Below are 57,671 nucleotides of genomic sequence, written 5' to 3'. Positions count from 1 at the left end.
TTCAATTACATATTTTGGCATCTTGTAAAAATTTAGTTTCCTACTCTTTTGGCTTTTCGGAATTGCCCCGTTTTTTATCGTGGTCGCTGGTTTCCACCTTGTATTGTGTTTTTAAATCTGCTTTTTTATTGTTATTGAATTGGTTATTAGTATTCTATATTAAATTTAGTGAAATAAAATGGGATTTTGATTGATGATTGCAGATTTTAGAAAACGCTTAGAAGAATGGGACGGGATAAACCCAAAAAAATAATTATCTTTGCCGCAAAACCAAGTTGCTCCATTGCAGCTTACACAATTACAATTCATGAGTTCAGATACTTCAAAAAGATATGCGCAACGTGGTGTTTCGGCATCCAAAGAAGATGTACACAATGCTATAAAAAATATAGATAAAGGATTATTTCCTCAGGCATTTTGTAAAATTGTCCCTGATTATCTAACCCAAGACGATGATTATTGTCTTATCATGCATGCCGATGGAGCGGGAACTAAATCCTCATTGGCTTACATGTATTGGAAAGAAACAGGGGATATTTCGGTTTGGAAAGGCATTGCTCAGGATGCGTTAATCATGAATATTGACGATTTATTATGTGTAGGAGCAACGGATAATATTTTACTTTCTTCAACAATTGGAAGAAATAAAAATCTAATTCCAGCCGAAGTAATTTCGGCAATTATCAACGGAACTGAAGAATTAATTCAAGAGTTGGCTTCTTTTGGAGTTAGTATTCATTCTACTGGTGGAGAAACTGCCGATGTGGGTGATATCGTTCGTACAATTATTGTGGATTCTACCGTTACGGCTCGCATGAAACGTTCTAAGGTAATTGACAATGCTAATATCCAGGCAGGTGATGTAATCGTTGGATTGGAATCTTTCGGTCAGGCTTCTTATGAAAAAAGCTATAATGGCGGAATGGGAAGTAACGGCTTGACATCGGCCCGTCATGATGTTTTCGGGAAATATTTGGCAACAAAATATCCTGAAAGTTACGATGCTGCTGTTCCTGAAGAATTAATTTACTCAGGTCAGGTACAATTGACTGATGCAGTAGAAAATTCACCAATCGATGCCGGACAATTAGTGCTTTCGCCAACACGTACTTATGCACCCATTATCAAGAAAATTTTAGACCAATATTCTTCGAATGAAATTCACGGAATGGTTCACTGTAGTGGTGGAGCGCAAACTAAGATTTTACATTTTGTAGATAATTTACATATTATAAAAGACAATTTATTACCAGTTCCTCCATTGTTCAAGTTAATTCAGGAACAATCAAAAACGGATTGGAAAGAAATGTATCAGGTTTTCAACTGTGGACATCGTATGGAAATTTATGTTCCTGAAGCCGTTGCACAGGATATTATTGCGATTTCAAAATCGTTCAATGTTAATGCGCAAATTGTAGGTCGCGTTGAAGCTGCTGATACTAAGAAATTGACTATTTCCAGCGAATACGGTACTTTCGAATATTAATATAGGCTAGAAGCTAATCCCGCTATCCGCTATATCTTTATCTTTTTAAAGAAAAAAGATAAAGGATGTCGCTACTATCGGGGCTAAAAAACAAAAGATGTACGAATTACTTTTTTGGAATTATTTAGAAGGGGTTTATTTAAACCATCAAGAGGTTTATGAAGCTATCGATGAGCAAGAAACTATCGAGGGTTTAGAAGAACTTCCTGTTGCGGTTATTATCAACCGAATTGCTTCGGTATTTTCTAATTGGGAAAGAGTAGATGAGAACAGTTGGAAAAATAAGGATGGAGTAGGAGCTTTTCAGGTAAAAACTACATCTCAAACAGTTGAAATAGATTGTTATGGAACATCTGGAAAAACCATGGATAAATTAGTAGATATCATGGAAGAATTCAAATGTCCGCTTTATGATCCGCAAATTCCTGCCCGTTACGACGAAATGTATGAGGAAGAATAAAATACAAAAGCGTTAAGGTTTAAACTTAACGCTTTTTTTATACAGTTATAAAGGTTTATTTTTGTCTTTGTCATCTTTAGCTTCATTTTTGAAACCAATAAGTTTGCGGTATTTGGTTTCGGTTTCTTCGAGTTCTTCTTCCATTTTTTTGTATTGGCTAATGTCTTTAATGGTAATAACGGCGGCAACAATATTGTTGTCCTGATCCACTAAAGGACGTCCGCTTATTAAAACTCTTCTTTTTTCACGCGCAACAGGATTCCAAAGTACTAAATCCACATCATCGGTTATTTCTCCGTTAAAAGCACGTTCCATAGGTAAATTTTGAGCGGGAAATATGGTTTTTTCATCAGGGAAATAGAGTTCAAAATGGGTTGTTAAATCCGTTGAAATTTTATCATCTTCTTCAATTCCAAAAATATCGTTGGCCATATAATTGGCCAGTACTACTTTTTTATCGGCATTGGCCACAATCACACCTTCACCAATGTTTTCTACAATTACGCGTAATTTTTCTTCGTTTTCATAGAGTTCTTCAACAGCTTTTTGCTGTTCAAATTCAAGTGTTATTTTTTCGGTAATATCTCTGGCTGCTGAATAGATGATTCCTTCTTTTAAATCAATACTGCTATTCCAGTCCAGCCATCGGTACGTGCCGTCTTTATGGCGTACTCTGTTTTTAAAACTCACAACGGTGTTGCCTTTTAATATTTGAGCTAATACTTCATCTGAAGTTGGTCGATCTTCAGGATGGGTAAGATCCATGAATTTTATTTCGTCCATATCTTTTTGTGTGTAGCCTAAAGTATTGGTAAAGGCAGTATTAATTTTGATAAAATGATCGTTTCTGGCAACCGTAAAAATATCGAAAGACATATTAAAGAAAGCATCGGTGGCTTTTAGGGAATCCTCCAGTTTTTTTCTTTCGGTAATATCAGTAGAAATGCCTCCGATGGCGTAAATTCTTCCCGTATCGTCATACAAAGGGAATTTAACCGCAATATAAGTATGCACTCCGTCTTTTTGCTCAATGGTTTCTTCGGATTTTAGTTCGACTAATTTCTTAGCTACTTCCAAATCCGAATTTCGATAGGTTTCAGCGATTTCTTTTGGGAGAAAATCATGATCGGTTTTGCCTATAATTTTATCGTTGGCTATGCCAAATAATTCGCCAAAATTTTTATTTACTAATAGATATTCTCCATTTAATTTTTTTATAGCAATAGGATTGGATGTATTATCAATAATGGATTGTAGCAATTGTTTGTTTTCTTCGAGTAGTTTTTGAGCTGCTTCTTTGGCTTTTAATTGATTTCTAATAATAAAATACACTACAATCAATAAAATAACAGAAAGTATAAATAAAGCAATTTCTATTGCGTCCAGCGTGCTGTCAGTCATTGCATTGCGTTCGGGATTGATTCGGGCTAAAAAAATCCATGCTGCTGCAATTACCACTATTACATTGATTATAAATCCTATAAATATTTTTTTTTCGAAAGAGATATTCATGGTTTTCTGGTTTTTGGTTGGAGACAAAAATGTTTATGCAACAGTTAAGTTAGTAAATAAACAATAAAAAGTGCTTTTAAACTTTTGATTTTTCAAAACGCATTAGATTCAGGCTAAATAAAATAACAATTAATGTCACGCCTACATCGGCAGCAATGGCTAAGGCCAGATTGCTGAGTCCAAAGACAGCCAGTAGAACAAAAATAAACTTAGTTATAATAGCTCCAAGTGTATTCATTTTGATTTGTTTCATGGTTTTTTTGCTCAACCGAATCAAAAAAGGAATTAATGAAAGTTGATCGTTCATCAAGGCAATATTTGCCGTTTCTATGGCGGTATCACTTCCCGCTGTTCCCATTGCAATTCCCACAGTGCTTATGGCCAGAGCAGGAGCGTCGTTAATTCCGTCACCTACCATGGCAACTTTGTCATATTGTTGTAATAATGCTTTTATTTCTTCGGCTTTTTCTTCAGGGAGTAAATCGCCAAATACTTTTGTAATGCCTACTTGTCTTGCAACAAAATGTGCTGCTTTTTCGCTGTCGCCGGTAAGCATAATTACATCGATATTTTGTTCCTGTAATTCTTGTATAGCTGCGGCACTGTCTGGTTTAATTTTGTCTGTAAGACCAATAATTCCCACAACACCTTTCCCAAAACTGATTACCACACTCGTTTTTCCTTCGGTGGCTAATTGTGCTTCGATTGCTTCCACTTCGGTAGATATTTCATGGTATTCTCTAATAAATTCCAGTTTGCCCACCAGTACACTATCAGTTTGACAAACTTCGCATTTTGCCGTTGCACCTTTTCCAATAATACTTTTGAAATCTTTGGCGGTATGTGGTTCAAAGCCCTCTGCTCTGGTTGCTGTAATTATGGCTTGCGCCAGTGGATGTTCTGAGAATAGTTCAGCACCCGAAACACAAGAGAGCAATTCTTTTCGGCTGGTTCCTATTAGGGGAAAAACATCCGAAACTACTGGAGTTCCATAAGTAATGGTTCGGGTTTTATCTACGGCAATCGCTTTGATTTCGGCCAGAGCCTCTATGTATTTCCCTCCTTTTATCAGAGCACCTTTTGCGGAAGCGTTTCCTATAGCGGCATAAATAGCAACCGGAGTCGAAATAACTAAAGCACAGGGACAGGCAATTACGAGTAAAGTAATGGCTTGTTTTAACCAATGGTTGAAATCCTGATGAAGTAAAAAAACAGGAACAACAAAAATCAAGAGAGCCAATCCAATAATGATAGGGGTGTAAAGTTTTGAAAAGCGTTGAATGAATTTTTGGGTTTCACTTTTAGCAGCTCCCGCTTCAAAAGTAAGTTGGATAATTTTTGCAAAAGTTGTATCTGTCGAAAGTTTTGAGGTTTTTATTTCAATAAAACCATTGGTGTTGAGTGTGCCTGCAAAAACAGTATCACCCACTTGTTTTTCTTTAGCAATCGGTTCTCCTGTAATAGCCGATTCGTCAATCAGGCTTTCGCCAAAAGTGATTTTGCCATCCAGTGGAATAATAGTTCCTGCTTTGATTTGGATAACAGTTCCTATTTCAATTTGCTCAATAGGGATTTCTTTATTGGCTTTTTTTACAAAAGCTGTTTTTGGGACACTTTTTATTAATTCGTCTAATGCTGATTTAGAATTTTCCAGCCCAATGTCTTCCAGACGTTCGCCTAAAACATAAAGTACAATTACAACGGCAGCTTCTGGATATTCGCCTAAATATAAGGCGGCAATAACAGCAATGGTCATTAATAAATTAATGCTGCTAAAGTTGAGTTTTATAAGAGATTGTAGTCCGTTGAGGATCACTTTGTAGCCAATGGCGATGATAAAAGTACAGAAAATAAACGGCGCATAAGGCATAGGTAAATGAATTCCTAAAAGCGATAATATTTCCAAAACAATGACAATACTAACAGATAGCAGTAGAAAAACAAACTTTTTATCTTTGAAAGGTAGGTTCATGAGAATGACTTTTTTCGAAAACTAATTTTTTAGATTGGGTGGTTGTTTTTGCTTTTTGAAAATTAAAAGACTGTTTTTATTAAAAAAAACACTATGTATTAAATTTACTGAAAATTTATCTTATGCTGTTTGCTTTTAGTAAAACCTTAAGATTATAACCGATAAAATGCCTGAGATGTGAAAAAGTTTGCGAACTTTGCGCTAAAATTATAGATGATGAAAATAAACCTTAAAAACGGGATTGATAAACTCATTTTCGGTATGAAACAAAAAGATGTAACTGCCGTTTATGGAACTCCGGACAGAAATTACAAAGACGAAGATGATAACGTTATTTTTGTGTATAATAAATTCAAAATGCGTTTGACTTTTTATAAAGATGAAGATTTTAAGTTTGGTTACGTAGTTGCTTCCAGTGCCGATTTGGAATTATTTGGCAATAAATTAATTGGTAGAAATGTCAAAGACGTAAAGAAAGATTTAGCTCAAAAAAGCATTACCAAATTCACTCAGGAAGAATTTGATACTTTTGAGAATTATTTTAATGAAGAAAACTGGTTGTTACTGCAAACTGAGTTTGAAGAAGTGGTAAAAGTTGAGGTAGGAGCCATTATCAACAGTAAAGATGAATTTGACTGGAAGTTTGGGAAGAAATAATTTTTAGTATATAAAATAATTTAACTGTCCGCTAAGCGGACTAAATAAAAAAAAACAGCCACGAATTCCACGAAATAACACAAATTGGTGTAATTTATTTTAAAAATCAGTAATATTTGTACCAATTTGTGTAATTCGTGGCAAAAATAAAACTCGTTCGTTTGCCTAGTGATTGGTATAAGAAACAGATAATTATATAAAATAAAACCCTTTCATCCTCTGGGATTGAAAGGGTTTTTTGTATGTTGAAAATAGCTTTTTTTGCTAATTTTAATGCTGATTTTTTTCCAGTTCAATTTTGGATAAATCGACTAGGTTTAAAAAAGATTTGGCATATTTATTAGCTATGGGCTCTAAAATTTCTTCTACGTTAGTATTTTTATTTTTCTTTGTCAGTTTTGTTAAATTCAAACTTAGCTGTCTTTGAAAGCGTTTGAACTCCCGATCAAATTTTGGATAATCTTCGGGATTTAAGTTGTTTTTCTTCTCATTAAATGAGGTTTTTTCAATCAAACTTTTTTTATGAATTAAGAATAGCTTCTCGCATTCTTGAGAAAAAAAATCTTGAATACTCATGTTTTTCTTTTTTTAAGAATATTTTTAAAATGATTAGTAATGAAAAAGAAAGAGCTTTTGCCAATTAAAACTGATTTTTTCTTTTTGGTCTTTTTATGCAGATGCTGATTTTTTTTTAGTTCTTCCGTTCTCTTTTTTTCGGTTTCTTCCTTTTTTTTCAAATGTTCAAACCAACCACCGTTTTCAATAATATTTTTTCCAAATTCGGTTATGTAACATTTATTGTTTTCTATGGTGATTAGGTTTTCTTTTTCCATGAGATGGAAAAGTTCCATTATTTTTCCTAATTTTTTTCCATTATTGTCTTTGAACTCTGAAAATTTCAAAGATTGGTTTTTTGATGAAAATAGCAATTGCAGGTTAATGTCTATTATTTCATTTACTTGATAAAACATAAGCTTATAAAATTATTATTTCAGCAGTTCTTCAAGATTGTTCCAAAACAAGGGTTAATAGCGGTTTTTTGAAAAACTCAGAATATTTTTTCAAATATATGAAAATAACTTTATTTAGGTAAGAAAAATTGTGTTTTTATTTGCAAAGGTGATTAAAAAAAATCCGACTACTTTAATTGTAATCGGATTTCTAATTGTTGTTTTTATTTTGTTTCGACTTGTTTGTCAAAAATTTCCAATTCGAAAATTAAAGTTGCATTTGGAGGAATTACTCCGCCCGCACCGCTTTCACCATAAGCTAATTTAGCCGGAATAAAAGCAGTCATTTTATCTCCAAAAGAGAGTAAGTTGATGGCTTCGATAAAACCTGGAATCATACCGTCTTTTTTACCTATTTCAAAAGGAAAAGGATTGTAGCCTCCTTGCATGAATCGCATTTCGTTGTATTTGTCGTAGATTTTAGCTACTTCTGTTATGCTGCTGTCAAATAAGTTTCCGTCTTCAAAAAATCCTGAGTAATGAAAATAGACAGTGGTTCCCGCAGCCGGTTTTGCACCTGATCCTTTTTGCGTTATTTTATACATTAATCCTGATGGAGTAGTTGTTGCAGTTGCTTTTTGACTGTTGAAGTTGTTTACTTTTTCAGTAATCAAAGCCGCTATTTTTTCTTTTTGAATTTTCTCGGCAGCTGCTTTGGCTTCTGCCTCTTTTCTTTCTTCTTCAGCTTTGTTGTTGTAATAATTAGCAAATACTTTTTCGGCTTTGAATTTTTTTGCCAAAGCTCCTTTTTGGATAATAATAATGTTTTTGATTATATCGTCCTGAGCAATTTTATTAACCACGTCCATTCCTTCTACAACGTGTCCAAAAATAGTGTGTTTCCCGTTTAACCAGGGTGTGTCTTTGTGAGTGATAAAAAATTGACTTCCATTGGTTTTTGGACCTGAATTGGCCATAGCTAGAATTCCTCCTTTGTCAAATTTTAACTCAGGGATAAATTCGTCTTTAAAAGAATAACCTGTTCCTCCGGCACCGGTTCCTTGTGGATCCCCCCCCTGAATCATGAAATCACTAATTACTCTGTGAAATTTCAAACCATCAAAAAAAGGTTTGCCTTTCAGTTTACTGTCGGTTACAAATTCGTTTTTACCTTGTGCAAGGCTAATGAAATTGGCAACGGTAACGGGTGTTTTTTCGAATTCTAATTGTAAAACAATGGCTCCTTTAGTAGTATTAATGGTTGCAAAAATACCTTCTTCTTTTACAGCAGCTGTTTTTTTAACTGCTTTTTTAGAAGTTTCCTGTGCCTGAACTGTAAGTAAAGCAAAGAATGCTAAAAATAATATTCTAAATTTCATGGGGTTGTGTTTTTCTAATAGTTGTATTTAAAAATTATTGAGGTTTAATTAATTCAATTTCAAAAATAAGATTGGTGTGCGGCGGAATTGCACTACCTGCACCACCGGCACCATAGGCTAAATGCGAGGGAATAAATAAAACGGCTTTGTCTCCATAAGACATTTTATCGATGCCTTCAGTAAATCCGGGAATGATACCATCTCTTTTTCCTGCCTGAAAAAGAATTGGCTGGTAAGCGTTTTGAGCAGCACGTTGCGAATTCAATTTTCCAAAATCTTTTGCTACACTTTCGATTGTGGTATCAAAAAGCTCTCCATATTCTGAAAACACAGCATAATTTACGTTAACAGTAGTTCCTTTTACCGGTTTTGTATCACTTCCTTTTTGAGTAATGATGTATTTTAGTCCCGAAACGGTTTTGGTCGCTTTTTCTTTTAAAGCTTCAAAATAGTTGGTTTTAGCTGTAATTATTTCCCCGTATTTTTCGTAATACTTTTTCTCGTTTTGGGTTTCAATATCCTTTTGTACTTTTTGGTTTTTAGATTCAATAACAAAATAATCATCAAATATTTTTACCGCATTGAATTTTTTAGCAGCTTCTCCTTTTCTAATAATAATGATTGATTTAACAACATCGTCCTGATTAATATCATTGACCACCTCCATACCATTGCCCATCACATGACCAAAAATAGTGTGCTTCCCGTTGAGCCAGGGAGTAGGGTTACGAGTGATAAAAAATTGGCTGCTGTTTGTGTTAGGGCCGTTATTGGCCATAGCCAAAATACCTTCTTTGTCAAAAAAATAATCGTTAAATTCGTCTTTAAATTTATAGCCGGAATTACCTGTTCCTGTTCCTTCGGGATCTCCGGTTTGAATTACAAATCCTTTGATGACACGGTAAAACTTCATGCCATCATAAAAAGGACGTCCTTTAGCGTAATCTACAGTTACAAAATTATTTTTTCCCTCAGCCAGCGTAACAAAATTGGCTACTGTAATAGGAGCTTTTTTATAATCCAGTTCTAAATAAATGATGCCTTTATTGGTTTCAATTTTAGCATACAAACCATCTGCGAAATAATCGCTTTCATTTTTACAAGAATAAAAACAACTGATAAGAAGTAGCACAAATAGAATGCTTTTTTTCATGATTTTATTTATTGTTTTTGCAGTTTACGGATCTTAGAATTATTCTTCCAAGGTGTCTTTGCTTATTGGTTTTGTTTTTAAAACTACTTTTTTAGCCTTTTTTATACTATCGGTTTTAGCCAAATTATTGGTGATGTTTTGTTCTAATTCTTTTTTGTAAACCGCCTCCGATTTGAAATCGTTTAAGGTTACAGTACAAATTAAAGGTTGGTTTACACCAATTTTTTTATTGTCTCCGTGATAACCATAAGCAATATGAGAAGGAAAATAAAAATTTATTTTTTCGTTTTTACGCATCAATTTAATTCCGTCCCTCAATCCCATCATGATGTCCTGTTTGTCCACTCGATATACCTGAGGTCTAAGCTCCACTTCCGAATAGATAACTGCTCCATTTAGGTCTTTTAATTCATAGTTAAAAAAAGCAACGTCGCCTTTTTTTGGTGTCAAAGAATCAATTTCGTTTTTAATTTCATAAGAATACCAATAACCTTTAGAAGAAGCAATGTAGCTAATCTTCGGATTTTTTTTCATCAAAGCTTTGATTTGGTCTTCTTCCGAAGCAATCAGCTTTTTATTTCTTTCAATTGATTTTTTCATGAAAACTCCCGAAGCTCTCGAAACAGGACGTCGGGCTCCCTGCGGTTCCTTGCAGGCAGTAAAACCTAAGCATAAAAAGGAACTTAAAATCATAAATTGGATAGCCTTCATAGTATTTACAGCGTTAGATTATTGACTATTTTTTCAAATTTTGCTATGGTTTCTTCCATCGAAAGTTCTGATTTTCCACCGGCGGCATTGCGGTGTCCGCCTCCGTTAAAGTGTTCTCGGGCAAACTCATTTACATCAAAACTACCTTGAGAACGAAAAGAAATCTTAATGATTTTTTCGTCTTTGTTTTCGATAAAAATAGCCGTAAACTGTATTCCTTTGATGCTTAATCCATAATTTACAATTCCTTCGGTATCTCCTTTTACATAGTTAAAACTGTTTAATTCGTCCTGACTTAGTGTGATGTATGAAGTTTTATGTTCAGGTAATATTTTTAAATTTTGTAAAGCTCTACCTAATAACTGTAATCGGCTGTAGGAACTATTGTCAAAAAGCAGGTTAGGGATTTTAGTGTTTTCTACTCCTAAATCAATTAATTCGGCAACAATTCTATGGGTGTTTCCAGTAGTATTAGGGAATTTAAAAGAACCGGAATCGGTTAAAATACCTGTATAAATACAGGTTCCTATTATTGTGTCAATTTGTTCTTTTTGACCTAAAAAAGAAATGAAGTTATATACCATTTCGCAGGTAGAACCAAAAGAAGTGTCTGAATAAGTGTAAGCAGCATAATCATCCGGTTTTTGATGATGATCAATCATAATGTAAGTGGTGTCGAGTACTTCGAGTACTTTTTCCATTTCGCCTACACGATGAAAGGCATTGAAATCGAGGGTGAAAACTAGATTAGCTTCTTTTAATATTTGAGTGCAATTTTCTTTGTCTGTTTCAAAAACACGAACCATTTCAGAGCCGGGAAGCCAGGCTAAGAAATCAGGAAATTCGTTTGGAGATATAACCGTAGCTTCGTGATTGTTTTTGCTTAAAAAATGATATAAGGCTAAGGTTGAGCCCATAGCGTCTCCGTCAGGATTTCTATGCGGAATGATAGCAACTTTTTTAGGTGTTGCCAGTAAGGATTGTATCGCTTGTATGTCTTGTATTTTCATAGTTTGCGAATTTACATTTTTTTAGTGTAAACTATGAAAACATTTCAGAATTAACTTCTTTTTACAATTTATAAATCATCAAGTTTGCGTCTTTTAAATCTTTCATACAAACGGATTTTTACTCCTTTTACAGTTTGTGCATGATAAATGCCTACTGAACCCGAAGCCAGATAGGCAATAAAGCAAGAGATTCCAATGAAAACAGTAGCTTCAATACCAAAAAGTTCGATTCCCATAATAGTACAGGCAATAGGTGTGTGAGTAGCACCCGAAAATACAGCAACAAATCCCATTCCTGCCAAAAGTGCTATTGGCAACGGAATAAAAATAGATAAAGCACTTCCCAGAGTCGCACCTACAAAAAATAATGGAGTTACTTCTCCACCTTTAAATCCTGCTCCCAAAGTAAATCCTGTAAATAAAATTTTGAGTAAAAAATCTTGATATTCATTCGGTTTTGAGAAGGCTTCTACAATGGAAGGAACACCTAATCCCATAAACTGTGATACATTAAAAGTATAAAAAGCTAATGCTAAGATGATTCCGCATACAAAAGGGCGCAACGGTGGATAGGCAATGTTTTTTGAGAATAGAGCACCCCAAAAATGTGTGCTTCTGGAGAAAAGCATGGCAGCAAAACCAAATAAAATGCTGGATGGAATTATCCAAAGTAAGTTTTCCGGATTCATTTCGGGAATTATTGGGATGCTGTAATGTGTGTGATGAACAGCCCAAAGTTCTACGGTGTAATTAGCAAAATAAGCAACGACAAAAGAGAGGATACTACTTTTTACACTGATTTTACAAAAATAAACCACTTCCAGAGCAAAAATAGCACCTGCAAGCGGAGTTCCAAAAACAGATGCAAAACCGGCACTGATTCCTAAAATAATAAGTGTTTTTCGGTCGGTTGCATCGAGAAGGAATATACGGCTAAACTGGTCGGCAATTGCACCTCCCATTTGTACCGCTGTTCCTTCACGACCTGCCGAACCTCCAAAAAGATGGGTGATAAGTGTTCCTATAAGTACAAAAGGAGCCATTTTTAGCGGAATCACTTTTGTAGGAGTTTCGTATTCTTCTAATAAAAGATTGTTTCCTTTAACTACGTCTTTGCCATGATAATGATAAAGTAAACCAATTAAAAGTCCACCGATGGGTAATAACCAGATAAACCAGCTGTTTTGTATTCTAAGCTGCGATACCCATTCCAGGGCAATTAAAAAAAAAGCAGAAGCCGAACCGGAAAAAAAACCTATCAAAGCACAGATTAAAATCCATTTGAGTGAAAGTAGTATTGTCTTTTTTAAGTTCATTGGGCTTTGTTGTAGTATTAGCATTCGAGCGCAACAAAAGCAGTTTTAGTTTTCTAATTGCTTTTATTGCGCTCGAAGAGTAATTTTGGAAATCTAATTATTCAGTTAATACAGCAGTTAATTCAATTTCAACTAAGTATTCAGGAGCTACTAATTGGTTAATTCCGTAAAAACCAGTTGTAGGTTTGATGTCTTTGAAAAAAGTAGCGTGAGCTGTAGCAACTGCTTCAAAAGTACTTACGTCAGTAGTAAAAATACGGGTACGGATAACATCTTTCATACTTGCGTTTAAATCTTCTAATACTTTTTCAACTCTTTCTAAAATATTTAAGGTTTGTGCATGAGCGTCATCAGCTTTTACTTTGTCGCCATCGACAATTGCAACAGTTCCCGAAACTTCGATGATGTTTCCGATGCGAACTGCACGGCAATATCCCATTTTGTCTTCCCATGGCGATCCCGTTAAGATGTTTTCTCTTTTCATTTTGATGTATTTAATTAGTTTATAGAGGAATACACCTCCGGTTAAAGTTTAGAATATTTTGTGCAATTTATAAAAAATAGTAAAATAAAAAACACTCATTTTGATAAAGACAAACAGGTTTAGGTTGTTTTTGATTAGCTTTGTACATAATAAATTAAAAACTTTCTTGTTATCTATTAGGAATAGACTAATAAAAATAGTTTTTTTGAATACAGTTTTTAAATTAAATACATAAAATGATGAGTCAATATTTTAGTTTTAAAGGTCAGGTTTTTATTTTGGGTTTGATGTTTGGGATGCTTTCAACAGCTTATTCCCAGGAAGAATTTGGGGCTGAGTTTAAGGTTAAAGCTGCTCCGGCAAAAAAGAAGGAAGTGAAGGTTAAAGAAGTTAAGGAGAAAGATGTAAAAGTATCTAAGGCTGATTATAATGCAATAAAAAATTATGTGATAACAGATATAGGGGAAAATAAATATGAAGTTCCTAAAGGGGAAGAAAAAGATCCTGAAAAATTAGCTAAGAGAGATCAGGATTTTGGAGTGGTTAAAACGGCTTCGGGAACTGCTAAAGTAAGTTATCGTGATGCGGCTTATGTTGATGGAGACAAGGTGCGTGTGTATTTGAATTATGTTATCGTTGAGCCGGAAGTACTTTTGAATGGAGAGGCGCAAGGATTTGATATTGCATTACAAAAAGGAGTTAATCGAATTGATTTTGAGGCTATCAATGAAGGATATGCAGCACCAAATACCGCCGAATTTAAAATTTTTGATGATAAAGGAAATCTGATTACAGCTAATCAATGGAATATTGCGCAAGGTTTTAAGGCTACAATTGTGATTGAAAAGGAATAAAAACGAATGCTTTGGTTAAAATTTCTTTAATGTTCAATGTTGATTTTGTTTTGTAAAATGAAAGCTTGGTATATTTGTTGATGCTTAAGAGTTTTAAAAAGCAAAATAATATGAATAGGAAGCAGTTTTTATTGTTTGTAATGGTTTGTTTTACTGTTAGTAGTTACGCTCAAAATGATTTTGGGACTACTAAGTTTAAAATAAATGCGCCATTAAATACTGCTCCGGCTCCTAAGAAAGTCACTCCATCCACAGCCGAGGCAGCGGTTATCAAAGCACCTAATATATTCAAAAAACCGGATGCGGTTTTGCCGTCAGCTTCTAAATATCAAATAGGAGAAGCGAAGTCTTTTTCGATGGAACAAACCAATGATTTTGTAAATCCCGGAGATAGAATTAGGGATAAACTCAATGAGAGCGTGAGTAAATCTTTGATTGCGAATGGATTGAAAGAGGATGATTCCTATATTAGAAAAACGGATGTTGATTTTGGAGTAATCCGAACTAAATCTGATTTTTTAATTCTTAGGGTTAGAGATTGTGGGAATGTTGATGGTGATTTAATTCAAGCGGATTTAATTTATGATTATCAGCATACAATTTTGGTTAATAACTTAAGGTTAGGTTATTCATACGATGATATTAGGATTAATTTGAATGAAGGATTGAGTTATTTAGAGGTTGAAGCTCTTAATAGAGGTCAATACGGTGGTAATACTGGTGAATTTCGGATATACGATAAAGACGGTAAATTATTGGCTACTGATTTTTGGGATAATATTGATAAAGGAGTGAAATCAAAGTTTAAGATTATTAAAGAATAAAAACCTTATGCATTGAGTATGTTGTTTTTTATGAAATTAAAAGAGTGAAAATAGAACAGAAAAAAAATAAAAAATTTCAAAAATCCACTTTTGCAATCCAAATTTAAAAAGTAATTTTGCGCCCATGCAACACAACGTACTTATTTTAGATTTCGGTTCGCAATACACTCAGCTGATTGCGCGTAGAGTTCGCGAATTAAATATATTCTGCGAAATTTTTCCATACAATAATATCCCTTCAGATTTGTCAAGTTACAAAGCTGTAATTTTGGGAGGAAGTCCATTTTCTGTTCGTGCAGAAGATGCACCACATCCTGATTTGTCTGAAATCAGAGGGAAATTGCCAATGCTTGCCGTGTGTTACGGTGCGCAATATTTGTCTCATTTTAGCGGAGGTGAAGTTGCTGCTTCAAACACTAGAGAATACGGTAGAGCAAACTTGTCTTATATTAAAGAAGATGAAGTTTTCTTTGAAGGAGTTTCTCTAAACAGTCAGGTTTGGATGAGTCATAGTGATAGTATTAAGGCTTTACCGACTAATGGTGTGAAGTTAGCAAGCACACATGATGTGGAATTTGCAGCTTATAAGATTGAAGGTGAGACCACTTATGCTATTCAATACCACCCGGAAGTGTATCATTCTACTGACGGGAAACAAATGTTAGAGAATTTTTTAGTGAAAATTGCTCATGTTCCTCAAAATTTTACGCCAAATGCTTTCGTTGAAGAAATCGTGGCTGAAATGAAAGAAAAAATCGGAAACGACAAAGTTGTTCTTGGACTTTCAGGAGGTGTAGATTCAACTGTGGCAGCGGTTTTGTTGAACAAAGCAATCGGAAAAAACCTGTATTGTATTTTTGTTAATAATGGTTTGCTTCGTAAGAATGAGTTTCAAAGTGTTTTAGATCAATACCAAGGAATGGGATTAAACGTTAAAGGAGTAGATGCTTCTCAACGTTTTTATGATGCCCTGGCTGGAGTTACTGATCCGGAATTGAAAAGAAAAGCCATCGGAAATGCTTTTATCGAAGTGTTTGACGATGAGTCACATAAAATTGAAGATGTTACCTGGTTAGCCCAAGGTACAATATATCCTGATGTTATCGAATCGGTTTCTGTAAAAGGACCATCGGCAACAATTAAATCGCACCATAATGTGGGAGGTTTGCCGGATTATATGAAATTAAAAATTGTAGAACCTTTGCGTATGCTTTTTAAAGATGAGGTACGTAGAGTGGGAGCATCTTTAGGAATTGATCCTGAATTATTAGGAAGACATCCTTTTCCGGGACCTGGATTGTCTATCCGTATTTTAGGAGATATTACTTTAGAAAAAGTACAAATTTTACAAGATGTAGATAAAGTTTTTATCGACGGATTGAAATCTTGGGGATTGTATGATAAAGTTTGGCAGGCTGGAGCAATTTTGCTTCCTGTAAATAGTGTTGGGGTTATGGGTGACGAGCGTACTTACGAAAAAGTTGTTGCGCTACGTGCTGTAGAATCTACCGATGGTATGACTGCTGACTGGGTTCACTTGCCTTATGATTTCCTGATGAAAGTATCTAATGATATTATCAACAAGGTAAAAGGGGTGAATCGTGTTGTTTATGATATTAGTTCAAAACCACCAGCAACAATTGAGTGGGAATAATAGAAACTTCTTAGTTGACGTTTCTTAGTTATTATAAAAACGGTATCAGATTTTGGAATAAAATTTGGTACCGTTTTTTTATCTTTAGTTTAATAATTTTTTTTAATAAAATAATCGAATGAAGTATTTTTTTGCAATTTGGATTCCTGTTTTAATGTTTACCAATCTTGTTATTTCGCAAGGAACGATAACGCATAAAGTAGAAAGCGGAGAAACGATAAATGACATTGCTAAGAAGTATCAAGTGACTCCTTATGATATTTATAAATTAAACCCTGATGCTCAAAGAAAATTAAGTCCTAAAATGATGCTTTTGATTCCTGCTAAAGCAGCTTTGAAAAAGGTAGCTACTCCGGCAGAAATAACGCATAAAGTGTTGCCTAAAGAAACTTTGTTTGGAATCGAAAAAAAATATAATGTTTCGGATGCTGATTTGAAAAAAGCGAATCCTTTTTTAGAAACAGAGGGTTTGCAAATAGATCAGGTTTTAGTAATCCCATCTAAAAATGCTACTAAACCTAAGGTGGTGCTTCAGGAGAAACCTTTGTATCATGATGTGCTTCCTAAAGAAACTAAATTTTCAATTGCTAAGAAATACGGTATTACTATTGCCGAATTAGAAAAGAAAAATCCTGAAATCGTAGCTAATTTGACTATTGGTTCTCATTTGTTAATCAAAGGAAATCCAGCTAAGAATGCTGTTGTTTTGTCTCAAAAAGAACCGGTTAGGCAAGAGGTTGTTGCGGCACCGGTTAAGAAATATGTGACTTATGAAGTGAAACCAAAAGAAACCTTGTATAGTTTGTCTAAAATGTTCGATATGAGTCAGGAAGAATTATTGGTTTTAAATCCTGAACTTAAAAATGGTGTTGAAATAGGAATGCTTTTAAAAGTGCCAGCTGGTTCTGCTTCTTCCGCCGTTCAGGAAAATAAAGTATATGCTGATTTAACTCCTAAAATTAACGGAGTGCGTAAAAAGATGGTTATGCTTTTGCCGTTTAATGTAGTCAGAGTAGAGGGAGATTCAGTAAACTCAGTGGTTGAGCAGCTAAAGAAGGATAAGTTTTTGAATATGACTCTCGATTTTTATGCGGGAGCCTTAATGGCGATAGATTCGGCTAAAACTTTGGGATTGCCTATAGATGTACAAATTATAGATTCGGAAGAAAAAAAATATGGTTCAGATATTGCTACGGTTGTTAAAGCTAATAATTTGCAAACTGCCGATGCTGTTGTTGGTCCTTTTTATCAAAATAATGCTGAAACTACCGCCCGTTTGTTAGGGGGTAATAATGTACCTGTGATTTCTCCATTGTCAAAAGATGCTGGGAATTCGATAGCCAATTTGTATCAATCGGTTCCTGTAAATGATGTTTTGAAGACTGCTATGTTTGATTACATGCGATCCAAAAAAGGAAATATTGTTGCGGTTGTGGATAGAAAGAAAGAATCTGTAATACAGTATCTTAAATTGAATCAGCCTGATGTGCGATTAGTTCCTTTGACTGAGAGAGGAAGTGTTGCTGCCGAAACTTTGAGGGGAATGTTAGTTGCGGGTAGGATGAATTATGTGGTTATGGAAACAGCTAATACTATGATGATTAAAGCAACTATTGCTTCAATGTTGAGTGCAATGGCTGATTATCAGGTTCAGTTGGTTATTTTGGAGCCAAATGAAACTTTGGATACTGATGAAATTAGTTTCTCCAATTTGGTGAAATTAAAATTGATGTATCCTTCGGTAACCAGAGATAATAATTCGCCTGAAGGAGTTGTTTTCGAGAATAAATTCAGAAAAATCAATTCGATTGCGCCAAGTGATTATGCTGTAAGAGGTTTTGATGTTACTTTTGATACCATGATGCGTTTGATGCAAAATAAACCTTTTGAGGAAACGGTAAGTGCGGTTGCAACAGAGCAATTTGAAAATAAATTTGAGTATTATAAGAAAGACAATGCAGGCTATATTAACAAAGGAGTTTATATCATGTATTATGATGCCGATTTGACTGAAAAAGTGGCTAATTAATTTGTTTTTTTTAATGGATGCAAATCAACAAAAACTGATAAAATTAGCGCATACTAAAATGCCTTTTGGGAAATACGAAGGCAGGTTTCTTATTGATTTGCCTGAGTATTATGTGGTTTGGTATCACAATAAAGGCTTTCCAAAAGGAGAATTAGGGGAGCAGCTACAACTGATTTACGAACTAAAGTTGAATGGTTTAGAAGAATTGATACGAAATATTAAAAAAAGATACCCAAAACCTCATTGAATTCTAAATTTAATGAGGTTTTTATTTTTGTATTAACAAATCTCAATTTTAGAAATTATCTCATTTCCAAATTAGCATAATCTAAATTTATAATCGTATTTTTGCCACGTTTTTTACACAACTACAATACAAACTAGAACAGCATGAATCAAACAAAATATATTTTTGTTACTGGAGGGGTTACTTCTTCTTTGGGAAAAGGAATTATAGCAGCATCATTAGCAAAATTATTACAGGCAAGAGGGTACAGAACAACTATTCAAAAATTTGATCCCTACTTAAATGTTGACCCAGGAACATTGAATCCTTATGAACATGGGGAATGTTATGTAACCGATGATGGAGCTGAAACCGATTTAGATTTAGGTCACTACGAGCGTTTTCTAAATGTTCCGACTTCTCAGGCTAATAACGTAACGACTGGTAGAATTTATCTTTCGGTTATTGAAAAAGAAAGAAGAGGGGAGTTTCTAGGGAAAACAGTTCAGGTTGTTCCTCATATCACTAACGAAATTAAGGACAGAATGCAATTGCTGGGGCAATCCGGTGATTATGATATTGTTATTACTGAAATTGGTGGTACTGTAGGTGATATTGAATCTTTGCCTTATATTGAATCTGTTCGTCAATTAGTTTGGGATTTGGGTGAAAATAATGCAATTGTTATTCATTTAACTTTAGTTCCTTACTTAGCTGCAGCGGGTGAGTTGAAAACAAAACCAACTCAGCATTCAGTGAAAACTTTGATGGAAAGCGGAATTAAGGCCGATATTCTTGTTTGTAGAACTGAGCATGAACTTTCTCAGGAAATACGCAGTAAACTAGCTTTGTTTTGTAATGTGAAAAAAGAAGCAGTTATTCAGTCTATCGATGCTTCTACAATATACGAAGTGCCAAATTTAATGCTTGAAGAAGGATTGGATATTGTGGCTTTGAAAAAATTAGACTTACCTAAGAAAGCCGCACCGGATTTGAAAAACTGGAATACTTTCTTAAAAAGATTAAAAAGCCCAAAACATACCGTGAATATTGGTTTGATTGGGAAATATGTTGAAATGCAAGACTGTTACAAGTCTATTTTAGAAGCGTTTATCCATGCAGGTGCTGCTAATGAAACTAAAGTGAATGTAGTTTCTATTCATTCAGAATATATTGATGACGAAAATATTGCTGATAAATTAAAAGATATTGATGCTATTTTAGTTGCACCGGGATTTGGTGAAAGAGGAATTGAAGGTAAAATAGCTGCGGTGCGTTATGCACGTGAAAGCAAAATGCCTTTCTTCGGAATCTGTCTTGGAATGCAAATGTCGGTAATCGAATATTCCCGAAATGTATTAGGATTAGCAGATGCTAATTCGACAGAAATGAATTCAGATACTCCAAATCCGGTTGTGAATTTAATGGAAGAGCAAAAAAATGTAACCGACAAAGGAGGTACAATGCGTCTTGGAGCCTGGAAATGTGAAATAAAACCATATACTTTAGCTTATAAAATTTACGGTCAAACAACTATTCACGAGCGTCACCGTCACCGTTATGAGTACAACAGTGCTTATGTGGTTGAGTTAGAAAAAGCAGGATTGAAAGCTTCAGGTGTAAATCCGGATACCGGATTAGTAGAAATTGTTGAAATTGAAAATCATCCGTTCTTTATCGGGGTGCAATACCATCCGGAATATAAGAGTACAGTAGCAAATCCGCACCCTCTTTTCGTGAATTTTGTGGCTGCTGCCGTAAAAGCAAGAAAAAAACAGTAGTGTTTTCTAGTTATAGAATCAAATAAATTAGGCTCAAAAAGCCAATAAAAATAAGTCGCGTAATAATGGAAGAAAAAAAGTTTGACCCTAATTCGTTAATCGGTTTTGTATTGATTTTTGGTATTTTGCTTTGGATAATGTATCAAAATAAGCCTACTGAAGCCGAACTAGCTGCGGAAAAAGCCAAAAAAGAATTGGTCGTTAAAGAAGATGCTAAAGTGCAAAATGCTGCAAAATTAAACGTAGCTCCGGCTGTAGCTAATGATACTTTGAAATTGGCACAATTACAAAAATCTTTAGGGAGTTTTGCTTATTCGGCCACTTTAGCTTCTGCTAAGGATGATTATACTACTATCGAAAACAAATTAGTAAAGCTTAAAATTGCTAATAAAGGTGGTTATATTGCTGAGGCAACTTTAAAAAACTTTGAACGATTTAAAAAAGGTTCAGGTAAATTAGTGCAATTAATTAAAGATAATAATGCACAGTTTAATCTTCAGTTATTAACGAAAGACAATCATACTTTAAATACTAAAGATCTTTATTTTGAACCAACTTTGACAAAAAATGGTGAAGACCAAATTTTGACAATGCGTTTAAAAGCAGCTGATAATGCCTATTTGGAATATAAATATGTATTAAAAGCAACTGATTATATGTTGGATTTTGATATTCAAACCCAAGGATTGAATAACGTTTTGAAAACAGAAAAACCATTGCAGTTAGAATGGAACCTTAAGACCTATACTAACGAAAAAAGTATTTCTTATGAAAACCGTTATTCTGAAGTTTATTTTGAATATGAAGAAGGTAAAAGCGATTATTTAGGTCAGGGAAATGATAAAACAGAAACAGCTGAGAGTGTTTCTTATGTAGCTTACAAACAACATTTCTTTTCTTCTATTCTGTTGTCGTCAACGCCATTTAAAACAGCTGAATTGTATTCTAACAATTTAGTAAATGATGATAAGGTGGATACTACGTTTACAAAACAATTCAAGGCAGTAATGCCATTGGCTTTTAAAAATGGAGAGATTGACCAAAAAATGAATTGGTATTATGGTCCTACAGATTATAAATTATTAAAATCTTACGATAGAAATCTTGAAGATATTGTAGCACTGGGTTGGGGGATTTTCGGTTGGATTAACCGTCATGCTTTTATCCCAATGTATGGTTTGTTGAGTATGTTTATTTCACAAGGTTGGGCAATTGTATTGTTTACTATTTTAGTAAAATTAATCATGTCCCCTGTTACATACAAGTCGTTCCTGTCTCAGGCAAAAATGAAAGTATTGCGTCCTGAAATCACTGAAATTGCTGAGAAATTCAAGGAAGAGCCTATGAAAAAACAGCAAGAAACTATGAAATTATACAACAAAGCAGGGGTAAACCCGATGGCTGGTTGTGTTCCCGGTTTGCTGCAGATGCCTGTTTTTTATGCCTTATTCCAGTTTTTCCCGGCCGCTATTGAGCTAAGGCAAAAAGGATTTTTCTGGGCAGACGATTTGTCTTCATTTGATTCAGTTTACAAATTGCCTTTCCATATTCCTGCTTATGGCGATCATATTAGTTTATTCCCAATTTTAGCTTCGATTGCAATTTTCTTTTATATGAAAATGACAACCGGAGACCAGCAAATGGCAACACCACAACAGGAAGGAATGCCTGATATGGCTAAGATGATGCAAATTATGGTGTATATTTCGCCATTAATGATGTTGTTGTTCTTTAATAGTTATGCCTCAGGATTGAGTTTGTATTATTTTGTTTCGAATACTATTACCATCGGAATTATGTTAGTTATCAAAAACTATATTATTGATAGTGATAAGATTCATGCTCAAATTCAGGAAAACAAAAAGAAAGAGCCTAAGAAACCAAGTAAGTTTCAGCAAAAATTACAAGAAGCTATGGCACAACAAGAAGCCATGAAAGCGCAAAATAAAAAGAAATAATACAGTTAAAACATAAAAAAGCTCTCAATTTGAGAGCTTTTTTTATGTTTGGTATTAATTCAAATTAGGCAATAACACCTTGTCAATTACATGGATGACACCATTGGAACATTGAACATCTGTTGCGGTAATATTTGAAATTCTATTGTTAAAATCCTTTATTTTAGCACCTCCAGTCAATTGAACAGTGAATGTTTGTGGAGTTTGTAGTGTATTGACTATCTGTCCTTCGGTTAAGCTTGCAGCTAAAATATTTCCATTTACAACATGGTATTGCAATACTTTCGTCAAATTGGCAGCTGAAACTCCCGCAACTCCACCTGGAGCTAGTTCTGTATTCAATGCAGTAAATGCGGCATTTGTTGGTGCAAATACAGTAAAAGGTCCTGTTCCTGATAAAATGCTAACAAAGTCAGGTTGACCTGCTCCGGTTAAAGCTCCTACTAATGATGTAAAGTTAGGATTAGCGGTAGCGTGTGTAACAATTGTAGGCAGATTGATTACTGCATCAACCACGTGAATTACACCATTAGAAGCCATTACATCAGCAGTTATTACTTTAGCAACTCCATTTAGTTCTACTCCTGATGTAAGATCTACATACATGCTCATTGTATTTGTTCCTGAGGTAGCACTTTTGGCAAGTGTTTTAACATAGCCAGTTGTTAAGTCAGTAGATTTTACTTTTCCGCTAACTACATGATTTAATAGAATTTGTGTTAATACGTCTTTTGGTACGTCGTTAATTGTTGCATAAGGAGTTGTTTCTAAAAAGGCTGTAAATGCTGCGTCTGTAGGTGCAAACACCGTAAAAGGGCCTGTTCCTTTTAGTGTAGTTGCTAATTCAGCTCGGGTTAAAGCTTGTACTAGAATTTTAAGGTTTGAATTTTTAACTGCTAGTCCGGTTATGGTGTTATCAACCGGTTTTGGATTGTCGTCGTTATCGCAAGATACCATTAAAGATAAAAATGCAATACAAGTTAGGGCAATTCTAAATTTTGATACAATTTTCATAATTTTTAGTTTTATAGTTGTTGTTAATTTTGTTTAAAGTTAATTAATAAAAGTTAAACAAAAATTACTTTATAATTTGATTAATAGTTGTTTAGCGTTTGAGATATTGCTTTTCTATTGATAATAAGGTTTTTTGTTTAATAAACTCGTTGTTTTGGTTAAACAAAATATCGTGCTGATTAATTCTTGTTTCTAAGCTTCATTTAGTAAATTTGACTAAAGATTGGTATAGTCAAATTACTGTCTTCTAGAGATTATCTACAAACAGTTTTGGCTAAGTGTTGATGAAATGAATAAATAATTATTGTTAAAAATTAAATTTGACCAAAATGATAAAAAAGAGCTTGTTTTTCTTTTTCTTTTTACAATGGATGACTCTAATAGCGCAAATAGGAATTAATCAATTGGATAGTGAGCAAAAAAAAGATGGTTTGTGGAAAGGTTTTTATCCGGAATCAAAAAGATTGCGCTATGAAGGAACTTTTTCTCATGGCAAAGAAATTGGTGAGTTTAAGTTTTATGATGATACTAAGGCGGGGACTGTTATTGCAACACGTACATTTAATGCTAATGATAATGCAGCTTACACGGTTTTTTATGATCAAAGTAATAATAAAGTCAGTGAAGGAAAAGTAGTCAATAAATTGTTTGAAGGCGAATGGAAATATTACCACAAAGCTTCTAAAACGATTATGAGTATTGAGAATTATAAAAACGGAAAACTAGAAGGTTTGCGCTCGGTGTTTTTTCCAAGCGGAAAAATAGCCGAAGAAACAAATTACAAGCAAGGTCTAAAAAACGGAATTTCTAAAAAATATTCCGAAAAAGGAATTGTATTAGAAGAGGCTACTTTTAAAAACGATCAATACGATGGGATTGCTGTTTTTAAAGATGTAGATGGCAATGTGGTTTCGAAAGGTAAATTTACAAACGGAAAGAAAACGGGAATTTGGCAGTTTTTTGAAAACGGAAAATTAACAGAAGAAACAAATATGAGTCATCCTAAAGCAAAACCAATTGCGAAAACAAAGTAATGTTTTTTACAAAAGGATTTTGATTACAAACGGAATGTTATAATTATCAGAATCGTTTGAAAACTTTGTACCTTTGCAGCCTCAAAAACAAACTTTATTATGAAACGTGTTGTAGTAGGACTTTCCGGTGGTGTCGATTCCAGTGTTGCGGCTTATTTGTTGCAACAACAAGGCTATGAGGTTATAGGTCTTTTTATGAAAAACTGGCATGATGATTCGGTGACGATTTCTAATGATTGTCCGTGGTTAGAAGACAGTAACGATGCTTTGTTAGTGGCTGAAAAGTTAGGAATTCCATTTCAAACCGTTGATTTAAGTGAACAATACAAAGAAAAAATCGTTGATTATATGTTCAACGAATACGAGAAAGGGAGAACTCCAAATCCTGATGTATTGTGTAATCGCGAGATAAAGTTTGATGTTTTTATGAAAATCGCCTTAAGTCTTGGTGCCGATTATGTGGCAACAGGTCATTATTGCCGAAAAAGCGAAATTGAAGTGGACGGAAAGCCAGTATATCAATTGCTTTCGGGTGTAGATAATAATAAAGATCAGTCTTATTTTCTTTGTCAGTTATCGCAGGAACAATTAGCAAAATCACTTTTCCCAATTGGTGAATTGACAAAGCCCCAAGTGCGTGAAATTGCTGCTGAAATGGAATTGGTTACAGCCGAAAAGAAAGATTCGCAAGGATTGTGTTTTATTGGAAAAGTACGTCTTCCGGAATTTTTACAGCAAAAATTACAGCCTAAAGACGGAATTATTGTTCAAATTGACAAAGATAATTCTGTTTATAATACTAGTGTTTCAGACGAATTGATTACTGAAGAAGCCTTGTCTTTAGCAGCAAAATCAATTCGTTATACGCCTGAAATGGGTAAGAAAGTAGGAAAGCATCAAGGTGCACATTATTTTACCATTGGACAACGAAAAGGATTAAACGTAGGTGGTACAGCCGAAGGATTATTTGTAATAGCAACTGATGTTGAGACTAATATAATTTATACCGGAATGGGAAGTCACCATCCGGGATTGTTTAGAAAGGCTTTGTTTATAGAAAAATCTGAGGTGCATTGGATTCGTAAAGATTTGGCTTTAGCCAATGGAGAAACAATGAAAGTTATGGCTAGAATTCGTTACAGACAGCCTTTGCAGGAAGCTACTTTACATCAATTTGAAGACGGAATGTATGTTTCTTTTGAAGAACCACAATCAGCCATTACCCAAGGACAATTTGTAGCCTGGCACATTCGGGACGAATTAATTGGTTCCGGAGTGATTTCGTAGTTCGTTTTCGAAAAAAAATAATATATTTAAGTGATTAATTCGTTTAGGAGTTGATCACTTTTTTTTTGAAAAAATATAAAAATTTTTTGTGATGAATAGAATAACCACACTTTTCAATATTAAATACCCCATAATTCAGGCAGGAATGGTTTGGGTAAGTGGTTATAAATTAGCCAGTGCTGTTAGTAATGCTGGCGGTTTGGGTTTGATAGGTGCGGGTTCGATGTACCCGGAAGTTTTAAGAGCGCATATCCAAAAATGTAAAAAAGCTACTTCAAAACCTTTTGGAGTGAATATTCCGATGTTGTATCCCAATATCGAAGAAATTATGAAAATCATTGTTGACGAAGGGGTTAAAATTGTTTTTACTTCGGCAGGAAATCCCATGACCTGGACTACTTATTTAAAAGAAAATGGTGTTACTGTAGTGCATGTGGTGAGCAGTACCAAATTTGCTTTAAAAGCGCAGGAAGCGGGTGTTGATGCTGTTGTTGCTGAAGGTTTTGAAGCAGGAGGTCATAACGGAAGAGACGAAACCACTACTTTTACTTTAATTCCAATGGTGAAAGAACAAATAAAAATTCCTATTATTGCAGCCGGTGGTATTGCTAATGGAAACGGAATGTTGGCAGCGATGGTTTTAGGAGCCGATGGAGTTCAGTTAGGCAGTCGATTTGCGGCTTCAGTGGAATCTTCGGCACATGACAATTTTAAACAAGTAATTTTAAATACCAAAGAAGGAGGAACGCATTTAACCTTGAAAGAGTTGACTCCGGTGCGTTTGATTAAGAATAAGTTTTTTGAGGATATTCAGGAGTTATACGCCAAATGCCCTACTAAGGAGGATTTGTCTCAATTATTAGGAAGAGCGCGTTCTAAAAGAGGTATTTTTGAAGGAGATTTAATTGAAGGAGAATTAGAAATAGGGCAGATAGCAGGATTAATTCACGAAATAAAAACTGCCGAAGCCATAATTTTAGATATGATGCAAGAATATCAGCAAGCCAAAAAAGAAGTTGCTGATTTCTTTTAAAATAAATTGAAATGACAAAATTGAAATGCTTTTACATAAGCTTATTTTTTTTACTACTTGGAATGCAGCAGTCCTACAGTCAGGTGTATCGATTTAAAACTTCAGGATTTAGCGTTTTAGAGAAAAACGAAAGAGGAAAATGGGGGAAATGGTCTGATTTGAGTTTGGTGAATATTCTGGTTACTCTGGATACTAATAAAAACCGATTTTTAATCTATTCCCAAAATATTCAATTGTATGAAATTTTGAGTTATCAACCGGAATCAGAATCAGAAAGCGATTTGGTTTATTCATTTGTATGTAAAGACAATGACGGAGTTGATTGCACGCTTTCTATCATTACCCGAAAAAAACAGGAAAACCGAAAACAATTATATATTACTTACAGCGATCATGTAATTGTGTATAATATTTTTACGATGTAAAAAAGAGGCGGTTCAAAATAATTTTGAACTGGATATGCAAATAAAAATTACAGTTTAAGTTAAGCTACATTTTTGTAAATATCGTTTTGATAATTGAACTCCTCTATTGTTTTATAATTCAAAGCACGATGTCTTCTTTTTCTGTTGTACCATATTTCAATATATTCAAATATTTCAAGTTTCATTTGTTCTTTTGATAGTAACTTATTTCCGTAGATAAGTTCTGTTTTTAGAGATTTAAAGAAACTTTCTGCCACTGCGTTATCCCAGCAATTTCCTTTTCTACTCATACTCCTGATTACTCCATAAGACTTAATAGTATTAGCAAATTTCTTAGTTGCATATTGCACCCCTTGATCGGAATGAAATAGTAATCCTTTTTTAACAGCTCTGTTTTTTATAGCCATTCTCCAAGCAGCTAGGGACGTATCATCGGTACTCATGGTATTGCTTAAGCTCCAACCAATTAATTTTCGGTCATATAAATCAATTACTGTTGTTAAATACAAAAAACCTTCTTTTGTTTGAATATAGGTAATATCAGATACCCAAACTTCTGAAGGTTTAGTTACCATAAAGTTTCTGTTGAGCACATTATCAGCAATTAGATAGTTGTGTTTTGAATTGGTTGTAACTTTAAATTTCTTACTTACTTTACTTCGTAGACCAAGTTGTCTCATGTATTTTGCAACAGTAAATCGTGATATTCGATACCCTAAAGCATGTAGCTCAGATGTTATTCTTGGGCTACCATAACGTTGCTTGAATTCAAAATAAAGAGCCTTTATTTTTTCTTTGAGCATATTCTTTTTTAGTAATCTTTCTGAAACACTCCTGTTTTTCCATTTATAATAACCACTTGGACTGATTTTTAAAATCAAACACATTTTCTCAATCGTAAACAGGCTTTCATGATTCTTAATGAACCTATATTTCATCGACCGCTCTTGGAGAAAATGCTGATTGCTTTTTTTAATATATCACGTTCCATTTCTGCATCTTTCAATTTTTTCTCCAATTCGTGAATACGTTCTTGTTCAGGTGTCAATTTTAAATTTCCTTTTCCAGGAAAACTGCCATCACCATACTCTTGGTAATCTTTACGCCATTTGTAAAGCAATGAAACTTTTATTCCAAGTTCTCTGGCTAACTCTGATAAATTACTTCTTTCATTACTCAATTCTACAGCTTTAATTTTAAAAGCTGGATCATAAATTTTTCTTTCTTGTTTCATGTGTTAAAATTAAGATTTTAGTCTTAACTCACACTGTAAGCTAAATTAGTACATCCAAACCGCCTCTTTTAGTATTTTGGGGTAATATGGTTAAATAGTTTTTATTAATTAGATAGAATTACTACAATTTTATTAAAATCAGCAGCAGCATTTATTACGGCTTTATAATCTTCAAAACATGATAAAGGGTAGTTTATTATATTGTAGTATTCTGTGTTTTCTACAACAATTTCATTTTCCTTTTTATTGTAATTACTAATAAAAGCAGCTTCTGTCTTATTATTTATTTTTGTCTTGAAATCCATATTGAATTTTTCCAGATTTTGGATTGTAGCACCTTGTGGTAAAATTATTTTAATTTTACGAGTGTAAAAATGAGGATAATCAATTTCTACAGGTAGTACTCTTTTGTTTTCTTGATAAAACTCCATTTGTCTTCCTATAATTTGTCCTATCGAAAACAAATATTTGTCTCCAGCCATCTGAATAAGTTCTTTCCCTTCAAAAGTTAAATCTAAAACAAATGGTTTTTTACCTATATTTTCAACGCCATCATTGCTAGCTGTTAATGTTTTGTATTCTGTTTTAACAGAGTAATTTTCTGCAATATTTTTAAGTATAGCTTGGTATTGCTCTACAGGGTAAAAATCTTTGATAGGTTGCATGTTAAATCCTGAATAACCTCCAAATGAAATTTTACTAGTAATATTTGGATTAGCAATATCTTTTGTAAAATCAACTGTAATATCCATATAGTCATGTGAAATATCAGTTCCCGGGATTTCAATAAAATCTATATCACTAATTGCCATAGTTGTTCCTGCAAATTCTTTTTCCTTGATGAAAAGACCATAGTTGTTGCCTAAATATTTTGGAAAAAGCGGAACTCTAAATTCGGCTTCTCTCGGACTTAGGTATTTTTTTATATTTGGAAAGTAAAGTAAAAAATCATTTAGGTTTTCATAACTTTCAAAATCTTTGTCAAAAGGTATTTTATAACGGCTTGTTGTAAAGACAACATTGTTTTCAATTTTAAAATTTTTCAAAACGGCTTTGTATAATTTTAAAAGATCAACTTCATTCGCTTGTTTTGATTTAATTATATCTGTTAGATTTTCATTAGAATTAATAAAACGTTCAAATGTTATTGTTTTTTTGATTTTGTTTTCAATATTCCAAATTTGTTCTTGTTCATCATTGGATTTTGTAATTGTAGCACAAAATTCATCAATCGATTTTTGTTGTTTTTTATCTAACGCTACATTGATACGGTTGTGTACATTAGTTGCAAATTCTTTGTAATTATACAGGTTTTTTGCACCGTTATTATTGTTAGCATCTAATTTGTATCTAAAAAGTTTGATTTGAACATCCCAATTGGAATACTTCTCGTCATCATCTAATGCAGCAACATCTTTTTCATTAAGCGTAAGTACAGTTTTTCCCTCTATTTCGTTATTGCTAAGCGTTGGGTTGCTTAAGTCATTATAACTTTTAGTTTTGAATACTAAGTTATTTGGATAAATTAACTGAAAGCTTAGGCTACAAATAGGAAGTTGAGCTTGCATTTTTATGGTTTTTCCTTTTAGGTCAGGATTTTCTTCAAGTAAATATATTTTTTCAATTATTGCCCCTTTCTCCAGGCCATTAACTGCAAAATAGTTGTATTTAAGACCTCTTTCTTTATCTATTTCTTCTTTAATATCTTCTGGTTTTAAAGTAATTATAGTACCATTTTTTAAAAGAACCCTTACTTTGTTCATTAAAATGGTTTCATTATTACCAAATGAAATATAGATTTTATTGTTTCGTTCTATTGCTTCATCAGAATTGATAAATATTTTTTCATGTTTAAGATGATATTGTTTTGCGGTATTACCTGTTACAACAATTTCAATTTTTTCAGTACAGTCAAGTATAACTTCTTTATTGTCTTTGTATAATTCGGGGATCTCTATTTTGTTTGGTTTTTCTAACCAGTCATAATTTTTAAAGGAGAAGTCTTGTCCATAGTTTATAGTAAGATTAATGAATAAGAGCAATGTTAGAATTGTTTTTAAGTTTATTTTTTTCATATTTTTTTTGATAAAATTAGGACTTGATTGTAATTGTTTTTTAGTGCTTTAATGCTTGTGTTCCAGAGCTCAAAATCAGATTTATCCAGAGTTAATTTTTTTTGAATTAAATTGATATTTAGCTTTAAATTTCCGTCTTTTAATTCATAAATGAAATCAGCTTTTATACAATCGTTATCTAAACTAAAATTTTTTGGGATTTGTTTTATATTATAGTTTTTGGGAATTTCTAAATTATAGTTTTTACTGTATTGGGTTAGGTATTCAAAATCAAAATTTGAAATTCTGTTTTTTTCAATTAAGAGGTTTTCAAAAAATTTGTCTAAAAATAAATTGATGTAGCAATCAGAGTCTAATTGTATTATGTAATTGTCTAAATCAAAATTGTAATTTATAATATATGGTTTGTCTTTATAATTCCTGTTTTCTTCATTGTATTCTATTAAATTAAATTTATTATTGCCTTTTAAAACCAGGTTTTTAATAGATTCAAATCGGGTTTTATTATAAGTATCCCCAATTTTCATTAGTGTATGACTTCTGTTGTATCCTTCAAGTTTTAATTTTCCTGTTCCAATAAGTTTGTTGTCTTTAAGAGTAAGATTTACATCATCTGATATTTTATTGTTTTCAGCCGGAACAACAGGTACTTTTACAATTTTGTATTTTTCATTTTCATAAAGTAAGGCTTCTTTTCCTTGAATAAAAGCGGTTGGGATACCGTAATTTGTTTCGTTATCAGTAGCATCAAGAAAAATATAATTGTCATTTTTTTTAAATACCGCTATCATATGATTGTCAACAGCAGGAGTAGGTAATTCATTATAGGTGTAAGGCAAACTTCTTGTGCCAATCCAAGCTATAGTTACATCTTTTATTTCAGCATACTTAGCCATACAGTTTATGAGGCTTCCCATATCTTTACAATCGCCAAATTTGCGTTGGAAAACTAAGCTGGCTTCACGTGGTATGAAACCTTCATAACCATTTTCAAAAGCAATATATTTTATGTTTTCTTTTACCCAATAAAATATTGCTTTTATTTTTTCTTCATCGTTTTTTTTGTTTTGGGTAATTTCTAAAGTTAAGTTTTTTAATAGACTGTCTTCTTCTTTGTTTAAGTCTTTAATAAAACCTTTGTAATAATTATAAAGATTATCGATATTGTCTAATATGTTATTTGTTTGATTATCAACTGTGTAATTTTTTATGTAAAAATTGATATGCGGAACTACATATAAATAACCAGGGGCATTATTTTCGTATTTTAAAGGTTTAATATCTGATAAAGTCCATTTGTAAATCCATTTTCCTTTTTTTTCAGATTTTGAAAAAACAATATTATTATTAGGATCATTAAAGATTTTAAATCCAATTTCAATGTTTTTTTCGGTAGTTATTTCAAGTGTTGAGTTTTGAATAGGTAAATCACCACCAAAAATGAACTTATGTAATAGATAAGGATCAATAAATTCAGTTTGATAGTTGTACACTTTTTTAGAACCTGTTTCCAGGTTGTTAAAAGTGAGTTCACGTACCATTACATCATCAAAGAAAACGCTTCCGTTTTTTGAAGATTTTTCATTGGATTGGGATACTTTTATTTTTTTTTCTTTTCCATTATCATTAAAAAGTGCATAGGCATCATAACTATTCAGTTTTACTAAATTGGAATAATAAAATGATTCTTTGTTGTTTTGAATACCATTTTGAGAAAGTATCATTGATTCAAAATGGTTGTCTTGGATTATTTTTAGTTTTTTATTTTCTATAGATATATTGTATGACTGTTGGTTATTTATTATTAGTTCGTTATAGTCAGGATATGTTTTTTTATACTCAGTAAGAGTATTTTGTGCAATAGCACTGATGTTAAAAAAACATAATATGAATAAAGAATATAAAGGCTTATATTGAAATTTCGACCAATTCATTAGAATTATATTTTTTAGTTGTTTTTAGTTTTCCGTTAGTATAAATTAAAGTTTTACCATTTAATTGGTCATTTTTGTATTCTGCTGAAATTTTAGGTTTTGTATCTTCATTAAAAAATTCTTGAAGTCCATCATAATTATTGTTTATAAAATGCTCCTTTTTATAAATAGTACCATTAGAATAATATTCAATTCGCTCTCCATTTAATAGGCCGTTAGTGTAGTTACATTCGTATTCTGTTTTTCCTTCGACATTTTTAATTACGAGTTTCCCATCAGTTTCGCCATTAACCAGATTTATTTGCATAGCTATTTTTCCATTAGAATAATAAGATATAATGTTTGCATTTTCTTTATTAATGATAGTTTTAGATAGCGGTTCATTGTTTTTGCTTCTTGCAATGTAATAAACAGGACTATTGTTTTGGTAACCTATTGTAAGAATCAATTCTCCTTTTTGATTGTAATATAAATGCTCTCCTTCTTGAGAATCGTTTATTTCGTTGTATTCGGATAATTTTGATTTATTATGATAGTAATGAGTGGTCTTGCCATTTTGAACACCATGTGTAGTGGTGTATTCAACTCTGAGATTTCCACATAAATCATAATTTTTGCTTGTACCATTAGTATATCCTAAGTAATAATTACTTTCGAATTTTAGAGTGCCTAAAGGACCATAATATTTATAGTTGTCATGTAAAAGACCGTTGATGTATTTTGCTTCTACAATTGTATTGCCTAGTTTATCTTTTTCGGTATAAGTACCATTATTAATACCATTTACAAGTTGGGGACTACGAGTTATTGTGCCTTGAAACAAGTTAATGTTAAATATTCCTGTTTTGTTTTTATAGTCAAACTCATTTTCAATTTCTCCTTTTTCATTGTAGGTTTTTGTGTTGGTTGCAGCTCCGTCAATATATGTAGATTGTTTGTAGATATTTCCGTTTTGCCAATATGATTTGTAATCGTAATTTAAATTTTCATCTATAAAATAACCTTCATTGTTTAGCGTACCATCAGGATAAAAAGTTTGATAAGGTCCGCTTTTGATGTCATCAGTATAGTTGTAAGTAGAGGCTAATTTCCCATTTTCATATACTTCATACTTACCGTTAATTTTATCATTAATAAAGTTTTTTACAGTGTTTAAACTTCCGTTTTTGTTTAGAGTTTTACTAATACCATTTAGCAAATTAGCGGTATAATTTTCCTCTAATCTTTTTGCGCCTGAAGGATAATAATAGAGCCAAAGGTCATTTTTTTCCCCATTACTATAATTACCGGAAACTATTGTAGTTCCATTATAATCGTTCATGTCGAATTTGTTTTTCAACAAATTAATTTCAATTGGTTTTGGGTTTTTTAATGAATATTGTATTCCTGAATTGATCTCCCCGGATTTATATTTTTCAATAAAGTATAGATTTCCTTCTATATCATAGTAATTATAATTTTCAAGCTGTTCTTTATCATTGTAAAAGGCTTCACTGGATTTCTTTCCATTAGAATAATAGTTGGTTAGGCTTGTTAATTTTCCATCGTTATAATTAAATTCTCTTTCCAATAATGAATTTGCATAATAAGTTTTATAGGAATTTTTTACTTTACCTTTATTGTAGGTTGCTTCAGATTTGATAGTTTTGTCGTTATAATATTCAAAATATTCTCCATCAAGTATGTCATTCTCATAATTCTCGATTGCTGTTAAATTACCTAATTCATTATAGGTTTTGAAACTGCCATTTAGTTTTCCGTTTAAATAACTGATTTCCGATTTTTGTTTACCGTTTTCAAAGAGACATTCGTATTTCCCGTTTCTTTCTCCATTTGTAAAATTAACTTCGCATTTTTTTCCTCCATTAGGATAAAATGAAGTACTTATTCCTTCTAAAATTCCATCTTGGTAATTTTCTATTACGCTTACTCCTCCGTTTTGATAATAGGTAGTTCTTGTGCCATTTAATTTTCCGTTTTTAAATGTTTTTTCTTCGGTTATTTTACCTTCATCATCATAGTATTTTTGGAGTCCGTCTAATTCATTATTTACGAAGTTTAATTCTCCAATTAGCATACCGTTTTTATTGAGGTATTTGTACTTTCCTTCGTATTTTCCATCAATTACCTTTCCTACAAGGTAAGGCTCGTTATCTTTTAAAAACGTAATGACTTCTTCTTGTTTGCCAAACAAATCTTTATTGCGTTTTGCGAAAAAATACCAAAAATCTTTACTGTAAAAATTATCTTCAAAGTATGTTATTTTTTTCTTTTGCTTATTTAATTCTTTTTCGAGTTTATCTTTATAGGATAAAAGCATGTAGTAGGAAAATCCTTCAAAATAATTTTTCTCAACCATTTCTTTAATCCATGGAATGTAGGTGGTTTCAAAAAAACCATCCCCCATTTTATGTTCAAGGGTGTATTCGGCTACCGCTTGAACCTGTCTGATAATTACATCATCAATTTCAGATTTTATTTTATAAGCTTTATTTAGGGGTAATTGATTTCTTAAAATAGTTTCTATTTCTTCGAAATTATCTCCGGTTTTTGAAAAAATAAAATTGTTTTTAGTCAGGTAATTTTCTCCAAATTTAGCGTTTAGTTGGATAATAGCTTTTTCTGCAAATTTCCCATCTGGAGCAAGTATAAGATAACTCATTAAGGCAAGAGTTCCTTCTGTTATTTTTCCATTTTCAAATGCAATTAGACCTAATAAATAATGTGCTGAAGCATAATTTGGATTGATGATTATGACTTGCTTAAGTAAATCGATACATTTTTGATGTTCTTCTTTCCTAATGTATAGAATTGCAAAATTGTATAAAAAAGAAGCAGAATTTGAAAGGTATTGTTTTCCTTCAGTAAAGATTTTTTCTGATAATTCGTATTCTTTATTGTCACTTAAAAAGACAGCGTATAGGGTATATAGTTCCGGACTTTTTTGCATTTGTTTGGTCAAATACAAATTTTCTAAAAATAACTTCAGCTCATCTTTTTTATTTAAAGCATTTAGACATAATGCTTTTTCATATTGTGCTGAAAGATATTTAGGATCGTTAGGACTAATCTTATTGTATTCGGCAATTGCTTCGTCAAATTTTTCTAAATCATATAAATTGACTCCTTTTTTTATAATAGAATCATTGTTGTAAATATCAGAAAAACCGTTTTGAGAATAGGACTTAGAAATAAACCCAATTAATACAATTAAGAAAAAATGTTTCATTATGAAATTTATATTTATTTTTCAAATATAAATTTTTTTCTTTATTGTAAGAATATAATTGCTTATTATTTTACAATTCAATATCCTTTATAAACTCATCATATTCCAGATAAAAACGTTCCAGAGCATCCATTTTTTCATTGTAGAAATCAAAAATAGTATCCCAATAATTGCGATTACTAAAACCTACACCCGTTTTTTCCACCCAAATACGGCTGATTGTTTTTCCGTTTTCTAAAACATAGTCTTTTTCGAAAACCAAATCAGCGATAAATTCTTCTTCTAAAATGCTTTTTAAAGCTTCCAGTTTTTCAAAGTAAGCAATTCTTTTTTCGTTATTGCGGGGTTGAATGTCAATAAGAACCTGAGCTTTTTTATTATCAACATAAAATTTAAAAGAGAAATCCTTAATTTTAGTATCGTACAACATCCATTTTCGGGGATATTTTTCGGCAAATGTTACCCAGAATTCCCGTTTTAATTTTTGTGTTTCTTCTTTGCTATACATTTTAAAGAGGCTTTGATTTTAGAAAATTTGTGCAAACTTGTTTTCTAAAGTATATTTATGTTTTATTTGCAAAAATAGACTTTAGATTATGGATTTTCAATATTTTTTAAAATTTATACCTGATTTAATTCAGATTCAGCTGCCTGCAATTATTGCTCATGAAAAAATGATGCCGTTAGAACGCAAACAGCTTTTGGCGAAAATAAATTTAAAAGAGAAAAATCCAAGAAAAGCAGCGGTAATGATGTTGTTTTATCCTAAAAATAGTCAAACTCATTTGGTTCTCATTGTTCGGAATTCTTATCCGGGAGTGCATTCAGATCAAATTGCTTTTCCGGGAGGAAAATTCGAACAGGAGGATGTTGATTTTCAAGCTACCGCTTTGAGGGAAACCGAAGAAGAAATAGGGATTAGCCCTGATAAAATCGAAATTGTAAAAGCCTTTAGTTCATTGTACATTCCGCCAAGTAATTTTATGGTGTATCCGTTTTTAGGAATTTGTAAAGAGGAAATTCAATTTGTTCCCGATCCTAAAGAAGTAGCCGCTATAATCGAATTGCCTCTGAAAGTTTTCAGGGATGATAGTATTGTAACAATCGAAAATCTATCAACGTCTTATGCTTCGCTTATTGAAGTTCCTGCCTTCAGGATTGAAGGACATATTGTTTGGGGCGCAACAGCCATGATATTAAGTGAATTGAAGGATGTTTTAAACTTGGTTTTATTTGATGAAAATGAATAGAATCAAGGTTCTCCAATAATAATTTGTAATTTTACATTTCAATTTTTAATATCAAAGAACAGTTTATGGGACTAGTTAAAAGAAATCCTTTTGGACATATTTTATTTCTTAAAAAATGGTTGATTCGTGTTTTTGGGAGCTGTACTCATAGGCGTTATCGCGGATTTAATGATTTGCAAATTGAAGGTTCGGAAATTATTCGAAATTTGCCCGATACCAATGTGCTTTTTATCTCCAACCATCAAACTTATTTTGCCGATGTAGTGGCAATGTTTCATGTGTTTAATGCCAGTTTAAGCGGACGAATTGATTCGATTAAAAACATTGGATACCTGTGGCAGCCCAAAATGAATATTTATTATGTGGCAGCCAAAGAAACAATGCGTTCGGGATTATTGCCTAAAATATTGTCGTATGCCGGAGCTATTCCAGTAGAAAGAACCTGGCGTTCAGAAGGAGTGGATGTTGTCGAAAAAAGGGCTGTAAATCCTAATGATACCGAGAATATTAAAATAGCACTCAACGATGGTTGGGTCATCACTTTTCCGCAGGGGACAACCCGTTCTTTTAAACCGGTGCGGAAAGGTACCGCTCATATTATCAAGCAGCATCGTCCAGTTGTGGTTCCTATTGTTATTGATGGTTTCCGACGTTCTTTTGACAGAAAGGGAATTAGAATGAAAAAGAAAGGGATTTTGCAGTCTTTTATCATTAAAGAGCCGCTTGAAATTGATTATGATAACGACACCATTGATGAGATTGTTGAAAAGATAGAATATGCTATCGAGCAGCATCCGTCTTTTTTAAAGGTAATTCCGGCTGAAGAATTAGAAGAGCAAGAACAATTGAATAAATTGCGCCGATGGGATGTTAATGAAGAAAATTAATTTATTTGTTAAAATTTTCGATTAAAATCTAATTTTTCCTATTTAGTTTTTTTAACTTTATAGTATTCTAAAAATGTTTTTTTGTCTAATTTATTTTAATAATAATTAGATGTTGATTGTGCTATTCTTGAGATTATTCAAGAATTTAGGGGGTGTATTGTTATCTTAATTGCCCCAATGTAACAATACTTTTTTTCAGTTTGTTTTGCGTATTTTTTTTTAAAATATTAAGGTATAGTTATATAATTACTCCAGGCATTTTCAATGTCCGTATTTAAAAGAATACTAAAAACAGCTTCGTTGTTAATCAAAATTACAGATTAATGAAAAGTACTGTTATTTTCAATTTTCACCCAATTATTTTGGGAAAATTGATGGATCAATCAAAACTCAATCAATACACTAAATTTTTATATTACTATTTTCAAAAGTTACATACCGAATCTCTGGCAGGAGACAATCAATTGATGCCATTTGATGAAGTTTCTGAGCAGGTGGATAAGTATGGAATCCCTTCTGAGAATATTAGTAAGAGGCAAATTTTGATTTTTGACGAAGTAGAAAAATTTATTGAAACAAAAATGAATGGGACTCCATTCTCTGCTTATCCATTACCTTCTTGTCTGGAGGCGCACCCCAATGATGTGTTTGGTCCTAAAATAGGTGTTAGAATGGAGTGGTTTAAGAAATATATGGATCATGTTTTTGATGAATTTTATTCAAAAAATGAAACTCAGCCGGAACATCTTATCCATGTTACCTGTTCAGGATATTCTTCACCCAGTGTTGCTCAGCATGCTGTAATTAAAAGAAATTGGGAAACGACTAAAGTCACACATTCCTATCAGATGGGTTGTTATGGGGCATTTCCGGCTATAAGAACAGGAAGTAGCTTGTTGTATGCAAGTCAGGATAAGGGAAGGGTAGATATTGTTCATACCGAATTACTGTCGGCACATTTGAATCTTACCGAGTTTTCGGCTGCTAATACGATGATTTGTTCACTTTTTGCCGATGGTTTTATTGGTTATTCCCTTTGTGACGAAGAGATTCTTAAAAAGGATAAGACTTTTGAAGACAAGCAGGGAATGCGAATTTTAGCTTCGCATGAAGTTATTATTCCTGATACTTTAGAAGATATGTCCTGGGATTTAGGAGAATATAATTTTTTAATGACACTTTCTAAACGAGTACCTGTTTTTATTAGAAAGAACATCAAACATTTTTTAGAAAACCTTTGTAAAAAAGTAGGTATTAGTCTGGATGATGAAAAAGATAAAATGTGCTTTGCAATTCATCCCGGAGGGCCTAAAATTATTGATTATGTAGTTGAAGCGATAGGGATTTCTAAAGAACAGGCCAGATGGTCTTATGATATTTTGTATCGTTACGGAAATATGTCCTCATCAACAATTCCTCATGTTTTAGACGAAATGATTCATGATAATACAATTGCCTCTGGAACCAAAGTTCTAGCAATGGCTTTTGGTCCCGGACTTACTGCAACCGCTTTGTTGTTAGAGAAAACCTAATTCGAAATTTTTACAGCGCTTTTGTTTTATAGTAATTCACCAGTAAATTAATAAATTTACTATAACTGTCTATTCCTTCTTTTTGCTGGTTTAGTTTTAAATAGCGGTCATAAAACAGATGAAATCCTTTTTCAATAGGAGTTTGGTATTGCATCCAGAAATCTTCACTTTCCTGGTAATTTTTTAGAATGCCGGGGTGAATCGTTTTTAGTAATTCCTTGTAAATTGTTTCATTTCGAATATACCAATTGTTCAAACAATATCGCAATGCAAAGCTATAGCCCGAATATTTAAAGTACAAATTATCATTGTTTACCGAAGCCAAAAAACCGATGAAATTGCATTCACTTTCGCTGGCATAACCCATTTGATGTGCCATTTCGTGACAACTTGTTGTGGGGAAATTGTACATTGGCATAAAAGAGTTCACTTGAGCTTCATTGGTAAAAGGATTCAAATAACCACCAAACCCCATATAGGTTAGCGGTAAACTAAATAACGATTTTTTGATGCTTAAATTCGAATAAGCAAAAAAAGGATATTGAGCGGCTAGATTTTTATAACCATGTAAGTTTTTGATAAAAGCGACTTCTTTTGAGTAGGGAAAAACTACTTTCAGGCTGTCGTTTTTGGTAATTTGCCCGTGAATTTCATTGGTTTTAGCAATGATTTTTTTTGTAAAATTGTATAAATCGGCATCCGAATAATCACGTTCAATTTTCATTTTTTCGAAAAGGGGAATTCTGTAATAGTTGATTGCCCAAAGAAAATGAAAGAAAAAATAAAACACGGAGAGTACGCTTAAAATGGATAATGATAGGTCTTTCCAATTCCCTTTAGTACCGTTTTGTCCGACCTTGCTTCGTGTCCAGTTTTTTCTATTTTTCCAAAACCATTTTACTGCCAATAAAATCAACATAAAATACAATACATCTCCTATTGAAAACGGAATCCAGCCTAAAATGATTCTGAGAAAATTCGATAGATAAGGATAGAATCCATTGCTGTAAAAAGCTTCTACAGTCTCAGGGAAAAAGCGAATTATTTTGAGAATTAAAATCTGAATAAGGAGTAAAAAAGGGAGTAGGTATTTCCGTTTCAAAATAACATTTTTTTAAGCGTAAATATAATTACAATAATCAATTATAATGCTAAAAAAGGATTTTAAACTTTGTAACTTTGAGTTTTTTAAATCGAAAATACAAGATATGAGTCAAGAGATACGGAATTTAGAACCTAAGGCATTGTGGAATAATTTTGCCAATTTGAATGCGGTTCCAAGACCTTCAAAAAAAGAAGGACGCATTGTGGAGTTTATAAAAGACTTTGGTGAAAAATTAGGATTAGAAGTCTTTGAAGATAAAATTCATAACGTAATTATTCGAAAACCAGCTACAGCGGGAATGGAAAACCGTAAGCCAATTGTGTTACAGGGACATTTGGATATGGTGCATCAAAAAAATGCCGATACTGTTTTTGATTTTGCTACTCAAGGCATTGAAATGTATGTTGATGGAGACTGGGTACGTGCCAAAGGAACAACTCTTGGGGCGGATAATGGACTTGGTGTGGCTGCAATTATGAGTGTTTTAGAAAGTACCACAATTGCACACCCTGCTATTGAAGCCTTGTTTACTGTTGATGAGGAAACCGGAATGACAGGCGCAATGAACTTAAAAGGAGGTTTACTTCAAGGAGAAATTCTGTTGAATTTGGATACAGAAGAAGATGATGAAATTGATATTGGTTGTGCAGGAGGAATTGATGTTACGGCTGTGGCTGAGTACGATGAGGAGGAAACTCCGGATCATTCTGTGGGATATACTATTACAGTAAAAGGGCTCAATGGAGGACATTCGGGGGTTGATATTCATAAAGGTTTAGGGAATGCCAATAAGATCATGAACCGACTTTTATATGATGGTTTTGATAATTTTGGTTTACAAATTTCGGAAATTCACGGTGGAAGTTTACGCAATGCCATCCCGCGCGAAAGTGTGGCAAAGGTGATTATTGCTTCAGTTTATGATGAGGCTTTTGTTTTTGATATGCAGCAAATTGTCAGCGAAATTAAAAACGAACTAAAAACTACCGAACCTAACTTAGAAATTGTTTTCGAGAAATTAAAAAAAGCACCATCAAAAGTAATGCCTCCGATGGCGCAGTATTATTTTGTGCGTTCGATGGCAACGGCTGCTAATGGCGTACATAGAATGAGTGCTGATTTTGATAATCTAGTGGAAACTTCGAATAATATTGCTAAAGTTGCGGTTGGCAAAGGAAAATTATCTGTGCAATGTTTGACGCGTTCTTCGGTTGAATCGGCTAAGTTTGATTTGGCTAATGATTTGCGTTCTGCCTTTGAATTAATGGGCTGTGAAGTAGAAATTTCAGGTTCTTATCCGGGTTGGACACCGAATCCTGATTCGGCTATTTTAGAAACCTTGGTTCCAATTTATGAAAAATTAAACGGAGAAAAGCCTAAAGTAGTGGCTTGTCATGCCGGATTGGAATGCGGGATTTTAGGAGCAAATTATCCTGATATGGATATGATTTCTTTTGGACCAACAATCCGTGGAGCACATTCACCAGACGAAAGAGCCAGTATTGTTTCTTCTCAAAAATTCTGGAAATTTTTAGTGGAAATTTTGGCGAATATTCCAGTAAAATAAGAAAGTGTTCAGTAATCAGAATTTAGTGTTCAGCTCGTTTGTAACTGAATACTAAATTCTGAACACTGCTCACTAAATTTAGTCTCTTTTAGGACTGTTTTTTTTCTCTCTTTTTTCTTCTTTCTTCTCTTTTGCTGTTTTTAACGGTACTTTTTTAACCGTTTTTTTAGCGTCTTGACTTTTTGCCATGGTAATTGTGTTTTGAAGTTGTGTTTTAGTAAATGTAGGGCTTATTGTGTTTGCTTTTCTTTTTATTTAAAAATCCCCAACTACTTTGTAATTGAGGATTGATTTAATGTTTTTTATTTCTTTTTTAATACCTTGTATTGTTCATAGCATCCGCTTATGGCATCCATGATTTGAAGGTCGTTTGCGGTTTGAATAAAAGATTCTGAATAATTGCATCGTTGCAGGATTTCAGGGATTTCTTTTTTATCGATACCTAATAAAACGGCTAATGTCTCACGGTCAAATTTAGATTCCAGAAGATTTCTAACGGTATCATCTTTTTTCATTTCCCGGAGTTTTTTAAGCTCAGTTGACTTTTTACCAAAGAAATTATAAAGCATATCAGCAGGATTGAAAATCGATCCCAATACTTTTCCAAATGCTCCGGGTGAATATTCTCCGGCTTCATAGCCACTATTTAATCCTGAAATGCTATAGCGGTAATTTTGATTGACAGGAATGGTTTTAGAATCCACTTCGAGATAACCGGTTAGGTTAAAGGGTCTGATGACTACTTCTTCCAGTGCAATGGCTTTTTCGGTTAAGAAGATTTTAGCGACTTTATTTTTAATCCAGTCATTAGTTACTTTAACTCTTAGTGATTGGAATCCTAAAAAGGAGAAATGTAAAGTATCTGTAGGGTGAACATCAATTTCAAAATAACCTTTGGAGTCTGTTATAGCACCTCTTACTTTGTTGATGTTTATGATGTTAACTCCTGTTAGAGGCGTTTTGGTATTATCGTTGTAAATATAACCTGTTACCTTTTGAGAAGGAGTTATTGTTTGAGCAAAAGAACTTGCAGATAGTACTAAAAAAAAGAAAACTACAAAATATTTCATAAACTGGTTTAAAACTTTAAAAGTAATAAATCGGCTTTAAATATTTTGTAGTTTATTATTTTAATTATAAGAAAATTAACAGTGGTCTGTTAGTCTCTTCTTGGTCTTCTTGGTCTGGATGAATCACCAAAGCTTTCAGAACGTCTAGGGGCTCTATCAGAAGAACCTTCTCTTCTAGGAGCTGTACTTCTTTCGCTTCTGAAACTGCCTTCTCTTGGAGCTGAGTTTCTTTCGCTTCTGAATCCGCCTTCTCTTCTTGGAGCAAAATTTCCTTCACGTCTTCCGCCTTCGCGTCTTCCACCAGAATTTCTTCCGTTATGGTCACGTCTTCCGCCACCATCATTTTTGGAAATTTCAACATTGATACGACGTCCTTCCAGTTGCACGTTGTTTAAAATATCCATTACTTTATCAGTATGTTCCGGATCAGTATTGAAGAAAGAGAAACCTTCTTTTACGTCAACTTTGAAAACATCATCACGACCTAAGTCTAGTGTTTCTTTCAGATAATCTTTCAATGTCATCCAGTCGAAGTTATCTCTTGAACCAATGTTCACAAAATAACGTGTAGCACCACCATTGTTGTTTTCTCTTGGAGCGCGATCGTCACCACGTTCACGTCTGTCAGAACCTGAAGCAGAAATATCTCTGGTTTTCTTATAGTAATTGATGAAACGGTTAAATTCAACAGAAACCATTTTCTTAATCAATTCTTCTTTGGTTAAACCTTCAAGAACATCATTGATAGCTGGTAAGTAGTTGTCAATTTCGTGATCAACTTCAGTATCTTTAATTTTGTTGGCTAGGTGTAATAATTGAATTTCGCAAATTTCGATTCCGGAAGGAATTGTTTTTTCTTCAAATTTTTGTTTGATGATTCTTTCGATAGAAGAAATTTTACGCAATTCACTTTTAGTAACAATCACAATCGAAGTTCCTAATTTACCTGCACGACCTGTACGACCTGAACGGTGGTTGTAAGTTTCAATTTCGTCTGGCAATTGGTAGTTTACTACGTGAGTTACATTGTCAACGTCAATTCCACGAGCAGCAACGTCAGTTGCAACAAGCATTTGGATTTGTCTTCCTCTGAACGATTTCATTACACCGTCACGTTGTGCCTGAGATAAATCTCCGTGCAAAGCAGCGGCACTGTATCCGTCTTCGATTAATTTCTCTGCAATAGCCTGTGTATCACGTTTTGTTCTACAAAAAACTACTGAGAAAATGTCCGGGTTAGCATCGGCTAAACGTTTTAAAGCTTCGTAACGATCACGGGCATTTACTAAGTAAAATTCGTGAGAAACCGTTGCTGAACCTGAGTTTTTAGTACCAACAGTAATTTCTTCAGGGTTAGTCATGAATTGTTTACCAATTCTGGCAACCTCTGCCGGCATAGTTGCAGAAAACAACCAAGTGTTTTTTTCGTCTGGGGTAGTTGAAAGGATATTTACGATATCATCATAGAATCCCATGTTCAACATTTCGTCTGCTTCGTCAAGAATACAGTAATTAATTTGAGTGATATTTACTAATCCTCTGTTAATCATGTCCTGCATTCTACCTGGAGTAGCCACAATAATTTGTGCTCCTCTCTTAATGTCTCTCGCTTGTTCTGTAATACTAGCTCCTCCATAAACTGCTACCACATTAATACCTTTTACGTATTTAGAGTAGTTTTTAAGTTCGTTGGTTATCTGTAAGCAAAGCTCGCGCGTTGGAGATAAAATCAACGCCTGCGTATTTCTATTGTCGGCATCAATTTTTTGGATAACTGGAAAACCAAAAGCTGCCGTTTTCCCTGTCCCAGTCTGAGCCAACGCAACTAAATCTGTATCTTTTTCCAATAATAGGGGAATCGCTTTCTCCTGTACTTCTGACGGATTCTCAAATCCTAGATCAATAATCGCCTTCAGTAACGATTCGCTTAATCCTAATTGTTCAAATTTATTCATATGTATTTTTAAAATAGGGTGCAAAATTACTGTTAATAATCCATATAAACTAATGCAATTCTAAGTTTTAATGATTTAATATCTTTTGATTATCAGAAAGTTATGTTTTGAAACTAAATTCAAGACTTTCAGTTTTCAGTTTTTTGCAGTAATTATTGAGGGTCTATGTAATAAAAATGAATAAAAATGTTGGATTTCAAACAATTATTTTAGTACACTTAAAAAAGATAATAATGAGGTGTTTTTTTCCTCCTGAGATGATTTGGTGATGGATTTTCGGTTTTTTTTGGATTCGAAAACTAAAATTTGGAATTGGTAAGATTGATTTTTAACAAGAGATATTGAACAATAAAGACCTTCTTGTTTGTTGCTTAAAAAAAGTGAATGTTAATTATTGGTTAATGTGTTGGTTTTTAAATTGTTAAAAGATGTTTTTTTTGTATCTTTACTACGTGGTTTCGATTAATTACTTGAAAGTATTAATCTTCTACGTGAGATAAATATTTCAATAGTCAGCTATGCTGGTATATGTATAAGTTGATAATGATAAATCAAAACCACAAAGTGGGGGCTTTAATAGCCCCCTTTTTTTATAGTCAAATTTAAGATTGATTACTTTATTTCGTTTAAATATGAAATCAGCAATTGAGTTGCTTTTCCTCTGTGGCTAATTTGGTTTTTGGTTTCCAATGATAAATCGGCAAAGGTTTCCTGAAATCCTTCGGGCTGAAAAATAGGATCATAACCAAATCCCTGATTTCCTGATTTCTCAGTAGTAATTTTTCCTTTGGCAATTCCTGTAAACAGTTGCTGTGTTCCGTTAAGATTTAAAGCAATAACGGTTTTGAATTGTGCTGTTCGATTATTTTGCCCAACTAAATTTTTTAATAATAAATCCATATTGTCTTCGGCATTACGCTGTTCTCCGGCATATCGTGCCGAATATACACCAGGTTCTCCGTTTAAAGCTTCTACTTCAAGACCAGTATCATCGGCAAAACAGTCGTAACCGTATTTTTCAGTTACATAATTTGCTTTAAGCACGGCATTGCCTTCAATGGTATCCGAAGTTTCGGGAATTTCTTCATGGCAACCAATTGTTTCCAGACTTAAAATTTCAATTGAATCGGGAAGTAGTTGTTGGATTTCTTTGATTTTATTTTTGTTATTTGAAGCAAATACGAGTTTCATTTCTTTTTTTGTTTAAAGTGCTGGTGTAAGTTGTTGTTTTTTAGTTAATTATGTATTAAATTTTTTCTGTGGTCTTTCCTTTTTTAGTTATTAGTTGTATCTTTACACTGTGGTTTTGATTCATTATGTGTGTATGTTAATTTGGGTAGAAAATGAAAGCACAATCAGCAGCAGAATTTAGTTAATTATAAGTTGAGAGATAGTAAATCAAAACCAATTTTGGAGGGCTTTAATAGCCCTCCTCTTTTTTTAATGTTTGGTTACATTGCTCAAATTATCAGGGAAATACAAATCGGATAAATGGGTAAATTCATTTCCGCGCATAAATAACGATACATCTACTTCTGTATAATTTGTTTTTCCTGCTGCGGCCAGCAATTCGTTGGCAGCATGAAGGGTGTTTTTATGAAAATGATATACTCTTTCAAATTTATCCTCAATGACTAAACCTTTTTCCAGCATTCGATCCTGAGTTGCTATTCCTACCGGGCATTTGTTAGTGTTGCAGCGCAAAGCCTGAATGCAACCCAATGAAAACATAAATCCACGGGCACTATTACATAAATCAGCTCCTAAGGCAATGGCTTTTAAAATGGCGTGACCTGAAATGATTTTTCCACTGCATATAATGCGTATTTTGTCGCGAATGTTTAATCGGATGAGCGTTTTGTTTACAAAGATTAAAGCAGGTTCTAATGGCATGCCCACACCGTCTGAAAATTCTAAAGGAGCTGCACCTGTACCACCTTCGGCACCATCAACAGTTATAAAATCAGGATAGCAGTTTTGCTCCATCATTTCCTGACAAATGGCTTCAAATTCCGAAGTTTGACCAATGCAGAGTTTGAATCCAATGGGTTTTCCGTTGGATAAATTCCGAAGGCGGGCAACAAATTCGATTAAGCCTTTGGGTGAGTCAAAAGCGGTATGACAGGGCGGTGAAAGGATTTCGGTATGTGGTTTTACGCCTCTGATTTTTGCAATTTCGTCGGTGTTTTTAGCTGCGGGTAAAACGCCTCCATGTCCCGGTTTGGCTCCCTGAGACAGTTTTATTTCAATCATTTTTACAAAAGGATGATTGGCTTTTTCGGCAAATCTTTCATCATCAAAATTTCCTTCGTCATTGCGGCAACCAAAATAACCGGTACCAATTTGCCAGGTGACATCGCCTCCTTGTAAATGGTATTGGGTCAGTCCGCCTTCGCCGGTATTGTGATAGAAATTTCCTTTTTGCGCCCCTTTGTTCAAAGCAATAATGGCATTTTCGCTTAAAGAACCAAAACTCATTGCTGAAATATTAAATAAAGAAGCAGAATAGGGTTGTGTGCAATCGGCACCGCCAATGCTTACACGAGGTAATTCGTGGTTTACTTTTGCCGGGAAAATAGAATGTTTTAACCCTTCGTAAGAAGAAGTGTTAATGTCCAGTTGGGTTCCAAAAGGGGTAGTGTCGCTAATGTTTTTAGCACGGCGATAGACTAGCGAACGTTCGTTTCTGGAGAAAGGTTTTCCGTCAGTAGTTCTTTCGATGAAATATTGTTGGATTTCAGGTGCTATTTCTTCAAACATGTATCTGAAATATCCTAAGACCGGGAAATTTCTCAGAATACTATGCTTGTGTTGCATACTATTAAAAATCCCAATTATTAATAGAATGAAAATAGAAATAGCGATTAAAAGACTGGTTTTGAACAGAAAATGTGCAGCAAGACTGAGGATAAAAAGTCCTGTACCAATGATAAAAAATTCTTTTCTCATAATAAAAAGGGTTGTAGTTATCTAAAATAAGAAGAATAACGAAGAATTGAATAAATACCGGGAATTTTAATATTTATTTAATGTTTTGGCGAATGCTTTAAAGCAGTTTTTTGGCTCAAACCTGCCTTATCGGCAGTCGGTTTTCACTAATAGGCATTAAATTCAATGATTCTAAAAAATTAAATTTCACGAATTTTATCTGTTTTTAGGTTTATTCGTGTAATAGTTTAATTTTCGAATTTGTGTTGATTAGTGAAATTGCTGGCATTTTTTTTGTTTTTTTAACTAAATAGCAACCGAACATAAACATGCTTAATTCCTTTTTTGTCTGAATCTCTTTCGTCGATTTCAAGAATATCGGTGAGTGATTTAAGCATCGGAGTTAGTTTTGAAAAACCATAATTTCTAGGGTCAAATTCCGGTTTTTTCTTTACAATAAGATTCCCAACATCGCCCAGAAAAGCCCAGCCATCATCATCGGCAAGGTCTTCAATGGTGGATTCAATTAATTCTATAGTAGGTTCATCAATTTTGTTAAGTGGTTTTTGTGTTGGTTTTTCAATAGTTTTAGTAGTGGTTTTTTCGACTGGTTTTTTGGTTTCAATTATAGTTTTGGCAACTTTTTTCTTGATAGCACCGTCCAAAACTTCAATAAAAATAAATCGGTCACAGGCACTTATAAAGGGTTTTGGTGTTTTTTGTTCTCCAATCCCAATAACTTTCATGCCTGATTCTCTAAGGCGAATAGCTAAACGAGTAAAATCAGAATCGCTGGAAACAATACAAAAACCGTCTAGTTTTCCGGAATATAATAAGTCCATCGCATCGATAATCAACGCAGAATCAGAAGAATTTTTGCCGGTAGTATAGCTGTATTGTTGGATGGGTGTAATGGCATGTTCCAGTAAAACCGCTTTCCAGCCATTGGCATTGGGTTTAGTCCAGTCGGCATAGATACGTTTGGTGGTGGGAGTTCCGTATTTAGTAATTTCTTCCATCATGCCTTTTACATTGCTGTATGGAACATTGTCGGCATCAATTAATACGGCTAATTTAAGTTCTTTAGTGTTTTGTGGCATGACATTTATTTTGAGTGCTAAAGATAGTAATTCTTTATTCTGAAAATGTCCTGCACTGTCTTTTAAAGTTTTGTTAATGCCAGCTTTTGAATGAGCGTTTTGATTTTTATTTCCTCAAAATTTTATCCATTGCCTTTCCTTTAGCTAATTCGTCAATCAATTTATCTAAATAACGAATTTGCTGCATCAGTTTGTCTTTGATTTCTTCTACGCGGTAACCGCAAATAACGCCAGTGATTTTAGTAACATTTGGGTTGATTTGTGGTGCCTGAGTAAAGAAAGTTTCAAAGTCGGTTTTGTTGTCGAGTATGTGTTGTAAATTTTGCTCGTTATAGCCTGTGAGCCAAAATATAATTTCATCTACTTCCTGTTTAGTACGTGCTTTTTTCTCCGCTTTAGCAAGGTAATGCGGATAAACTGACGCAAAGGGCATTTTGAAGACTTTGTGGTTGTTCATTATTTTTTCCTTTTTTTAGAAAATTTGATAACTTTTTGAAGGTTGTCAAATTTAGATTTTTAATGGCACGCAGATTTTGTAGTTTTTTTAATGGATTATCTGAAATTCCTTTAGTTTATTAATACGGAATTAACCACCCCGCCCTCCGGGCACCCCTCCAAAGGAGGGGAAGGTGTGTGGTTTTCCCTCCTTTGGAGGGGTGTCTGAAAGACGGGGTGGTTTTTCTGTGTTTTTTGAGAAAATTTGATAGGTTTTTGAAAATTGAATATTTAGTTAAAATTGCACCCAGTTTTTTCCAGATCTTTTATCTGCTATAATTTGCTATATCTGCGTGAGATAAAAATACTCATAAGTTTATATGAATATTGTATTTCGTATTATTCATATTCTTTTTTAAAAGCTAAATTTTCTTTTTCTAATGCCGACAGTAGTTTAGGAATGGAACTTTTGCCCAAACCATGAAGTGCTAAAAGTTCTTTTTCGCTATACTCTGCTAATTTTTCTAAAGTGGTAATTTCTTTATTTTCTAATACTCTTCTGGCAGGAGCCGATAACAAAGATAAAAAACCTTGGAGAGGTTTTCTTTCTGATTCACAAACAGGACAAACCGGACAGTCGCTACTCTTGTAGTATTGATGGTCTTTTTCGCAGCTTCGTAAAGTTCTTTTTGGGCTTTGTTTCATTGTTATGTTGTATCATTTGCACGAGCGAGATGCACGCGCGAGCTCAATGTCATTAAGTTAAGAGTTTTTTGCTGAATTAGCAAGTGTTTTTAATTGTTTTTTAATACTATTTTTCGTATTTTTATTATCAAATAATAACACCTGAATTTTGAAAAAAAACGAGTACTTTTATCTTCAATAAAATTAAAAATGAAATTTTTTCAGAAGAGTTTAAGTCGCATTTTAGAATATCTGATAAGTATTTCATTAGAAACAGAAAGCAACATTTTCCAATCATTTTACTCTTTATGTTAAACCTTCTGAGAAAAAGTTTATCACTTGAAATCGAAAATTTTGTTTCGTTTTTTAAACAGCAGTCTTTTCCTAAATTTACCAAAAGTGCCTTTGTTCAAGCTAGAAGAAAAATTAAACCTGAAGTTTTTAAACACTTGTCTTCTATGCTATTGGAAGAGTTTTATACCGATAACGATGATGCAATACATCTATGGAAAGGTTTTCGACTATTAGCGGTTGATAGCACCCGAATTACCTTGCCCATAACAACAGAACTAAAAGCGATATACGGCGTTACTAAAAATCAAACAGATTCGCATATTGTACAAGCTCGTTGTTCCGTTTTATTTGATGTTTTAAATAAATATGTTTTAGATGGAGTTTTGGCTACTCCAGAAATTGGCGAAAGAGATTTAGCCCTTGTGCATCTACATTGTTGCAATCCAAAAGATTTACTCATTTATGATAGGGGTTATCCTTCATACAATTTTATACACCAACATATTGAAAAGAATATCAACTTTTTAATGCGTGTAAAAACTACTTTTAGCCAAACGGTAATGGATTTTGTTGAAAGTAAAAAAGCGTCACAAATAGTAGAAATTTTTCCGGGCAAAAACACAAAACTCTCCGATAAACCTTATGGTAAAAACACTCCAATTGAAGTACGATTGGTTCGTGTAGAATTACCTAATGATAAAGTTGAAATCCTTATTACTTCATTGTTAGACTCTCAAGAATTTCCTTCAAATCTCTTTAAAAAATTGTACGCCAAACGATGGAAAATCGAAACGTTTTACGACGAACTAAAGAATAAATTAAAAATTGAACACTTTTCGGGTTATTCGAATCAAACCATACAACAAGATTTTTATGCCGCTTTATTTATTAGTAATGTACAAACTTTGATTGTGAGTGAATTAGAAGATGAAATCAATGAGAAAAGCACTAAAATATACACTTATAAAGTAAACAATAACTTATCCTATGGTTTTTTAAAAAATCGAATTGTTGAGCTTTTTTTAAATCAAGATTCGTGTCAAGAAACTATATTAGATGAATTAAAAGAATTATTCAAATCACATCTCGTTCCAATAAGACCAAATCGGTCATTTGAGAGAAAATCAGGTAAATACAGATCTAGAATAAAACCTAAAACAACTAAGAATCAAAAGGATACTATTTGATTTCGGCTTAACTTAATGACATTGCGCGCGAGCTGGGAAAGGATTCACGATAGCTATTTAGAATTTGTATTTTGATTTTTTTCTTTTAAAACAAAGGCCTGAACTGCTATTCCGTTTGGTAGTCGGTAATTTTATTCCAAAACTTTCATAAATTTTTCTGCACTTTCCAAATTACTTGAATAAAACTCACATTCTATGAGGTTGAACTGTTCTATATTATTGGTTTCGGACCAACCCTGTAAACTTTTAACCGTGCTTAAAGTAATAATGAATTTTTTCATCTTTTTTGTTTTTTGAATATTAAAAAATTGAATTCTTGTTTTTTTTAAGAATTTTATTTCGCCCATAATTTTTAGTTTAATCTTAACTAGATATAATTATTTTTTTATGTTTGTTTAAAAATTATATATGTATCAATGTAATCCTAATATTGAAAAAGAAATTGAAAATTTTAATAATAAATTCAATACACTTTGTAAAGAGCTACAACTTTTTTTAGATAAGTATACAAAAAAAGAGTATGAAAACTCATCTAAACTCCGTTTTCTAGTACATAATGAATGTGATTCTAAAAAACAAGAGTTGATTGATTATGTTAATGCTAATTATAAATCAGAAGATATTTTATTAATTAATGGAAGGGGGTCTAATACAATTAACAGTGCTTTAAATTTTAAAATTAGGTCGCTTTTACATGATAAGAATGATGAATTTCAGAAGTTGTGTTATGATCATTTTCAATAATTTACAACACAGTTGATAATATTATTAGTTCATTATATAAAATTAATAAAGAATCGATTTAATTGTTGTTACATTTGTTGAATTGCGTAATTTAAAAAGTGATTTTTATCTTCAAATAATAAAATTGTATTCTTCTGGTAAATAAAATATTTTCCATTCGTTTTTTTGTAAACAGATATTAAAGTTCCATTATTGAACCTAAGAAGATATTCCTTGTGAGATCCAATTCTTAAAGTGTATTTCTTTGTTATGAATTTTTCTTCAATAAGAAAAATTGAGTTATCCTTTAATCTGTTTTGGAATTGTATTGGGTTTAATAAGTATTTTTGATTTAAAAAATTATTGACTGCTTCAAGTGAGTTTAATTCTCCATCAAATTTAGATTCATTTATTAATAATGCATATTCATTTTTACTATCAATTTTCAAAGCAAGAATGTTTTCATCAAAAATATCAGGTTTGAATAAATAAGATTCATTATCGATATCAATTAGTAATGAATTATGTCCAAGATATTCCCATTTTGCTTTATTAACTTTTCCATTTGTAGAAATGAGTAATTCTCCATTTTGTCTGAATATATACACTGTTTTTGTTGATGTAAGTTGGTCAATAACAACCCAATGCTGATTTGATAGTAGTGTGATGTCATCTAGCTTTTGTGAGAATTTCTGAATTTTAGGAATTAAATCTGATATGAATGTTTTCATAAATTTGTTTTTCCAAATATATTTATTTTTTCTTACAAATTATAAAGTGGTTTTTTTATTATTAGTCGTTTTGGAAACAAAACCTTCTTTTCTAGCCCCGATGGAAGCGGCATCCTCTTGTGGCTCGTTTCTTTAACGAGGCATAAGAGATATAGCGAACAGCGGGTGAAAAAGTTAATGAATGCACTGATGTATTTGCGCCTAAAAATAAATTCAGCTTAAAAGCCGCTAATAAAATTTAAATAATTATTTTTGCAAACTGTTAAAAATTAATGTTATTACATCACGATAGTATGGTAAAAGATTTATTCGAAAGAATTCAGAGCAATAAAGGACCGTTAGGAAAATGGGCTTCGCAAGCAGAAGGATATTTTGTATTTCCAAAATTAGAGGGAGAACTAGGGCCTAGAATGAAGTTTGCTGGAAAAGATATTTTGAACTGGAGTTTGAATGACTATTTAGGTTTAGCGAATCATCCTGAAGTACGTCAGGCTGATACTGATGCTGCAATTCAGTTTGGTGCTGCCTACCCAATGGGAGCTCGTATGATGAGTGGGCATACTACTTATCACGAACAATTAGAAAAAGAATTGGCTGAATTTGTAATGAAAGAATCGGCTTATTTATTGAATTTTGGTTATCAGGGAATGGTGTCTATTATAGATGCTTTGGTGACTAAAAATGATATTATTGTGTATGATGTAGATTCGCACGCTTGTATTATTGATGGTGTTCGTTTGCATATGGGTAAGCGTTTTACTTACAAACACAATGATTTAGAGAGCATGGAGAAAAATCTGCAACGTGCTACTAAAATGGCTAAAGAAACCGGAGGAGGAATTTTATTTATTACCGAAGGTGTTTTTGGAATGCGTGGGCAACAAGGAAAGTTGAAAGAAATTGTTGCGATGAAAGAGAAATACAATTTCCGTTTGTTAGTTGATGATGCGCACGGTTTTGGTACACTTGGAAAAACAGGTGCCGGAGCAGGTGAGGAGCAAGGTTGTCAGGACGGAATTGATGTTTACTTCTCGACTTTTGCAAAATCGATGGCTAATATTGGTGCTTTTGTAGCTGCGGATAAAGATGTGATTGATTATTTGAAATACAATTTGCGTTCGCAAATGTTTGCTAAGGCGTTACCAATGATTCAAACTATTGGTTCTTTGAAACGTTTGGAATTGTTGCGTAAATCTTCTGAAATTAAAGATAAGCTTTGGGTGAATGTAAACGCATTGCAAAATGGTTTAAAAGAAAAAGGATTCAACATTGGGGATACTAATACCTGTATTACTCCGGTATATCTTGAAGGAAGTATTCCTGAAGCAATGGTGATGGTAAACGACTTGAGAGAGAACTACGGTATTTTCTTGTCTATTGTTGTTTATCCTGTTATTCCAAAAGGAATTATCTTGTTGCGTATGATTCCTACGGCTTCACATACTATTGAAGATATTAATGAAACATTGACTGCTTTTGAAGCTATCCGTGAGAAATTAGTAAACGGAACTTATAAGGCTATTGCTGAAAAAACTACAGTTAATGTTGATGCAGAAGCATAGAGATTAGTGTTCAGTTCCCGATAGCTATCGGGACAGTTTTAGTGAACAGTGAAAAATAGTTATAACAAAAAATCCATTCATCGAGGTGAATGGATTTTTTTTGTTTGATGTCAGTCTGAGCCTGTCGAAGACTTTTTAGTCTAGTGATGTACTTCGACAAGCTCAGTGTGACAAAATATAATATTAAAGATCTTTTCTAAAAGTTTTTCTACGACAATGTACTTTTGGATCAAAATGTTTCCAAAGATTGTGAATAGCTACGTTGTCGGCCAGTTCAGGGGTTCTGAAACAGTTTTCGATGCCTTTTGCTCTAAAAGTTTCGTAATATTCGTTAAAAATAACGGCTGTTACTGCCTTGTTTTGGTATTCCGGGTGTACTCCAATTAAGTAGAAAAGTACGTCTTTGCTGTGTTTTTTTGCTTTTAGCAAATGAAACAGTCCAAAAGGAAATAACTTTCCGTTAGCTTTTTGTAAGGCTCTGGAAAAAGAAGGCATTACAATACTGAATGCAATGATATTCTGGTCTTTGTCTTCAACAAATTTGATGTACTCCGGATTAATGAAGCTGATGTATTTCTTTTTAAAATATTCTTTTTGCACGTCGGATATAGCGACAAAGGAAGATAAATTAGCATAAGAAGTATTGAATAAATCAAACATCTTGTCCACATAAGGCATGATTTCCTTAGTCGATTTAAAGTTCAAAGCTTTTAACTGGTAACGCTTTTTAACTAACTCGTTTGCTTTTTGGAAAAACTCAGGTTGCACGTTTGAAAAAGGAAATTTACTTTCGATGTATTCTTTTTCAACCACATAGCCTAGTTGTTCAAAATGATTTGCATAATACGGATGGTTATACCAGGTAATCATGGTGCCCAGTTGGTCAAAGCCTTCGGTTAAGACCCCAACTTTGTCCAGATTTGAAAATCCCATTGGACCTTCAACATATTCCAAGTCATTTTTTCGGCCTAATTCATATACTTTTTCCAGTAAAGCTTCGGTTACGTTGATGTCGTTAATAACATCAAACCAGCCAAAACGCACTTTTTTCTTTTGCTGTCCGTTTACTTCTGCCCAATTGATAATAGCAGTAATACGGCCCGCAATTTCGTTGTTTTTGTAGGCGAGGTAAAAATAAGCTTCGGCATTTTCAAAAGCCGGATTTTTAGTTTTGTCAAAAGTTTCTAATTCGTCCGCAATTAATGGCGGAACCCAGAATTCATTGTCTTTGTATAAGGAAAAAGGGAATTTAATATATTCGGTTAGTTCTTTTTTGGTTGTAATTTCTTTTACTGTAATCATTGTATGTGGTTTCTTTATTCTATTGCGTCTTTTCGTTTTTGATCTCTTTTGGCTGCTTTTCGAACTGATCTGGGTTGTGAAGGAGCGTCGTCCAGGTTGATTCGGACTTCTTTGTAATTAGTGTCATATCGCCATGAAAAACCAACGCCTCCATAGAAAATGCTAGGAGTGTCTTTTAAATTATGGCTTATGGAAGCGTCTATTTGCATATTTTTGTTTAGTAAAAAAGCAGCACCGCCACGCATAACGGCATCGCTGTAAAAATCGCTTTTGTATCCTTGATTTTCTATGAATCCGGACCATTTTCGGCTAATTCCTTTGGTTAAAGTAATGATGTAGCCATAACTGGGATAATCGGTTCCAATGTAATCGGCAATGATATTGGTTACAAAAACCCAGGAACCGTCACCTAAATGATTTTGAGTAATCAACATGGCTTTTGGCGAAATCATCGCATCGGGAGAAAAAGCATAGGGATTGTTTTTCAACGTCAAATTAGCACCTGCAAAAACAGAAACTGCGGGAATTAATTGACGCCAATTAAAAGCATGATTGGCTTTCCAGCTATAAACGTTGATTTTTTTTTCGTAATTTTTATAAGGATCATAAATCAGGTATTTGGCTCCTAAAACCGTTTGTTTTAAGTTTGATTTGGTGTATTGGTCAAAACCATTTACAAAATCCTGATTCTGATATTGAAGATCAGCAATTACTTCTAGTTTTTCCATCAAAAATCCGTAGCGTAAAGTAAGGTCGGCTCCATAGCCGTTAGCATCGTATCCCAGCAATCGATGACTTTCCTGAATGCCGTAAATACCGGTTTCTACCTGTATTACCGATTTCCCAACTGCATAAGCCGACATGGTCTCGCCGGGTCTGTTGGAATTAATCTCGTCGGTATGTTGAGCGTAATTGTAATTGGCTAAAAGACTTATAGCTAAGACTAATAAAATTTTAAATTGAGACATGATGTTTGGATTTTAAAAGTAATAGGCTTTCCAAATGTACTATATTTTATTATTTATTTAAGAATGATATTCCAATTTTGTCCCGAAATTTCGGGATGGATTTATTAATTTTGCTAAAAATTATTTTGATTATGCAAGAAGCATCATTTACAGGATTTATAAAAACATTATTTTATATCATCGCTTTCTATTATATTTTTAGATTTTTAGCGAAATTGTTTTTACCGCTGCTGATTAAAAAAGTAGTGGAAAAAGCGGGCGAAAATATGCAGCAACAACAACGTCAGTATCAGGATTTCCAGCAAAATACTAAGGAAGGAGAAACCTCTATTTACAATACTCAAAACGTAAAACAACCTCGGGAGACCAAAAAAGTAGGAGATTATGTGGATTACGAAGAAATAGATTAAATTTGTCGCACACAGAAATTCATATTTTAATAAAATTCCCGAAAATTGAAAATACTTAATAGGTTTTACCCGCACGCTATTGCCATTCTTGGTTTTGTATTAGTTTCACTAATTTATTTTTACCCGGTACTTCAAAGAAAACAAATTTTTCAGTCGGATATTGCCCAATATACGGGTATGGCGAAGGAACAAAATGATTTTAGAGCTGCCGAGAAAGTAGAGCCTTACTGGACAAATTCTGCTTTTGGGGGGATGCCAACTTATCAATTGGGTGCTAAATATCCTTATGACTTTATAGGG

General features: G+C 33.2%; 51 protein-coding genes (2 of these 51 only partly in view). 23 read left to right on the top strand and 28 right to left on the bottom strand.

Features of this window, described 5'->3' with window-relative positions; genetic code table 11:
* A protein-coding gene (locus BIW12_RS02875) for a DUF4242 domain-containing protein (protein WP_071183728.1) crosses the window boundary here: on the bottom strand, window positions 1-21 show its 5' end (the start). Its footprint begins 252 nt before the window's first position; only the first 21 of its 273 coding nucleotides appear in the window; it begins with the start codon at window positions 19-21; its stop codon lies beyond the left edge, outside the window.
* A gap of 286 nt (window positions 22-307) precedes the next feature.
* Here BIW12_RS02875 and BIW12_RS02870 point away from each other — a divergent pair, with 286 nt between their 5' ends.
* Complete coding sequence (locus BIW12_RS02870; protein WP_071183727.1) at window positions 308-1,486, top strand: AIR synthase related protein; 1,179 nt, start codon at window positions 308-310, stop codon at window positions 1,484-1,486.
* A 97-nt stretch (window positions 1,487-1,583) separates the two neighbouring features.
* On the top strand, window positions 1,584-1,946 hold the full coding sequence (locus tag BIW12_RS02865) for a hypothetical protein (protein WP_071183726.1): 363 nt from the start codon (window positions 1,584-1,586) through the stop codon (window positions 1,944-1,946).
* 45 nt (window positions 1,947-1,991) lie between these two features.
* Here BIW12_RS02865 and BIW12_RS02860 read toward each other — a convergent pair whose 3' ends face one another.
* Both BIW12_RS02860 and BIW12_RS02855 read right to left on the bottom strand, forming a co-directional pair.
* On the bottom strand, window positions 1,992-3,458 hold the full coding sequence (locus tag BIW12_RS02860) for a PAS domain-containing protein (protein ID WP_071183725.1): 1,467 nt from the start codon (window positions 3,456-3,458) through the stop codon (window positions 1,992-1,994).
* A 76-nt stretch (window positions 3,459-3,534) separates the two neighbouring features.
* On the bottom strand, window positions 3,535-5,430 hold the full coding sequence (locus BIW12_RS02855; protein ID WP_071183724.1) for a heavy metal translocating P-type ATPase: 1,896 nt from the start codon (window positions 5,428-5,430) through the stop codon (window positions 3,535-3,537).
* Between the two features lie 216 nt (window positions 5,431-5,646).
* Between BIW12_RS02855 and BIW12_RS02850 the strand changes: the two genes are divergently transcribed.
* Entirely contained in the window at window positions 5,647-6,087 is a 441-nt protein-coding gene (locus tag BIW12_RS02850; RefSeq protein ID WP_071186095.1) for a hypothetical protein, read from the top strand.
* A gap of 270 nt (window positions 6,088-6,357) precedes the next feature.
* Here the strand turns inward: BIW12_RS02850 and BIW12_RS02845 are convergent, their stop codons facing one another.
* The 8 genes from BIW12_RS02845 to BIW12_RS02810 all read right to left on the bottom strand — a co-directional run bounded on the left by BIW12_RS02845 (window position 6,358) and on the right by BIW12_RS02810 (window position 13,090).
* Window positions 6,358-6,663 carry a hypothetical protein gene (locus tag BIW12_RS02845; protein ID WP_071183723.1) on the bottom strand — a complete coding sequence of 102 codons (306 nt, stop codon included), beginning with the start codon at window positions 6,661-6,663 and terminating at the stop codon, window positions 6,358-6,360.
* Window positions 6,660-6,989: a hypothetical protein gene (locus BIW12_RS02840; protein ID WP_140487531.1), complete on the bottom strand. Its 330-nt coding sequence runs from the start codon at window positions 6,987-6,989 to the stop codon at window positions 6,660-6,662. The genes BIW12_RS02845 and BIW12_RS02840 overlap by 4 nt, the downstream gene beginning before the upstream one ends.
* 272 nt (window positions 6,990-7,261) lie before the next feature.
* The gene (locus BIW12_RS02835; protein WP_071183721.1) at window positions 7,262-8,416 is read right to left on the bottom strand and encodes a peptidylprolyl isomerase; all 1,155 of its coding nucleotides are present in this window, start codon (window positions 8,414-8,416) and stop codon (window positions 7,262-7,264) included.
* Window positions 8,417-8,450: 34 nt separating this feature from the next.
* Window positions 8,451-9,569 carry a peptidylprolyl isomerase gene (locus BIW12_RS02830; RefSeq protein WP_071183720.1) on the bottom strand — a complete coding sequence of 373 codons (1,119 nt, stop codon included), beginning with the start codon at window positions 9,567-9,569 and terminating at the stop codon, window positions 8,451-8,453.
* A 39-nt stretch (window positions 9,570-9,608) separates the two neighbouring features.
* Entirely contained in the window at window positions 9,609-10,280 is a 672-nt protein-coding gene (gene gldI, locus BIW12_RS02825) for a gliding motility-associated peptidyl-prolyl isomerase GldI (protein WP_071183719.1), read from the bottom strand.
* Between the two features lie 5 nt (window positions 10,281-10,285).
* A complete protein-coding gene (locus tag BIW12_RS02820; protein WP_071183718.1) occupies window positions 10,286-11,290 on the bottom strand; it encodes a DHH family phosphoesterase in 1,005 nt (334 codons plus the stop codon).
* 68 nt (window positions 11,291-11,358) lie between these two features.
* Window positions 11,359-12,606, bottom strand: coding sequence for a voltage-gated chloride channel family protein (locus BIW12_RS02815; protein ID WP_071183717.1), 1,248 nt, complete (start codon window positions 12,604-12,606; stop codon window positions 11,359-11,361).
* A 97-nt stretch (window positions 12,607-12,703) separates the two neighbouring features.
* A complete protein-coding gene (locus BIW12_RS02810) occupies window positions 12,704-13,090 on the bottom strand; it encodes a RidA family protein (protein WP_071183716.1) in 387 nt (128 codons plus the stop codon).
* Window positions 13,091-13,326: 236 nt separating this feature from the next.
* Here BIW12_RS02810 and BIW12_RS02805 point away from each other — a divergent pair, with 236 nt between their 5' ends.
* The 7 genes from BIW12_RS02805 to yidC all read left to right on the top strand — a co-directional run bounded on the left by BIW12_RS02805 (window position 13,327) and on the right by yidC (window position 22,416).
* Window positions 13,327-13,944, top strand: a complete 618-nt coding sequence (locus BIW12_RS02805; RefSeq protein ID WP_071183715.1) for a hypothetical protein — start codon at window positions 13,327-13,329, stop codon at window positions 13,942-13,944.
* Window positions 13,945-14,054: 110 nt separating this feature from the next.
* On the top strand, window positions 14,055-14,768 hold the full coding sequence (locus BIW12_RS02800; RefSeq protein ID WP_157499463.1) for a hypothetical protein: 714 nt from the start codon (window positions 14,055-14,057) through the stop codon (window positions 14,766-14,768).
* A gap of 124 nt (window positions 14,769-14,892) precedes the next feature.
* Window positions 14,893-16,422 (top strand): glutamine-hydrolyzing GMP synthase, encoded by a 1,530-nt coding sequence (gene guaA / locus BIW12_RS02795; protein WP_071183714.1) that lies wholly within the window; start codon window positions 14,893-14,895, stop codon window positions 16,420-16,422.
* 118 nt (window positions 16,423-16,540) lie between these two features.
* Complete coding sequence (locus tag BIW12_RS02790; protein WP_071183713.1) at window positions 16,541-18,451, top strand: LysM peptidoglycan-binding domain-containing protein; 1,911 nt, start codon at window positions 16,541-16,543, stop codon at window positions 18,449-18,451.
* Between the two features lie 13 nt (window positions 18,452-18,464).
* On the top strand, window positions 18,465-18,698 hold the full coding sequence (locus tag BIW12_RS02785) for a DUF3820 family protein (protein ID WP_071183712.1): 234 nt from the start codon (window positions 18,465-18,467) through the stop codon (window positions 18,696-18,698).
* Window positions 18,699-18,841: 143 nt separating this feature from the next.
* Window positions 18,842-20,458 (top strand): CTP synthase, encoded by a 1,617-nt coding sequence (locus tag BIW12_RS02780; protein ID WP_071183711.1) that lies wholly within the window; start codon window positions 18,842-18,844, stop codon window positions 20,456-20,458.
* A 65-nt stretch (window positions 20,459-20,523) separates the two neighbouring features.
* A complete protein-coding gene (yidC, locus tag BIW12_RS02775) occupies window positions 20,524-22,416 on the top strand; it encodes a membrane protein insertase YidC (RefSeq protein WP_071183710.1) in 1,893 nt (630 codons plus the stop codon).
* 54 nt (window positions 22,417-22,470) lie between these two features.
* Here the strand turns inward: yidC and BIW12_RS02770 are convergent, their stop codons facing one another.
* Complete coding sequence (locus BIW12_RS02770; protein WP_071183709.1) at window positions 22,471-23,430, bottom strand: fasciclin domain-containing protein; 960 nt, start codon at window positions 23,428-23,430, stop codon at window positions 22,471-22,473.
* 329 nt (window positions 23,431-23,759) lie between these two features.
* Between BIW12_RS02770 and BIW12_RS02765 the strand changes: the two genes are divergently transcribed.
* The 4 genes from BIW12_RS02765 (at window position 23,760) to BIW12_RS02750 (ending at window position 27,209) form a co-directional block, all read left to right on the top strand.
* The gene (locus BIW12_RS02765; RefSeq protein WP_071183708.1) at window positions 23,760-24,464 is read left to right on the top strand and encodes a toxin-antitoxin system YwqK family antitoxin; all 705 of its coding nucleotides are present in this window, start codon (window positions 23,760-23,762) and stop codon (window positions 24,462-24,464) included.
* A gap of 99 nt (window positions 24,465-24,563) precedes the next feature.
* The gene (gene mnmA, locus BIW12_RS02760; RefSeq protein WP_071183707.1) at window positions 24,564-25,751 is read left to right on the top strand and encodes a tRNA 2-thiouridine(34) synthase MnmA; all 1,188 of its coding nucleotides are present in this window, start codon (window positions 24,564-24,566) and stop codon (window positions 25,749-25,751) included.
* A 91-nt stretch (window positions 25,752-25,842) separates the two neighbouring features.
* Window positions 25,843-26,784: an NAD(P)H-dependent flavin oxidoreductase gene (locus BIW12_RS02755; protein ID WP_071183706.1), complete on the top strand. Its 942-nt coding sequence runs from the start codon at window positions 25,843-25,845 to the stop codon at window positions 26,782-26,784.
* Between the two features lie 11 nt (window positions 26,785-26,795).
* On the top strand, window positions 26,796-27,209 hold the full coding sequence (locus BIW12_RS02750) for a hypothetical protein (protein ID WP_071183705.1): 414 nt from the start codon (window positions 26,796-26,798) through the stop codon (window positions 27,207-27,209).
* Between the two features lie 59 nt (window positions 27,210-27,268).
* Here the strand turns inward: BIW12_RS02750 and BIW12_RS02745 are convergent.
* From BIW12_RS02745 to BIW12_RS02720, 5 genes are all read right to left on the bottom strand, one after another.
* A protein-coding gene (locus BIW12_RS02745; protein WP_394332093.1) for an IS3 family transposase occupies window positions 27,269-28,443 on the bottom strand; the annotation gives its coding sequence in 2 pieces (ribosomal slippage) (window positions 27,269-28,185 and window positions 28,185-28,443; 1,176 coding nt in all).
* A 104-nt stretch (window positions 28,444-28,547) separates the two neighbouring features.
* Window positions 28,548-30,518: a DUF3857 domain-containing protein gene (locus BIW12_RS02735; RefSeq protein WP_071183702.1), complete on the bottom strand. Its 1,971-nt coding sequence runs from the start codon at window positions 30,516-30,518 to the stop codon at window positions 28,548-28,550.
* Window positions 30,515-32,452 carry a DUF3857 domain-containing protein gene (locus BIW12_RS02730; RefSeq protein WP_083382033.1) on the bottom strand — a complete coding sequence of 646 codons (1,938 nt, stop codon included), beginning with the start codon at window positions 32,450-32,452 and terminating at the stop codon, window positions 30,515-30,517. Before BIW12_RS02730 ends, BIW12_RS02735 begins: the two co-directional genes overlap by 4 nt.
* Complete coding sequence (locus BIW12_RS02725) at window positions 32,427-35,681, bottom strand: toxin-antitoxin system YwqK family antitoxin (RefSeq protein WP_071183700.1); 3,255 nt, start codon at window positions 35,679-35,681, stop codon at window positions 32,427-32,429. Before BIW12_RS02725 ends, BIW12_RS02730 begins: the two co-directional genes overlap by 26 nt.
* A 70-nt stretch (window positions 35,682-35,751) precedes the next feature.
* Window positions 35,752-36,189, bottom strand: a complete 438-nt coding sequence (locus tag BIW12_RS02720) for a DUF4268 domain-containing protein (protein ID WP_071183699.1) — start codon at window positions 36,187-36,189, stop codon at window positions 35,752-35,754.
* Between the two features lie 88 nt (window positions 36,190-36,277).
* Between BIW12_RS02720 and BIW12_RS02715 the strand changes: the two genes are divergently transcribed.
* The 3 genes from BIW12_RS02715 (at window position 36,278) to BIW12_RS02705 (ending at window position 39,350) form a co-directional block, all read left to right on the top strand.
* Window positions 36,278-36,931, top strand: a complete 654-nt coding sequence (locus BIW12_RS02715; protein ID WP_071183698.1) for an NUDIX hydrolase — start codon at window positions 36,278-36,280, stop codon at window positions 36,929-36,931.
* A 65-nt stretch (window positions 36,932-36,996) separates the two neighbouring features.
* Window positions 36,997-37,818 (top strand): lysophospholipid acyltransferase family protein, encoded by an 822-nt coding sequence (locus BIW12_RS02710; protein WP_071183697.1) that lies wholly within the window; start codon window positions 36,997-36,999, stop codon window positions 37,816-37,818.
* 323 nt (window positions 37,819-38,141) lie between these two features.
* The gene (locus tag BIW12_RS02705; RefSeq protein WP_071183696.1) at window positions 38,142-39,350 is read left to right on the top strand and encodes a 3-oxoacyl-[acyl-carrier-protein] synthase III C-terminal domain-containing protein; all 1,209 of its coding nucleotides are present in this window, start codon (window positions 38,142-38,144) and stop codon (window positions 39,348-39,350) included.
* 10 nt (window positions 39,351-39,360) lie between these two features.
* On the opposite strand, the gene BIW12_RS02700 is transcribed toward BIW12_RS02705, so the two are convergent.
* Entirely contained in the window at window positions 39,361-40,452 is a 1,092-nt protein-coding gene (locus tag BIW12_RS02700; protein WP_071183695.1) for a DUF3810 domain-containing protein, read from the bottom strand.
* A 106-nt stretch (window positions 40,453-40,558) separates the two neighbouring features.
* Between BIW12_RS02700 and BIW12_RS02695 the strand changes: the two genes are divergently transcribed.
* Window positions 40,559-42,022, top strand: coding sequence for an aminoacyl-histidine dipeptidase (locus BIW12_RS02695; RefSeq protein ID WP_071183694.1), 1,464 nt, complete (start codon window positions 40,559-40,561; stop codon window positions 42,020-42,022).
* 302 nt (window positions 42,023-42,324) lie between these two features.
* Here BIW12_RS02695 and BIW12_RS02690 read toward each other — a convergent pair whose 3' ends face one another.
* The 7 genes from BIW12_RS02690 to BIW12_RS02660 form a co-directional block, all read right to left on the bottom strand.
* Window positions 42,325-43,092 carry a carboxypeptidase-like regulatory domain-containing protein gene (locus BIW12_RS02690; RefSeq protein ID WP_071183693.1) on the bottom strand — a complete coding sequence of 256 codons (768 nt, stop codon included), beginning with the start codon at window positions 43,090-43,092 and terminating at the stop codon, window positions 42,325-42,327.
* An 89-nt stretch (window positions 43,093-43,181) separates the two neighbouring features.
* Window positions 43,182-45,047, bottom strand: a complete 1,866-nt coding sequence (locus BIW12_RS02685; protein ID WP_071183692.1) for a DEAD/DEAH box helicase — start codon at window positions 45,045-45,047, stop codon at window positions 43,182-43,184.
* Window positions 45,048-45,659: 612 nt separating this feature from the next.
* Window positions 45,660-46,238 (bottom strand): non-canonical purine NTP diphosphatase, encoded by a 579-nt coding sequence (locus BIW12_RS02680; RefSeq protein WP_071183691.1) that lies wholly within the window; start codon window positions 46,236-46,238, stop codon window positions 45,660-45,662.
* A 249-nt stretch (window positions 46,239-46,487) separates the two neighbouring features.
* Window positions 46,488-47,996, bottom strand: a complete 1,509-nt coding sequence (locus BIW12_RS02675) for an FMN-binding glutamate synthase family protein (protein WP_071183690.1) — start codon at window positions 47,994-47,996, stop codon at window positions 46,488-46,490.
* 281 nt (window positions 47,997-48,277) lie between these two features.
* Complete coding sequence (locus BIW12_RS02670) at window positions 48,278-49,075, bottom strand: NYN domain-containing protein (protein ID WP_071183689.1); 798 nt, start codon at window positions 49,073-49,075, stop codon at window positions 48,278-48,280.
* A gap of 106 nt (window positions 49,076-49,181) precedes the next feature.
* Window positions 49,182-49,508 (bottom strand): DUF2200 domain-containing protein, encoded by a 327-nt coding sequence (locus BIW12_RS02665; RefSeq protein ID WP_394332092.1) that lies wholly within the window; start codon window positions 49,506-49,508, stop codon window positions 49,182-49,184.
* A 401-nt stretch (window positions 49,509-49,909) separates the two neighbouring features.
* Complete coding sequence (locus tag BIW12_RS02660; RefSeq protein WP_071183687.1) at window positions 49,910-50,215, bottom strand: DNA-directed RNA polymerase subunit alpha C-terminal domain-containing protein; 306 nt, start codon at window positions 50,213-50,215, stop codon at window positions 49,910-49,912.
* 170 nt (window positions 50,216-50,385) lie between these two features.
* Here BIW12_RS02660 and BIW12_RS02655 point away from each other — a divergent pair, with 170 nt between their 5' ends.
* Together BIW12_RS02655 and BIW12_RS02645 are read left to right on the top strand one after the other, a co-directional pair.
* Window positions 50,386-51,675, top strand: coding sequence for an IS4 family transposase (locus BIW12_RS02655; protein WP_140487980.1), 1,290 nt, complete (start codon window positions 50,386-50,388; stop codon window positions 51,673-51,675).
* A 408-nt stretch (window positions 51,676-52,083) separates the two neighbouring features.
* A complete protein-coding gene (locus BIW12_RS02645) occupies window positions 52,084-52,419 on the top strand; it encodes a hypothetical protein (RefSeq protein ID WP_071183684.1) in 336 nt (111 codons plus the stop codon).
* Window positions 52,420-52,487: 68 nt separating this feature from the next.
* On the opposite strand, the gene BIW12_RS02640 is transcribed toward BIW12_RS02645, so the two are convergent.
* A complete protein-coding gene (locus BIW12_RS02640) occupies window positions 52,488-53,129 on the bottom strand; it encodes a hypothetical protein (protein WP_071183683.1) in 642 nt (213 codons plus the stop codon).
* 293 nt (window positions 53,130-53,422) lie between these two features.
* Here BIW12_RS02640 and BIW12_RS02635 point away from each other — a divergent pair, with 293 nt between their 5' ends.
* Complete coding sequence (locus tag BIW12_RS02635; protein ID WP_071186091.1) at window positions 53,423-54,691, top strand: aminotransferase class I/II-fold pyridoxal phosphate-dependent enzyme; 1,269 nt, start codon at window positions 53,423-53,425, stop codon at window positions 54,689-54,691.
* A 183-nt stretch (window positions 54,692-54,874) separates the two neighbouring features.
* Here BIW12_RS02635 and BIW12_RS02630 read toward each other — a convergent pair whose 3' ends face one another.
* Entirely contained in the window at window positions 54,875-55,993 is a 1,119-nt protein-coding gene (locus BIW12_RS02630; protein WP_071183682.1) for a GTP cyclohydrolase, read from the bottom strand.
* A 14-nt stretch (window positions 55,994-56,007) separates the two neighbouring features.
* Window positions 56,008-56,961, bottom strand: a complete 954-nt coding sequence (locus BIW12_RS02625; RefSeq protein WP_071183681.1) for a transporter — start codon at window positions 56,959-56,961, stop codon at window positions 56,008-56,010.
* 131 nt (window positions 56,962-57,092) lie between these two features.
* Here BIW12_RS02625 and BIW12_RS02620 point away from each other — a divergent pair, with 131 nt between their 5' ends.
* Both BIW12_RS02620 and BIW12_RS02615 read left to right on the top strand, forming a co-directional pair.
* Window positions 57,093-57,371 carry a DUF4834 family protein gene (locus BIW12_RS02620; protein ID WP_071186089.1) on the top strand — a complete coding sequence of 93 codons (279 nt, stop codon included), beginning with the start codon at window positions 57,093-57,095 and terminating at the stop codon, window positions 57,369-57,371.
* A gap of 45 nt (window positions 57,372-57,416) precedes the next feature.
* Window positions 57,417-57,671, top strand: the 5' portion of a protein-coding gene (locus BIW12_RS02615; RefSeq protein ID WP_071183680.1) for a YfhO family protein. The gene runs 2,178 nt beyond the window's last position; only the first 255 of its 2,433 coding nucleotides appear in the window; its start codon is at window positions 57,417-57,419; its stop codon lies beyond the right edge, outside the window.

The sequence above is a fragment of the Flavobacterium commune genome, from assembly GCF_001857965.1.
GTDB classification, from domain to species: Bacteria; Bacteroidota; Bacteroidia; order Flavobacteriales; family Flavobacteriaceae; genus Flavobacterium; species Flavobacterium commune.
This window is presented reverse-complemented; position numbering and strand designations above follow the sequence as displayed.

Excerpts from the sequence above, each read along its gene's own strand:
- BIW12_RS02870 (WP_071183727.1), top strand. The coding sequence starts at position 308 with ATGAGTTCAGATACTTCAAAAAGATATGCGCAACGTGGTGTTTCGGCA.
- BIW12_RS02865 (WP_071183726.1), top strand. The coding sequence starts at position 1,584 with ATGTACGAATTACTTTTTTGGAATTATTTAGAAGGGGTTTATTTAAAC.
- BIW12_RS02860 (WP_071183725.1), bottom strand. The coding sequence starts at position 3,458 with ATGAATATCTCTTTCGAAAAAAAAATATTTATAGGATTTATAATCAAT.
- BIW12_RS02855 (WP_071183724.1), bottom strand. The coding sequence starts at position 5,430 with ATGAACCTACCTTTCAAAGATAAAAAGTTTGTTTTTCTACTGCTATCT.
- BIW12_RS02850 (WP_071186095.1), top strand. The coding sequence starts at position 5,647 with ATGAAAATAAACCTTAAAAACGGGATTGATAAACTCATTTTCGGTATG.
- BIW12_RS02845 (WP_071183723.1), bottom strand. The coding sequence starts at position 6,663 with ATGAGTATTCAAGATTTTTTTTCTCAAGAATGCGAGAAGCTATTCTTA.
- BIW12_RS02835 (WP_071183721.1), bottom strand. The coding sequence starts at position 8,416 with ATGAAATTTAGAATATTATTTTTAGCATTCTTTGCTTTACTTACAGTT.
- BIW12_RS02830 (WP_071183720.1), bottom strand. The coding sequence starts at position 9,569 with ATGAAAAAAAGCATTCTATTTGTGCTACTTCTTATCAGTTGTTTTTAT.
- gldI (WP_071183719.1), bottom strand. The coding sequence starts at position 10,280 with ATGAAGGCTATCCAATTTATGATTTTAAGTTCCTTTTTATGCTTAGGT.
- BIW12_RS02820 (WP_071183718.1), bottom strand. The coding sequence starts at position 11,290 with ATGAAAATACAAGACATACAAGCGATACAATCCTTACTGGCAACACCT.
- BIW12_RS02815 (WP_071183717.1), bottom strand. The coding sequence starts at position 12,606 with ATGAACTTAAAAAAGACAATACTACTTTCACTCAAATGGATTTTAATC.
- BIW12_RS02810 (WP_071183716.1), bottom strand. The coding sequence starts at position 13,090 with ATGAAAAGAGAAAACATCTTAACGGGATCGCCATGGGAAGACAAAATG.
- BIW12_RS02805 (WP_071183715.1), top strand. The coding sequence starts at position 13,327 with ATGATGAGTCAATATTTTAGTTTTAAAGGTCAGGTTTTTATTTTGGGT.
- BIW12_RS02800 (WP_157499463.1), top strand. The coding sequence starts at position 14,055 with ATGAATAGGAAGCAGTTTTTATTGTTTGTAATGGTTTGTTTTACTGTT.
- guaA (WP_071183714.1), top strand. The coding sequence starts at position 14,893 with ATGCAACACAACGTACTTATTTTAGATTTCGGTTCGCAATACACTCAG.
- BIW12_RS02790 (WP_071183713.1), top strand. The coding sequence starts at position 16,541 with ATGAAGTATTTTTTTGCAATTTGGATTCCTGTTTTAATGTTTACCAAT.
- BIW12_RS02785 (WP_071183712.1), top strand. The coding sequence starts at position 18,465 with ATGGATGCAAATCAACAAAAACTGATAAAATTAGCGCATACTAAAATG.
- BIW12_RS02780 (WP_071183711.1), top strand. The coding sequence starts at position 18,842 with ATGAATCAAACAAAATATATTTTTGTTACTGGAGGGGTTACTTCTTCT.
- yidC (WP_071183710.1), top strand. The coding sequence starts at position 20,524 with ATGGAAGAAAAAAAGTTTGACCCTAATTCGTTAATCGGTTTTGTATTG.
- BIW12_RS02770 (WP_071183709.1), bottom strand. The coding sequence starts at position 23,430 with ATGAAAATTGTATCAAAATTTAGAATTGCCCTAACTTGTATTGCATTT.
- BIW12_RS02765 (WP_071183708.1), top strand. The coding sequence starts at position 23,760 with ATGATAAAAAAGAGCTTGTTTTTCTTTTTCTTTTTACAATGGATGACT.
- mnmA (WP_071183707.1), top strand. The coding sequence starts at position 24,564 with ATGAAACGTGTTGTAGTAGGACTTTCCGGTGGTGTCGATTCCAGTGTT.
- BIW12_RS02755 (WP_071183706.1), top strand. The coding sequence starts at position 25,843 with ATGAATAGAATAACCACACTTTTCAATATTAAATACCCCATAATTCAG.
- BIW12_RS02750 (WP_071183705.1), top strand. The coding sequence starts at position 26,796 with ATGACAAAATTGAAATGCTTTTACATAAGCTTATTTTTTTTACTACTT.
- BIW12_RS02735 (WP_071183702.1), bottom strand. The coding sequence starts at position 30,518 with ATGAAAAAAATAAACTTAAAAACAATTCTAACATTGCTCTTATTCATT.
- BIW12_RS02730 (WP_083382033.1), bottom strand. The coding sequence starts at position 32,452 with ATGAATTGGTCGAAATTTCAATATAAGCCTTTATATTCTTTATTCATA.
- BIW12_RS02725 (WP_071183700.1), bottom strand. The coding sequence starts at position 35,681 with ATGAAACATTTTTTCTTAATTGTATTAATTGGGTTTATTTCTAAGTCC.
- BIW12_RS02720 (WP_071183699.1), bottom strand. The coding sequence starts at position 36,189 with ATGTATAGCAAAGAAGAAACACAAAAATTAAAACGGGAATTCTGGGTA.
- BIW12_RS02715 (WP_071183698.1), top strand. The coding sequence starts at position 36,278 with ATGGATTTTCAATATTTTTTAAAATTTATACCTGATTTAATTCAGATT.
- BIW12_RS02710 (WP_071183697.1), top strand. The coding sequence starts at position 36,997 with ATGGGACTAGTTAAAAGAAATCCTTTTGGACATATTTTATTTCTTAAA.
- BIW12_RS02705 (WP_071183696.1), top strand. The coding sequence starts at position 38,142 with ATGAAAAGTACTGTTATTTTCAATTTTCACCCAATTATTTTGGGAAAA.
- BIW12_RS02695 (WP_071183694.1), top strand. The coding sequence starts at position 40,559 with ATGAGTCAAGAGATACGGAATTTAGAACCTAAGGCATTGTGGAATAAT.
- BIW12_RS02690 (WP_071183693.1), bottom strand. The coding sequence starts at position 43,092 with ATGAAATATTTTGTAGTTTTCTTTTTTTTAGTACTATCTGCAAGTTCT.
- BIW12_RS02685 (WP_071183692.1), bottom strand. The coding sequence starts at position 45,047 with ATGAATAAATTTGAACAATTAGGATTAAGCGAATCGTTACTGAAGGCG.
- BIW12_RS02680 (WP_071183691.1), bottom strand. The coding sequence starts at position 46,238 with ATGAAACTCGTATTTGCTTCAAATAACAAAAATAAAATCAAAGAAATC.
- BIW12_RS02675 (WP_071183690.1), bottom strand. The coding sequence starts at position 47,996 with ATGAGAAAAGAATTTTTTATCATTGGTACAGGACTTTTTATCCTCAGT.
- BIW12_RS02670 (WP_071183689.1), bottom strand. The coding sequence starts at position 49,075 with ATGCCACAAAACACTAAAGAACTTAAATTAGCCGTATTAATTGATGCC.
- BIW12_RS02665 (WP_394332092.1), bottom strand. The coding sequence starts at position 49,508 with ATGCCCTTTGCGTCAGTTTATCCGCATTACCTTGCTAAAGCGGAGAAA.
- BIW12_RS02660 (WP_071183687.1), bottom strand. The coding sequence starts at position 50,215 with ATGAAACAAAGCCCAAAAAGAACTTTACGAAGCTGCGAAAAAGACCAT.
- BIW12_RS02645 (WP_071183684.1), top strand. The coding sequence starts at position 52,084 with ATGTATCAATGTAATCCTAATATTGAAAAAGAAATTGAAAATTTTAAT.
- BIW12_RS02640 (WP_071183683.1), bottom strand. The coding sequence starts at position 53,129 with ATGAAAACATTCATATCAGATTTAATTCCTAAAATTCAGAAATTCTCA.
- BIW12_RS02635 (WP_071186091.1), top strand. The coding sequence starts at position 53,423 with ATGGTAAAAGATTTATTCGAAAGAATTCAGAGCAATAAAGGACCGTTA.
- BIW12_RS02630 (WP_071183682.1), bottom strand. The coding sequence starts at position 55,993 with ATGATTACAGTAAAAGAAATTACAACCAAAAAAGAACTAACCGAATAT.
- BIW12_RS02625 (WP_071183681.1), bottom strand. The coding sequence starts at position 56,961 with ATGTCTCAATTTAAAATTTTATTAGTCTTAGCTATAAGTCTTTTAGCC.
- BIW12_RS02620 (WP_071186089.1), top strand. The coding sequence starts at position 57,093 with ATGCAAGAAGCATCATTTACAGGATTTATAAAAACATTATTTTATATC.